This is a genomic window from Tsukamurella ocularis (genome assembly GCF_965138335.1).
Lineage (GTDB): Bacteria > Actinomycetota > Actinomycetes > Mycobacteriales > Mycobacteriaceae > Tsukamurella > Tsukamurella ocularis_A.
On record NZ_CBCSDV010000006.1, the window covers coordinates 1 to 54,912 of the forward strand.

Annotated in this window: 56 protein-coding genes, 4 tRNA genes and 4 pseudogenes (1 of these 64 only partly in view); 25 read left to right on the forward strand and 39 right to left on the reverse strand. The window is 70.6% G+C overall.

Annotated features, from left to right (window positions below; genetic code table 11):
- Positions 1-112: 112 nt before the first annotated feature.
- The 9 genes and pseudogenes from ACNAYW_RS07555 to ACNAYW_RS07595 form a co-directional block, all read right to left on the reverse strand.
- Positions 113-4,069: a DNA-directed RNA polymerase subunit beta' gene (locus ACNAYW_RS07555; protein WP_415849105.1), complete on the reverse strand. Its 3,957-nt coding sequence runs from the start codon at positions 4,067-4,069 to the stop codon at positions 113-115.
- A 30-nt stretch (positions 4,070-4,099) separates the two neighbouring features.
- Positions 4,100-7,650, reverse strand: a pseudogene (rpoB, locus tag ACNAYW_RS07560) (DNA-directed RNA polymerase subunit beta).
- 447 nt (positions 7,651-8,097) lie between these two features.
- Positions 8,098-9,264, reverse strand: coding sequence for an ABC transporter ATP-binding protein (locus ACNAYW_RS07565; protein ID WP_415849106.1), 1,167 nt, complete (start codon positions 9,262-9,264; stop codon positions 8,098-8,100).
- A 188-nt stretch (positions 9,265-9,452) separates the two neighbouring features.
- Entirely contained in the window at positions 9,453-9,845 is a 393-nt protein-coding gene (rplL, locus tag ACNAYW_RS07570; protein ID WP_415676922.1) for a 50S ribosomal protein L7/L12, read from the reverse strand.
- Between the two features lie 99 nt (positions 9,846-9,944).
- Positions 9,945-10,475: a 50S ribosomal protein L10 gene (gene rplJ, locus ACNAYW_RS07575; protein ID WP_415676923.1), complete on the reverse strand. Its 531-nt coding sequence runs from the start codon at positions 10,473-10,475 to the stop codon at positions 9,945-9,947.
- A gap of 316 nt (positions 10,476-10,791) precedes the next feature.
- The gene (locus ACNAYW_RS07580; RefSeq protein WP_415849271.1) at positions 10,792-11,268 is read right to left on the reverse strand and encodes a TIGR04338 family metallohydrolase; all 477 of its coding nucleotides are present in this window, start codon (positions 11,266-11,268) and stop codon (positions 10,792-10,794) included.
- Between the two features lie 5 nt (positions 11,269-11,273).
- Complete coding sequence (locus ACNAYW_RS07585; protein WP_415849276.1) at positions 11,274-12,194, reverse strand: hypothetical protein; 921 nt, start codon at positions 12,192-12,194, stop codon at positions 11,274-11,276.
- Between the two features lie 715 nt (positions 12,195-12,909).
- Positions 12,910-13,171 (reverse strand): annotated as a pseudogene (locus tag ACNAYW_RS07590) (DUF2786 domain-containing protein); the annotation flags it as partial.
- A gap of 1 nt (position 13,172) precedes the next feature.
- Positions 13,173-13,728 (reverse strand): annotated as a pseudogene (locus ACNAYW_RS07595) (DUF2786 domain-containing protein); the annotation flags it as partial.
- Between the two features lie 178 nt (positions 13,729-13,906).
- Between ACNAYW_RS07595 and ACNAYW_RS07600 the strand changes: the two are divergent.
- Positions 13,907-14,329: a hypothetical protein gene (locus ACNAYW_RS07600; RefSeq protein ID WP_415849107.1), complete on the forward strand. Its 423-nt coding sequence runs from the start codon at positions 13,907-13,909 to the stop codon at positions 14,327-14,329.
- A 223-nt stretch (positions 14,330-14,552) separates the two neighbouring features.
- Entirely contained in the window at positions 14,553-14,786 is a 234-nt protein-coding gene (locus ACNAYW_RS07605) for a hypothetical protein (protein WP_415849108.1), read from the forward strand.
- A 72-nt stretch (positions 14,787-14,858) separates the two neighbouring features.
- On the opposite strand, the gene rplA is transcribed toward ACNAYW_RS07605, so the two are convergent.
- From rplA to ACNAYW_RS07660, 11 genes are all read right to left on the reverse strand, one after another.
- A complete protein-coding gene (gene rplA / locus ACNAYW_RS07610; protein WP_415849109.1) occupies positions 14,859-15,572 on the reverse strand; it encodes a 50S ribosomal protein L1 in 714 nt (237 codons plus the stop codon).
- 123 nt (positions 15,573-15,695) lie between these two features.
- Positions 15,696-16,127 carry a 50S ribosomal protein L11 gene (gene rplK / locus ACNAYW_RS07615; protein WP_013125420.1) on the reverse strand — a complete coding sequence of 144 codons (432 nt, stop codon included), beginning with the start codon at positions 16,125-16,127 and terminating at the stop codon, positions 15,696-15,698.
- Between the two features lie 59 nt (positions 16,128-16,186).
- Positions 16,187-17,011 (reverse strand): transcription termination/antitermination protein NusG, encoded by an 825-nt coding sequence (gene nusG, locus ACNAYW_RS07620; RefSeq protein WP_415849110.1) that lies wholly within the window; start codon positions 17,009-17,011, stop codon positions 16,187-16,189.
- 42 nt (positions 17,012-17,053) lie between these two features.
- On the reverse strand, positions 17,054-17,443 hold the full coding sequence (gene secE / locus ACNAYW_RS07625; RefSeq protein WP_415849111.1) for a preprotein translocase subunit SecE: 390 nt from the start codon (positions 17,441-17,443) through the stop codon (positions 17,054-17,056).
- 77 nt (positions 17,444-17,520) lie between these two features.
- A tRNA-Trp gene (locus ACNAYW_RS07630) sits at positions 17,521-17,593 on the reverse strand.
- 146 nt (positions 17,594-17,739) lie between these two features.
- Positions 17,740-18,165, reverse strand: a complete 426-nt coding sequence (gene hadB / locus ACNAYW_RS07635; RefSeq protein WP_415849112.1) for a (3R)-hydroxyacyl-ACP dehydratase subunit HadB — start codon at positions 18,163-18,165, stop codon at positions 17,740-17,742.
- Positions 18,152-18,718, reverse strand: a complete 567-nt coding sequence (hadA, locus tag ACNAYW_RS07640; RefSeq protein ID WP_415849113.1) for a (3R)-hydroxyacyl-ACP dehydratase subunit HadA — start codon at positions 18,716-18,718, stop codon at positions 18,152-18,154. The genes hadB and hadA overlap by 14 nt, the downstream gene beginning before the upstream one ends.
- Before the next feature lie 94 nt (positions 18,719-18,812).
- Complete coding sequence (gene rpmG, locus ACNAYW_RS07645) at positions 18,813-18,980, reverse strand: 50S ribosomal protein L33 (RefSeq protein ID WP_013125415.1); 168 nt, start codon at positions 18,978-18,980, stop codon at positions 18,813-18,815.
- 34 nt (positions 18,981-19,014) lie between these two features.
- Positions 19,015-19,088 (reverse strand) — tRNA-Met (locus ACNAYW_RS07650).
- A gap of 32 nt (positions 19,089-19,120) precedes the next feature.
- Positions 19,121-19,193, reverse strand: a tRNA-Thr gene (locus ACNAYW_RS07655).
- 132 nt (positions 19,194-19,325) lie between these two features.
- Positions 19,326-19,410 (reverse strand) — tRNA-Tyr (locus ACNAYW_RS07660).
- 95 nt (positions 19,411-19,505) lie between these two features.
- Here ACNAYW_RS07660 and ACNAYW_RS07665 point away from each other — a divergent pair.
- Positions 19,506-19,997, forward strand: a complete 492-nt coding sequence (locus ACNAYW_RS07665; RefSeq protein WP_415849114.1) for a YajQ family cyclic di-GMP-binding protein — start codon at positions 19,506-19,508, stop codon at positions 19,995-19,997.
- A 465-nt stretch (positions 19,998-20,462) separates the two neighbouring features.
- Here the strand turns inward: ACNAYW_RS07665 and ACNAYW_RS07670 are convergent, their stop codons facing one another.
- Genes ACNAYW_RS07670 through ACNAYW_RS07700 form a run of 7 tightly spaced genes read right to left on the reverse strand, consistent with a single transcriptional unit; the run spans position 20,463 to position 26,789 of the window.
- A complete protein-coding gene (locus ACNAYW_RS07670; protein ID WP_415849115.1) occupies positions 20,463-21,323 on the reverse strand; it encodes a M48 family metalloprotease in 861 nt (286 codons plus the stop codon).
- 12 nt (positions 21,324-21,335) lie between these two features.
- The gene (locus ACNAYW_RS07675; RefSeq protein WP_415849116.1) at positions 21,336-22,328 is read right to left on the reverse strand and encodes a polyprenyl synthetase family protein; all 993 of its coding nucleotides are present in this window, start codon (positions 22,326-22,328) and stop codon (positions 21,336-21,338) included.
- A 4-nt stretch (positions 22,329-22,332) separates the two neighbouring features.
- The gene (locus ACNAYW_RS07680; RefSeq protein WP_415849117.1) at positions 22,333-23,022 is read right to left on the reverse strand and encodes a demethylmenaquinone methyltransferase; all 690 of its coding nucleotides are present in this window, start codon (positions 23,020-23,022) and stop codon (positions 22,333-22,335) included.
- A 10-nt stretch (positions 23,023-23,032) separates the two neighbouring features.
- A complete protein-coding gene (locus ACNAYW_RS07685; RefSeq protein ID WP_415849118.1) occupies positions 23,033-24,187 on the reverse strand; it encodes a glycosyltransferase family 4 protein in 1,155 nt (384 codons plus the stop codon).
- Positions 24,188-24,225: 38 nt separating this feature from the next.
- On the reverse strand, positions 24,226-24,678 hold the full coding sequence (locus ACNAYW_RS07690) for a DUF3592 domain-containing protein (protein ID WP_068523938.1): 453 nt from the start codon (positions 24,676-24,678) through the stop codon (positions 24,226-24,228).
- Positions 24,675-26,354 carry a 2-succinyl-5-enolpyruvyl-6-hydroxy-3-cyclohexene-1-carboxylic-acid synthase gene (menD, locus tag ACNAYW_RS07695; protein ID WP_415849119.1) on the reverse strand — a complete coding sequence of 560 codons (1,680 nt, stop codon included), beginning with the start codon at positions 26,352-26,354 and terminating at the stop codon, positions 24,675-24,677. Before menD ends, ACNAYW_RS07690 begins: the two co-directional genes overlap by 4 nt.
- A 21-nt stretch (positions 26,355-26,375) precedes the next feature.
- Positions 26,376-26,789: a MarR family transcriptional regulator gene (locus ACNAYW_RS07700; protein WP_415849120.1), complete on the reverse strand. Its 414-nt coding sequence runs from the start codon at positions 26,787-26,789 to the stop codon at positions 26,376-26,378.
- Between the two features lie 74 nt (positions 26,790-26,863).
- Here ACNAYW_RS07700 and ACNAYW_RS07705 point away from each other — a divergent pair, with 74 nt between their 5' ends.
- Positions 26,864-27,949, forward strand: a complete 1,086-nt coding sequence (locus tag ACNAYW_RS07705; RefSeq protein ID WP_415849121.1) for an AbrB family transcriptional regulator — start codon at positions 26,864-26,866, stop codon at positions 27,947-27,949.
- Positions 27,946-29,211, forward strand: coding sequence for a saccharopine dehydrogenase family protein (locus ACNAYW_RS07710; RefSeq protein WP_415849122.1), 1,266 nt, complete (start codon positions 27,946-27,948; stop codon positions 29,209-29,211). The genes ACNAYW_RS07705 and ACNAYW_RS07710 overlap by 4 nt, the downstream gene beginning before the upstream one ends.
- A 49-nt stretch (positions 29,212-29,260) precedes the next feature.
- On the opposite strand, the gene ACNAYW_RS07715 is transcribed toward ACNAYW_RS07710, so the two are convergent.
- Both ACNAYW_RS07715 and ACNAYW_RS07720 read right to left on the reverse strand, forming a co-directional pair.
- Positions 29,261-29,521, reverse strand: coding sequence for a metal-sensitive transcriptional regulator (locus tag ACNAYW_RS07715; RefSeq protein ID WP_415849123.1), 261 nt, complete (start codon positions 29,519-29,521; stop codon positions 29,261-29,263).
- Positions 29,518-29,919 (reverse strand): DUF302 domain-containing protein, encoded by a 402-nt coding sequence (locus ACNAYW_RS07720; protein WP_415849124.1) that lies wholly within the window; start codon positions 29,917-29,919, stop codon positions 29,518-29,520. The genes ACNAYW_RS07715 and ACNAYW_RS07720 overlap by 4 nt, the downstream gene beginning before the upstream one ends.
- 118 nt (positions 29,920-30,037) lie before the next feature.
- Between ACNAYW_RS07720 and ACNAYW_RS07725 the strand changes: the two genes are divergently transcribed.
- Positions 30,038-32,209: an MMPL family transporter gene (locus ACNAYW_RS07725; RefSeq protein WP_415849125.1), complete on the forward strand. Its 2,172-nt coding sequence runs from the start codon at positions 30,038-30,040 to the stop codon at positions 32,207-32,209.
- Between the two features lie 60 nt (positions 32,210-32,269).
- Complete coding sequence (locus ACNAYW_RS07730; RefSeq protein WP_415849126.1) at positions 32,270-32,431, forward strand: hypothetical protein; 162 nt, start codon at positions 32,270-32,272, stop codon at positions 32,429-32,431.
- 91 nt (positions 32,432-32,522) lie between these two features.
- Here ACNAYW_RS07730 and ACNAYW_RS07735 read toward each other — a convergent pair whose 3' ends face one another.
- A complete protein-coding gene (locus ACNAYW_RS07735) occupies positions 32,523-33,959 on the reverse strand; it encodes an amidase (protein WP_415849127.1) in 1,437 nt (478 codons plus the stop codon).
- 108 nt (positions 33,960-34,067) lie between these two features.
- On the opposite strand from ACNAYW_RS07735, the gene ACNAYW_RS07740 reads away from it, so the two are divergent.
- Entirely contained in the window at positions 34,068-34,697 is a 630-nt protein-coding gene (locus ACNAYW_RS07740; RefSeq protein WP_415849128.1) for a TetR/AcrR family transcriptional regulator, read from the forward strand.
- Here the strand turns inward: ACNAYW_RS07740 and ACNAYW_RS07745 are convergent.
- Positions 34,694-35,170, reverse strand: a complete 477-nt coding sequence (locus ACNAYW_RS07745) for a hypothetical protein (RefSeq protein WP_415849129.1) — start codon at positions 35,168-35,170, stop codon at positions 34,694-34,696. The two genes, ACNAYW_RS07740 and ACNAYW_RS07745, sit on opposite strands and share 4 nt — an antisense overlap.
- A gap of 96 nt (positions 35,171-35,266) precedes the next feature.
- Between ACNAYW_RS07745 and ACNAYW_RS07750 the strand changes: the two genes are divergently transcribed.
- Positions 35,267-35,728, forward strand: coding sequence for a hypothetical protein (locus ACNAYW_RS07750; protein WP_415849130.1), 462 nt, complete (start codon positions 35,267-35,269; stop codon positions 35,726-35,728).
- A gap of 92 nt (positions 35,729-35,820) precedes the next feature.
- On the opposite strand, the gene ACNAYW_RS07755 is transcribed toward ACNAYW_RS07750, so the two are convergent.
- Complete coding sequence (locus ACNAYW_RS07755; protein WP_415849131.1) at positions 35,821-36,795, reverse strand: o-succinylbenzoate synthase; 975 nt, start codon at positions 36,793-36,795, stop codon at positions 35,821-35,823.
- A gap of 24 nt (positions 36,796-36,819) precedes the next feature.
- Between ACNAYW_RS07755 and ACNAYW_RS07760 the strand changes: the two genes are divergently transcribed.
- The 5 genes from ACNAYW_RS07760 (at position 36,820) to ACNAYW_RS07780 (ending at position 39,928) form a co-directional block, all read left to right on the forward strand.
- On the forward strand, positions 36,820-37,746 hold the full coding sequence (locus ACNAYW_RS07760; protein WP_224647586.1) for a 1,4-dihydroxy-2-naphthoyl-CoA synthase: 927 nt from the start codon (positions 36,820-36,822) through the stop codon (positions 37,744-37,746).
- Positions 37,746-38,423: a hypothetical protein gene (locus tag ACNAYW_RS07765; RefSeq protein ID WP_415849132.1), complete on the forward strand. Its 678-nt coding sequence runs from the start codon at positions 37,746-37,748 to the stop codon at positions 38,421-38,423. The genes ACNAYW_RS07760 and ACNAYW_RS07765 overlap by 1 nt, the downstream gene beginning before the upstream one ends.
- Entirely contained in the window at positions 38,420-38,839 is a 420-nt protein-coding gene (locus ACNAYW_RS07770; protein ID WP_415849133.1) for an HIT family protein, read from the forward strand. The genes ACNAYW_RS07765 and ACNAYW_RS07770 overlap by 4 nt, the downstream gene beginning before the upstream one ends.
- 23 nt (positions 38,840-38,862) lie before the next feature.
- Positions 38,863-39,312, forward strand: a complete 450-nt coding sequence (locus ACNAYW_RS07775; protein WP_415849134.1) for an SRPBCC family protein — start codon at positions 38,863-38,865, stop codon at positions 39,310-39,312.
- Positions 39,313-39,484: 172 nt separating this feature from the next.
- Complete coding sequence (locus ACNAYW_RS07780) at positions 39,485-39,928, forward strand: hypothetical protein (RefSeq protein ID WP_415849135.1); 444 nt, start codon at positions 39,485-39,487, stop codon at positions 39,926-39,928.
- A 13-nt stretch (positions 39,929-39,941) separates the two neighbouring features.
- Here ACNAYW_RS07780 and ACNAYW_RS07785 read toward each other — a convergent pair whose 3' ends face one another.
- The gene (locus tag ACNAYW_RS07785; RefSeq protein ID WP_415849136.1) at positions 39,942-40,286 is read right to left on the reverse strand and encodes a VOC family protein; all 345 of its coding nucleotides are present in this window, start codon (positions 40,284-40,286) and stop codon (positions 39,942-39,944) included.
- 20 nt (positions 40,287-40,306) lie between these two features.
- Positions 40,307-41,446 carry a BTAD domain-containing putative transcriptional regulator gene (locus ACNAYW_RS07790; RefSeq protein ID WP_415849137.1) on the reverse strand — a complete coding sequence of 380 codons (1,140 nt, stop codon included), beginning with the start codon at positions 41,444-41,446 and terminating at the stop codon, positions 40,307-40,309.
- A gap of 207 nt (positions 41,447-41,653) precedes the next feature.
- Between ACNAYW_RS07790 and ACNAYW_RS07795 the strand changes: the two genes are divergently transcribed.
- The 8 genes from ACNAYW_RS07795 to ACNAYW_RS07830 all read left to right on the forward strand — a co-directional run bounded on the left by ACNAYW_RS07795 (position 41,654) and on the right by ACNAYW_RS07830 (position 49,157).
- Positions 41,654-42,901 carry an inorganic phosphate transporter gene (locus ACNAYW_RS07795; RefSeq protein WP_415849138.1) on the forward strand — a complete coding sequence of 416 codons (1,248 nt, stop codon included), beginning with the start codon at positions 41,654-41,656 and terminating at the stop codon, positions 42,899-42,901.
- Between the two features lie 12 nt (positions 42,902-42,913).
- A complete protein-coding gene (locus tag ACNAYW_RS07800) occupies positions 42,914-43,216 on the forward strand; it encodes a hypothetical protein (RefSeq protein WP_415849139.1) in 303 nt (100 codons plus the stop codon).
- An 11-nt stretch (positions 43,217-43,227) separates the two neighbouring features.
- A complete protein-coding gene (locus ACNAYW_RS07805) occupies positions 43,228-43,539 on the forward strand; it encodes a DUF3349 domain-containing protein (protein WP_415849140.1) in 312 nt (103 codons plus the stop codon).
- A gap of 145 nt (positions 43,540-43,684) precedes the next feature.
- Positions 43,685-44,044: a DUF3349 domain-containing protein gene (locus ACNAYW_RS07810; RefSeq protein ID WP_415849141.1), complete on the forward strand. Its 360-nt coding sequence runs from the start codon at positions 43,685-43,687 to the stop codon at positions 44,042-44,044.
- A complete protein-coding gene (gene menE, locus ACNAYW_RS07815) occupies positions 44,041-45,174 on the forward strand; it encodes an o-succinylbenzoate--CoA ligase (protein WP_415849142.1) in 1,134 nt (377 codons plus the stop codon). The genes ACNAYW_RS07810 and menE overlap by 4 nt, the downstream gene beginning before the upstream one ends.
- Positions 45,175-45,217: 43 nt before the next feature.
- On the forward strand, positions 45,218-46,363 hold the full coding sequence (locus ACNAYW_RS07820) for a DUF3089 domain-containing protein (RefSeq protein ID WP_415849143.1): 1,146 nt from the start codon (positions 45,218-45,220) through the stop codon (positions 46,361-46,363).
- A gap of 104 nt (positions 46,364-46,467) precedes the next feature.
- Positions 46,468-48,261: an acyl-CoA dehydrogenase gene (locus tag ACNAYW_RS07825; RefSeq protein WP_415849144.1), complete on the forward strand. Its 1,794-nt coding sequence runs from the start codon at positions 46,468-46,470 to the stop codon at positions 48,259-48,261.
- A 20-nt stretch (positions 48,262-48,281) separates the two neighbouring features.
- Complete coding sequence (locus ACNAYW_RS07830) at positions 48,282-49,157, forward strand: 1,4-dihydroxy-2-naphthoate polyprenyltransferase (protein WP_415849145.1); 876 nt, start codon at positions 48,282-48,284, stop codon at positions 49,155-49,157.
- Position 49,158: 1 nt separating this feature from the next.
- On the opposite strand, the gene ACNAYW_RS07835 is transcribed toward ACNAYW_RS07830, so the two are convergent.
- Entirely contained in the window at positions 49,159-49,998 is an 840-nt protein-coding gene (locus ACNAYW_RS07835; protein ID WP_068523889.1) for a helix-turn-helix transcriptional regulator, read from the reverse strand.
- A gap of 119 nt (positions 49,999-50,117) precedes the next feature.
- Here ACNAYW_RS07835 and ACNAYW_RS07840 point away from each other — a divergent pair.
- On the forward strand, positions 50,118-50,268 hold a 151-nt coding region (locus tag ACNAYW_RS07840), incomplete at its 3' end, for an SDR family NAD(P)-dependent oxidoreductase (protein ID WP_415849272.1).
- 8 nt (positions 50,269-50,276) lie between these two features.
- Positions 50,277-51,032: pseudogene (locus ACNAYW_RS07845) on the forward strand (SDR family oxidoreductase); the annotation flags it as partial.
- A gap of 33 nt (positions 51,033-51,065) precedes the next feature.
- Here ACNAYW_RS07845 and cds1 read toward each other — a convergent pair.
- Both cds1 and ACNAYW_RS07855 read right to left on the reverse strand, forming a co-directional pair.
- Positions 51,066-52,166: an L-cysteine desulfhydrase Cds1 gene (gene cds1, locus ACNAYW_RS07850; RefSeq protein WP_415849146.1), complete on the reverse strand. Its 1,101-nt coding sequence runs from the start codon at positions 52,164-52,166 to the stop codon at positions 51,066-51,068.
- On the reverse strand, positions 52,163-52,462 hold the full coding sequence (locus ACNAYW_RS07855; protein ID WP_415849147.1) for a DUF4229 domain-containing protein: 300 nt from the start codon (positions 52,460-52,462) through the stop codon (positions 52,163-52,165). Before ACNAYW_RS07855 ends, cds1 begins: the two co-directional genes overlap by 4 nt.
- A 99-nt stretch (positions 52,463-52,561) precedes the next feature.
- On the opposite strand from ACNAYW_RS07855, the gene ACNAYW_RS07860 reads away from it, so the two are divergent.
- Positions 52,562-52,801 carry a BldC family transcriptional regulator gene (locus ACNAYW_RS07860; protein ID WP_415849148.1) on the forward strand — a complete coding sequence of 80 codons (240 nt, stop codon included), beginning with the start codon at positions 52,562-52,564 and terminating at the stop codon, positions 52,799-52,801.
- An 83-nt stretch (positions 52,802-52,884) separates the two neighbouring features.
- Here ACNAYW_RS07860 and ccsB read toward each other — a convergent pair whose 3' ends face one another.
- Positions 52,885-53,883 carry a c-type cytochrome biogenesis protein CcsB gene (gene ccsB / locus ACNAYW_RS07865; RefSeq protein WP_415849149.1) on the reverse strand — a complete coding sequence of 333 codons (999 nt, stop codon included), beginning with the start codon at positions 53,881-53,883 and terminating at the stop codon, positions 52,885-52,887.
- A 2-nt stretch (positions 53,884-53,885) separates the two neighbouring features.
- A protein-coding gene (gene resB / locus ACNAYW_RS07870) for a cytochrome c biogenesis protein ResB (protein WP_415849150.1) crosses the window boundary here: on the reverse strand, positions 53,886-54,912 show its 3' portion. The gene runs 566 nt beyond the window's last position; 1,027 of the gene's 1,593 nt are visible here — the last part of the coding sequence; its start codon lies off the right edge, out of view; its stop codon occupies positions 53,886-53,888.

A 54,912-nucleotide genomic window follows, 5' to 3' on the forward strand; every position in this document is an offset into this window, starting at 1 on the left:
GCCCGGACCTGAGCAGCGACGCCCCCGCCCGGCCCGACCACCCGGCACCGTCGGACAATGAGAACGGCCCCCGACCTGCGAACAGGTCGGGGGCCGTTGTCAGCTACTCAGCTCACCGGTAACCGTCGGAGAAGCCGTAGTCGTCGAGCGGCACCGCGGCGCCGGACGGGGCGCCGAACGCACCCTCCGGGCCGTAGTACTGGTCGTCGAAGGTCGGCACCGAGTACGCGGCCGCGCGGGCCTCCTCGGTCGGCTGCACCTGGATGTTCCGGTACTTGTTGATGCCCGTACCGGCCGGGATGAGCTTACCGATGATGACGTTCTCCTTGAGGCCCACCAGCTTGTCGGAGCGGGTGTTGATCGCGGCGTCCGTGAGCACGCGGGTGGTCTCCTGGAAGGAGGCCGCCGACAGCCACGAATCGGTCGCGAGCGAGGCCTTGGTGATGCCCATGAGCACCGGCCGGCCGGCCGCGGGCTCGCCGCCCTCGGCCACGACGCGACGGTTCTCGGACTCGAACTCGGAACGCTCGGTGAGCGAGCCGGGCAGGAACTCCGTCGAACCCGAGTCGATGATCGTCACGCGACGCAGCATCTGACGCACGATGGTCTCGATGTGCTTGTCGTGGATCGACACACCCTGCGACCGGTACACCTCCTGGACCTCGTTGACCAGGTGCACCTGCACCTGGCGCGGGCCCATGACGCGCAGCACCTCGTGCGGGTCGGCAGCGCCCTCGAGGAGCTGCTGGCCCACCTGCACGTGGTCACCGTCGGCCAGCAGGCGCTCCGAGCCGTCCTCGTGCTTGAACACGCGGAGGCGCTGGCGCTTGCTGATCTTGTCGTACACGACCTCTTCGCTGCCGTCGTCCGGCGTGATGGTGATCGTGTAGAACCGGTCGTCGTCCTCCAGGCGGATGCGGCCGGAGACCTCGGCGATCGGGGCCTTGCCCTTGGGGACACGGGCCTCGAACAGCTCGGTGACTCGCGGCAGACCGCCGGTGATGTCGTCACCGACGCCACCCTGGTGGAAGGTACGCATGGTCAGCTGGGTACCGGGCTCACCGATCGACTGCGCGGCGACGATACCGACGGCCTCGCCGATGTCGACGAGCTTGCCGGTCGCCATCGAGCGGCCGTAGCAGGTGGCGCAGACGCCGGTGCCGGTGGTGCAGGTGAGCACGGAGCGCACCTTCACCTCCGCGATGCCGGCCTCGAGCAGCGCCTCGATCTGCGGGTCGCCCAGGTCGTGACCGCGCTCGACGACGACGGTGCCGTCCTTGGCGACCGCGTCCTCGGCGAGCGTGCGGGCGTACGCCGAGGTCTCGACGTGCGCGTCGCGGATCAGCGAACCGTCGGCCTGCACCTCCGCCAGCGGGACGACGATGCCGCGGCTGGTGCCGCAGTCGGTCTCGCGGACGATGACGTCCTGCGAGACGTCGACCAGACGACGGGTCAGGTAGCCCGAGTCCGCCGTACGCAGCGCGGTATCGGCCAGACCCTTACGAGCGCCGTGGGTGTTGATGAAGTACTCCAGCACCGTCAGGCCCTCACGGAAGGAGGACTTGATCGGACGCGGGATGAACTCACCCTTCGGGTTCGTCACCAGGCCCTTCATGCCCGCCAGGTTCCGCACCTGGGTCATGTTGCCGGTAGCACCCGACTTCGGGATCATCGTGATCGGGTTGTCTTCGGGGTAGAAGTCGTCGATCGCCTTACCGACCTCGTCGGTGGCCTGCTTCCAGATCTCCACCAGCGCGTCGCGACGCTCACCCGAGGTGAGGGCACCGCGGGCGTACTTGCGCTCGATGCCGTCGGCACGCTCCTCGTAGCGGTCGAGGATCTCCTTCTTGCTCGGGGGAACGAGCACGTCGGACATCGAGACCGTGACACCCGAACGCGTGGCCCAGTAGAAGCCGGCGTCCTTGAGCTTGTCGACGGTCTGCGCCACCACGATCATCGGGTACCGCTCGGCCAGGTCGTTGATGATCACGGCCTGACGCTTCTTCGGCATCTGCTCGTCGATGAACGGGTAGTCCGCCGGGAGCAGCTCGTTGAACAGCACGCGGCCCAGGGTGGTCTCGGCCGTCCAGGCCTGACCGCGGGTCCACGCACCGTCGAACAGCTCCGCCTCGACCTCGGCCGCCGGGCGCTGCTGCGTGAGCCGCACCTTGATCGGAGCCTGGATCGACAGATCGCCCAGGTCGACGGCCATGATGGCCTCGGCCGGCGACGAGTACACACCGGTCTCCGGCTGATCCTTCGCGGCGGGCGTGTACGCGCCCTTCGCGTCGGTCTTCTCGGTGGTCAGGTGGTACAGGCCGGTCACCATGTCCAGACGGGGCATGGCGAGCGGGCGACCCGACGCCGGCGACAGGATGTTGTTCGAGGACAGCATCAGGATGCGGGCCTCGGCCTGCGCCTCCGCGGACAGCGGGAGGTGCACGGCCATCTGGTCACCGTCGAAGTCGGCGTTGAACGCCTCACAGACGAGCGGGTGCAGCTGGATGGCCTTGCCCTCCACGAGCTGCGGCTCGAACGCCTGGATGCCCAGACGGTGCAGCGTGGGAGCACGGTTGAGCAGCACGGGGTGCTCGGCGATGACCTCTTCGAGGACGTCCCACACCTGCGGACGCTGCCGCTCGACCATGCGCTTGGCCGACTTGATGTTCTGCGCGTGGTTCAGATCCACCAGGCGCTTCATCACGAAGGGCTTGAACAGCTCGAGCGCCATCAGCTTCGGCAGGCCGCACTGGTGCAGCTTGAGCTGCGGGCCCACGACGATGACCGAACGGCCCGAGTAGTCCACGCGCTTGCCGAGCAGGTTCTGGCGGAACCGGCCCTGCTTGCCCTTGAGCAGATCGGACAGCGACTTGAGCGGGCGGTTGCCCGGTCCGGTGACCGGACGGCCGCGCCGGCCGTTGTCGAACAGCGCGTCGACGGACTCCTGCAGCATCCGCTTCTCGTTGTTGACGATGATCTCGGGCGCGCCGAGGTCGATCAGTCGCTTGAGGCGGTTGTTGCGGTTGATCACGCGACGGTAGAGGTCGTTCAGGTCGGACGTGGCGAACCGGCCACCGTCGAGCTGGACCATCGGGCGCAGCTCCGGCGGGATCACCGGCACCGCGTCGAGGACCATGCCCAGCGGCGAGTTGCCCGACTGCTGGAACGCCGCCACGACCTTGAGCCGCTTGAGCGCGCGGAGCTTCTTCTGCCCCTTGCCCGAACGGATCGTCTCGCGCAGCGACTCGGCCTCGGCGTCGATGTCGAAGTTCTCGATGAGCTTCTTGATCGCCTCGGCGCCCATGGCGCCCTTGAAGTACTCGCCGTAACGGTCCTGCAGCTCACGGTAGAGCTTCTCGTCGACGATCATGTCCTTCGGCGCGAGCTTGACGAAGGTCGTCCAGATCTCGTCGAGCTCGTCGATGGCGCGCTGCGCGCGGTCGCGGATCTGCCGCATCTCCCGCTCGCCGCCGTCCTTCACCTTGCGGCGCTGGTCGGCCTTGGCACCCTCGGCCTCGAGGACGGCCAGGTCGTCCTCCAGCTTCTTGGCGCGGTTCTCGAGGTCCACGTCGCGCTGGTCCTCGAGCACCTTCTTCTCGGAGGTGATCTCGGCCTCGAGCGTGGACTGCTCGTTGTGGCGCTGCTCCTCGTCGACCTCGGTGATCACGTAGGCGGCGAAGTAGATGATCTTCTCGAGATCCTTCGGCGCCAGGTCCAGCAGGTAGCCCAAGCGCGACGGGACGCCCTTGAAGTACCAGATGTGGGTGACGGGAGCGGCCAGCTCGATGTGGCCCATCCGCTCGCGACGCACCTTGGCGCGAGTGACCTCGACGCCGCAGCGCTCGCAGATGATGCCCTTGAAGCGGACGCGCTTGTACTTACCGCAGTAGCACTCCCAGTCGCGAGTAGGTCCGAAGATCTTCTCGCAGAACAGGCCGTCCTTCTCGGGCTTGAGCGTGCGGTAGTTGATGGTCTCGGGCTTCTTGACCTCGCCGTAGCTCCAGTTACGGATGTCATCGGCGGTCGCCAGACCGATCTTCAGTTCGTCGAAGAAGTTGACGTCGAGCACTTCTCTCCTAATTCGTTCGGTTGGCGGGGGCTAGTTCGCGAGATCTTCGGCGGAGGCGTTCTCGTTGCGCGAGAGGTTGATGCCGAGGTTGGCAGCAGCGCGCTCGAGATCCTCGTCGTCGCCGTCGGCCATCTCGATGGCGGCACCGTCGGACGACAGCACCTCCACGTTCAGGCAGAGCGACTGGAGCTCCTTGAGGAGCACCTTGAACGACTCGGGGATGCCCGGCTCGGGGATGTTCTCGCCCTTGACGATCGCCTCGTACACCTTCACGCGGCCGACCACGTCGTCCGACTTGATGGTGAGCAGCTCCTGCAGGGTGTAGGCGGCGCCGTACGCCTGCATCGCCCAGCACTCCATCTCGCCGAAGCGCTGACCACCGAACTGCGCCTTACCACCCAGCGGCTGCTGCGTGATCATCGAGTACGGGCCGGTGGAACGGGCGTGGATCTTCTCGTCGACCAGGTGGTGCAGCTTGAGGATGTACATGTAGCCGATGGCCACCGGGTACGGGAAGGGCTCGCCCGAACGGCCGTCGAACAGCGTCGCCTTGCCGTCCGCCTGGACCATCACGTCGCCGTCGCGGTTGGGGAGCGTCGAGCCGAGCAGGCCGGCCAGCTCCTCGTCCCGCGCACCGTCGAAGACGGGGGTGGCGGTGTTGGTGTCCTTGGGCTGGCTGTACATCTCCTCGGGCAGCGCCGACGCCCAGTCCGGGATGTTCCCGTTCTCGTCGCGCACGTCCCAGCCGGTCTTGGCGACCCACCCGAGGTGGGTCTCCAGGATCTGGCCGATGTTCATACGACGCGGCACGCCGTGCGTGTTGAGGATGATGTCGACCGGGGTGCCGTCGGGCAGGAAGGGCATGTCCTCGGCGGGGAGGATCTTGCCGATGACGCCCTTGTTGCCGTGGCGGCCGGCCAGCTTGTCGCCGTCCTGGACCTTGCGCTTCTGGGCCACGTACACGCGGACCAGCTCGTTCACGCCGGGGGCCAGCTCGTCGTCGTCGTCGCGCGAGAACACGCGGACGCCGATGACCTTGCCGGTCTCGCCGTGGGGCACCTTGAGCGAGGTGTCGCGGACCTCGCGCGCCTTCTCACCGAAGATCGCGCGGAGCAGCCGCTCCTCCGGGGTCAGCTCGGTCTCGCCCTTCGGGGTGACCTTGCCGACCAGGATGTCGCCGTCGCGGACCTCGGCGCCGATGCGGATGATGCCGCGCTCGTCGAGATCGGCCAGCACCTCGTCGGAGACGTTCGGGATGTCCCGGGTGATCTCCTCGGCGCCCAGCTTCGTGTCGCGCGCATCGATCTCGTGCTCCTCGATGTGGATGGACGTGAGCACGTCCTCCTCCACCAGGCGCTGCGAGAGGATGATCGCGTCCTCGTAGTTGTGACCCTCCCACGGCATGATCGCCACGAGCAGGTTCTTGCCGAGCGCCATCTCACCGTTGTCGGTGCAGGGGCCGTCGGCCAGGACCTGGCCCGCCTCGACGTGCTGGCCGGCGTTCACGATCGGACGCTGGTTCGCGCAGGTGCCCTGGTTGCTGCGCGCGAACTTGCGCAGCTTGTAGGTCTTGCGGGTGCCCTCGTCGGCCATGATCGTGATGAAGTCGGCCGAGACCTCCTCCACGACGCCCGGCTTCTCGGTGATGACGACGTCGCCGGCGTCGACCGCGGCGCGCAGCTCCATACCGGTGCCGACCAGCGGCGACTCGGAACGGACCAGCGGCACGGCCTGACGCTGCATGTTCGCGCCCATGAGGGCACGGTTGGCGTCGTCGTGCTCGAGGAACGGGATCATCGCGGTCGCGACGGAGACCATCTGGCGCGGCGAGATGTCCATGTACTCCACGGCGGAGACGGGGACGAACTCGACCTCGGAGCCGCGCTTACGCACGAGCACCTTCTCGTCGGTCAGGCGACCGTCGGCGTCGGTGGCCGCGTTCGCCTGCGCGATGTAGTAGCGGTCCTCCTCGTCGGCCGTCATGTAGACGATCTCATCGGTGGTCCGACCGTCCGTGACCTTGCGGTACGGGGTCTCGATGAAGCCGAACGGGTTGACCCGCGCGTACACCGAGAGCGAGCCGATCAGGCCGATGTTCGGGCCCTCAGGGGTCTCGATCGGGCACATGCGGCCGTAGTGCGACGGGTGGACGTCGCGGACCTCGAGGCCCGCGCGCTCACGCGACAGGCCGCCCGGGCCCAGCGCCGACAGGCGGCGCTTGTGGGTCAGGCCCGAGAGCGGGTTGTTCTGGTCCATGAACTGCGAGAGCTGCGAGGTGCCGAAGAACTCCTTGATCGCCGCCGAGACCGGGCGGATGTTGATCAGGGTCTGCGGGGTGATCGCCTCGACGTCCTGCGTGGTCATGCGCTCGCGCACGACGCGCTCCATGCGGGACAGGCCCACGCGGAGCTGGTTCTGGATCAGCTCGCCGACGGTGCGCAGGCGACGGTTGCCGAAGTGGTCGATGTCGTCGACCTCGACGGGGACCTCGTCGCCGTCCGGCACGGTCATGTAGGTCAGCTGCTCCGACGGTGCCTCGTGCAGGCGCACGAGGTACTCGATCGTCGCGACGATGTCCTCCTCGGTGAGCACCAGCGGCTGCGTGCCGTCGGAGTTCGCCGGGAGACCGAGCTTCTTGTTGAGCTTGTACCGGCCGACGCGGGCCAGGTCGTAGCGCTTCTCCTTGAAGAACAGGTTCTCCAGCAGGGTCTGCGCCGACTCCTTCGTGGGCGGCTCGCCCGGGCGCAGCTTGCGGTAGATGTCGAGCAGCGCCTCGTCGGTGCCGGCCGTGTTGTCCTTCTCCAGGGTGGACCGCATGATCTCCGAGAAGCCGAAGCGCTCGAGGATCTGCTCGCTGGTCCAGCCGAGGGCCTTGAGCAGCACGGTGACCGGCTGGCGGCGCTTGCGGTCGATGCGGACGCCGACGGTGTCGCGCTTGTCCACGTCGAACTCGAGCCACGCACCGCGGGCCGGGATGACCTTGACGCTGTGCAGCGGCTTCTCGGTCGACTTGTCGATGTTCTCGTCGAAGTACACGCCCGGGCTACGGACGAGCTGCGAGACGACGACACGCTCGGTGCCGTTGATGATGAACGTGCCCTTGTCCGTCATCATGGGGAAATCGCCCATGAAGACGGTCTGCGACTTGATCTCACCGGTGTTGTTGTTGATGAACTCGGCGGTGACGAACAGCGGGGCCGCGTACGTCATGTCCTTGTCCTTGCACTCCTCGATCGAGGCCTTGACCTCGTCGAAGCGCGGATCGGAGAAGGACAGCGACATCGAGCCCGAGAAGTCCTCGATGGGGGACAGCTCAGCGAGGATGTCCTCCAGACCGCCGGTGGGCTGTGCCTCGCCGCGCGCAGCGGCCTTCTCCCGCCAAGCGGGCGTACCGACGAGCCACTCGAACGAGTCGATCTGCAGGTCGAGCAGGCCCGGTACGGGAAGGGGCTCGGAGATCTTCGCGAACGACACGCGCTTGGGCGCTCCGGGCACCACGGCGTCGTTCTGATCGTTCTGAGTCTGGCTGGAGACGGAGACTGCCAAGATGCGTCCTCTGCTGTGACTAGTAACGTTGCCAAAACTGTGCTGACGGCAACCCGCAGAGTACGGCCCCTATGAAGGGCGAATATTCAGATGGGCAGGAGGCAGCCAGCGCAACGTCCAACATTAACAGAGGAATGACCACCCCGCAAGGGGCAGTCCAGACTAAGCCCCGAGAGGCTTGGGCGCAAGCATGACGCGCGCCGTTCTTCGAACACCGGCATCGTCGGTCGGATCAGCCGTCGGCCCCGGCCGCGGGCTGGCTGCCGTGCGGGCCGGAGGCACCCGAGGATGCTCTCACGTGGACACGAGCGCGTCGCGTCCTGCCGATAACTCTGACCCGTATCCGCCCGGACGTCAAGCGAAACCGCCGATTTCCTTCGAATATCGGGGCCGACGTGGGCCCGATCCGGGCCCGGAGACGACGACACCGGCCCGGGAGGCGTTCCCGGGCCGGTGCGAGTCGAGTTGCTACGACGGTGCGATCAGCGCCCGCCCTCCACCTTCGGCAGGTGGTCGGTGGGGTTCTCGTCCGCCTGCGTGACCGGGTAGGCCGACGTCGGGGACTCGTCGCCCGCGTACTCCTTCTGGATCGAGACGGGGGCCGTCTCGGGGGCCTGCTGGTACTCCTGCTGCGCCGCGACCGCGGGCGCGGTGGTGGCGTAATCCGCCGGATCGTCACCCAGGTCCTTGCGGATGGCGATCTGCGCCTTCTCCGGCAGCGTCGGCAGGATCTGGCGGACGCGGGCCTTACGACGGGCCTCGCCCTTGCGGGGCGGCATGCCGGGCGTCGGCTGCATCTGCGGCGCGATCTCGTCCGGCACGTCCACGCCACCGTCGGAGTGGCCGGCGGCGACGCGGGCCATCTCGGCCTCCATCTGCGCCGAGTCCTTCTCCTCCGACATACCGATCGGGCCGATCATCGAACCGGAGAGGAACTGCTTGACCACCGGCTCCTCGGAGGTGAGCAGCACCTCGCGGGGGCCGAACATGACGAGGTGCTTGAGGAACAGCATGCCCATGTTGTCCGGCACCGTGCGGGCGATGTTGATGTTGTGCGAGACGATCAGCGTCGTGCAGTCGATCTGCGCGTTGATGTCCATCAGCAGCTGGCTGGTGTAGGTGGTACGCACGGGGTCCAGGCCCGAGTCCGGCTCGTCGACGAGCATGATCTTCGGGTCCATCACCAGGGCGCGGGCGAGGCCGGCGCGCTTACGCATACCACCCGAGATCTCACCGGGGAGCTTGTCCTCCGCGCCGATCAGACCGACCATCTCGAGCTTCTCCATCGTGATCTGACGGATCTCGCTCTCCTTCTTCTTCGTGTGCTCACGAAGCGGGAAGGCCGTGTTGTCGTACAGGTTCATCGAGCCGAACAGCGCGCCGTCCTGGAACAGCACGCCGAACATCTTGCGGATCTCGTACAGCTCCGAGGACGTACAGGTGAGGATGTCCGTGCCGTCGATGATGATCTCGCCCTCCTCGGGGCGCAGCAGACCGATCAGGGACTTCAGGAAAACCGACTTGCCGGTACCCGACGGGCCGAGCAGAACCGAGACCTCGCCCGCGGGCAGGGTCAGCGAAACGTCGGACCAGATGTTCTGGGACCCGAACGACTTCGTCAGGTTCTTGGTAGTTACTTCGACACCCACTGTCGAGACCTTTCGTCGCTTCCAGGTGTGGCTCGCACCACAGACCGCTGGGAGCACAGTACCCCAGTCGCCGCTGGTGGCGGTACCGGACCTGTTCTATTCGGCCGCCCGCGGCACCGTCGGATACGAGAACCGCCCCGTCGCACGGGGCGACGGGGCGGTTGCAGCACTGACGTGCGGTTCGGCTATTACTTGACCGAAACCGAAGCGCCGGCCTCCTCGAGCTTGGCCTTGGCGGCGTCGGCGGCCTCCTTGTCGACCTTCTCCAGGATCGCCTTGGGGGCGCCCTCGACGAGGTCCTTGGCCTCCTTCAGGCCGAGGCCCGAAACCAGCTCGCGGACGACCTTGATGACCTGGATCTTCTTGTCGCCGGCACCCTCGAGGATGACGTCGAACTCGTCCTGGTCGGCAGCGGCGTCGGCGCCGCCGGCCGCGGGGGCAGCGCCGGCAGCCGCGACGGCGACCGGAGCAGCAGCGGTGACCTCGAAGGTCTCCTCGAAGGCCTTCACGAACTCGCTGAGCTCGAGCAGGGTCAGCTCCTTGAAAGCATCAAGCAGCTCGTCGGTGGTGAGCTTCGCCATGGTGGCGTCCTTCCGTTCAGTCTTGCTCGCTGATCCGCGAGGCAAGGTGGTGATGGTTCCCGCGAGCGGTGCGCGCGGGGGTTCGCTGGATCAGCGGTCTTACGCGGCAGCCTCGTCGGCGGCCTTCTTCTCCTGCAGCGCGGCGGCCAGGCGGGCCACCTGCGAGGCGGGAGCGTTGAACAGGCCAGCGGCCTTCGCCAAGTTGCCCTTCATGGCACCGGCGAGCTTGGCCAGGAGCACCTCGCGCGACTCGAGATCGGCGATGCGCTCGACCTCGGCCACGGACAGCGCCTTGCCGTCCATGTAGCCGCCCTTGATGACCAGGGCCTTGTTGTCCTTGGCGAACTTCTTGATCGCCTTGGCGGCCTCGACCGGCTCACCCTCGATGAAGGCGATAGCGGTCGGGCCCACGAACAGCTCGTCCAGGCCCTCGACGCCAGCATCCTTGGCGGCGAGCTTGACCAGGGTGTTCTTGGCGACGGAGTAGGTAGCACCCTCTCCGAGCGAACGACGCAGCTCGGTGATGGAACCGACCGACAGCCCGCGGTACTCGGTGACCACGGTGGCCGTGGACTTGGAGAACTGCTCAGCGATCTCAGCGACTGCTGCGACCTTCTCGGCGTTTGCCATACTTCGCCTCCTCTCTACGTGTCATCCGTCTTGTGGAGGCCTTGCCCTGAAACGACGAGAACCCCGGCGCAGGGCGCACGGGGTTCATGAAGAATCCTCGTCCTCCTGCGTGGGTCGCCGGCTCGGGGCCGGACCTTCGATCAGGCTCGCGCCTGATGACCGACGGTCTTCGGTGGAACGGTCCGGTTGTCACCGGATTCCAAGGGACCAGAGTACGCGAGTGCCGGTCCGTCGCCAAATCGCCGGTCGACGGTGCCCACGCGCGTGCGGCGACGAATCCCCCATCGGACGCCGGGCCTCCTCACGAGACGCCGCTTCAGCCGACGGCGACGCCGGACTCGGTGTAGACGATGCGCAGCGCGAGGCCGGCTTCCGGCCCCATGACGCGGGCCGCCAGCTCGACGAACGCGGCCGTGAACGACGGTCCGTGGGCGGCACCGTCGGCGCCCGCGGAGGCGACGGCGTGGTGCGCGAGCTCGTGCAGGATCACCAGCTCGCGCAACGCCCAGGCACCGTCGCGCCCGGCGGGGACGGCCACGACGGGCCCGGCGGGGCCGCTCTCGTAGTGCGCGCCGGCGGCGCCCGCGCGGGCCCGCACCCGCACCGTGCCGGCCCCGACGACGCGGTCGGCGTAGGCCTGCACCGCGTCGAGGGAGGCGAACCGGGCCTCGGGCGGCAGCGTCAGCGGCACCCCGAGCACATCGACGGTGCGCCCCGCCCCGGCGTGCTCGAACAGGCCGCGGACCAGTTCCTCCGCGCGGTAGACGGCGGCCCGCTGTGCGTCCCTAGCCAGCGCGGCTACACATCCTTGGCGACCTTGAGCTGCTCGATGATCGCCTTGCCCGTCGCGGCCATGTCGTCGCGGCCGATCGGGATGACGAGCATCGCGTAGGTCTGCGGCGCGGAGGCGATGACGATCACGGTGACGTCGTCGCCCGCGACGGTGAGCTTGTCGCCGGTGACCAGGATCTTGCCGGTGACCTTGGCGGCGGGCACCCCGTCGACGGTGATCGATTCCGCCGCGGACTGCTCGACCCGCTTCGAGGTGACGTTGTTGTAGCCGGCGCCGTCGGCGATGCACTGGATCATGCGCGACGCGGCGTCCTTGGGGTCCAGCTTGGAGTTGAAGTTGGTCTGGCCGACCTCCGCGCCGGCCTGCCAGGGCTGGCCGTCGTCCATCGACTTCTGCAGGCCCGCGGCGGCGATGCTCTGCGCGTACACGGTGTAGCTCTCCTGCTCCCAGCCCGGCGCGGCCGCGACGGGGAAGGACAGCGGGCCCGAGGCGACCCGGTCGGTGATCGGCGAGGCAAGGCCGGTACCGGGCACGCCGCAGTCGCCGCCCGTGCTGGGCGTGACCGAGGTGGGGCCGGCACTGGGCGCGGCGGTGCGATCGCCCTCGTCGGAGCCGGAGTTGACCACGAGCAGCACCGCGGCGACGGCCACCGCGATCACCAGCACCACCGCGATGCCGATCGCGGCGTACAGGCCCGTGCGATTCGGCTTCTGCGGCGGCTGCCCCTGCCCGGGGTACTGCTGCTGACCCGGGTACTGCTGCCCCGGGTACTGGTAGCCCTGCTGCGGATAACCCTGCTGGTAGGGCTGCTGCGCATACGGATTCGTCTGCTGCCCGTACCCGTACTGGTAGCCCCCCTGGGCGTACGGGTCCGGCTGTGCGTACGGATCGGGCTGTTGCCCGTTCGGATCCTGCGGGTTGCTCATACGTCCCTCGCCACCTTGAGCTGCTCGAAGACCTGCTGGGCCACCGCCGCGAGGGCGGTGTCCCCGATCGGGGTGTCCGACTCGAAGTATGCCTGCGGCGCCGAGTCGATCACCACAACAGTAACGAGGTCGCCCGGGAACGGGAGGCCACCGCGCTCGACGAGCAGACGCGCCGAGACGCGGGCGGCGGGCACCCCGTCGACGGTGACCGCCTCGGCGTCGTTCACCCCGGCCAGCTGCGGCCGGTACGAGGTGTACGCGCTCTCGTCCGCGAGGCACGCCAGGATCCGCTGCGCGGCCACCGCGGCGGGGAGCTTGGGCGCGAACGCGGTCAGCCCCACCTCCACGTGGGCCTGCCAGACGCCGGCGACGACCTCCTGGACGAGCCCGACGGCCTCCGCCCCGTGCGAGAACGCCTGGCCGGTCTGCGGCTCCCACCCCGGTGCCGCGGACACCGGAAAGGACAGCGGGCCCGCGGTCACCCGGTCGGTGATCGGGGTCCGCGAGGAGCGCCCGGGGATCCCGCACCGGGCGTCCGCGGCCGACGACGGCGCGGCCACGGTCTCCGCGGACGGGCCGCGGCGCGCCGTCAGTGCGACCACTGCGAGCACCGCGACGAGCACGAGGACGAGCACCGCTCCCCCGATCGCCCACCACAGCCCCGCGTTTCCGCNCGNCGGTGGCGGCGCGGCCGGCGGGGGCGGCGGGTACGGGTTCACGGCGCGCCCTGCTCCAGCGCGCCGCGGCTGCCGCCCAGCTCGGAGTGGGTGCCGAGGCGCGCGGACCGGCCGGCGCGATCACCGGCGCGGCGCGCACCGTCGGAGTACCCGGCCGACGCGGCGGACCCGCGCCAACGCCCGCGCGCGGTGGACTCGTCCCGGTAGAAGGAGGTGAGCTCGAGTTCCTTGTCGCGCAGCGCGACCGCGGTGCCGGGCTCGCCCTGTTCCGTGGCCCGAGCCGTGGCCTCGGCCCGGGCCNCGGCGAGCCGGGCCCCGATGCGGGCGGCGAAGGCCGACTGGAAATTGATCCGCGCGGTGACCCCCGAGACCGGCTTGGTCTCCACCCACCGGCGCCGGGTGCGGCGATCCTCGTAGAGCTGCTGCACCGTCTCCGACTTGTGCGCGCCCGAGCGGAGGTAGGCGTCGGACGCGCGGACCATCTGGATCACCAGGGAGGCGTACAGCGCCTCGCAGGCGTCCACGTCCTCCGCGAATCCGTACGCGAAGACGAACGTGGAGTTGGAGGCGACATCGCACCGCACGTCGTTCGACTGGGCGATCGCGACGAACAACTCGACGAAGGTGCGCAGGCCGCGGCGGCCCGCCTCCCCGATCCGGACGGTGCGCTGCTCGGGGACGGCGCGGGCCCGCTCGGCGCCGCGCTGGTGAGCGCGGGCGACCGCGAGGTCGATCGACGCGGCGGTCGCGAGCCGCTGCGCGGCCTCGGTGAACGTGGCGGCCTCGTGCTCGTTGTCGGTGCCCTCCGCCTGCCGCAACAGCGCCCCGATCCGGGCGAGCAGCCTGTCGTCGTTCATGGGCGCGACGATACCGGCGCCCGCTGACACGTTTCCGCGCCCGACGCCACGAGCCACCCGACGCTGCGAGTCCCACCCATGGCCCCCGCGGCGGCCCAAGCGAACGACAAGCGGATCACCCTGCCGCGATGGATACCGTCCAACCAGTTCACCGGACCCCCTGCCGAAGGAGACATCAGTGTCGGTTCGCCCGCCCGCACCCGGTCGGTATCAGCAGCGTTACCCGGGGTACCCGCAGTACCGCCCGGCGATCACGCCCCACGGAGGATTCCTCCCGCGGCCCTACGCCGGGCCGTACGCCCCGATCCCACCCCGGCCGCGCCCCGCCGCCGATCCGGGCAGGATCACGGCGGTCGTCGGGCTGGTGATGTTCTTCGTCCTCGCGCTGCCGATCTTCGCGCTCGGCACGATGGTCGACCTGAATCCCACGTTCTTCCTGCCGGCGACGATGTCGACGCTGTTCCTCTCGATCCACGCGTTCAGCGCCTCCAAGCGGCACGGGCACACCAACGCGATCGCCGTCGTCACCATGATCCTGTGCATGATGCTCCTGACGTACGGGCTCGTGTCCACACTCCTCCGGCTGCTCACCGTCCTCTGAGCCGGCTCGGCCGCGCACCGTCCGCCACTGCGCCCGGCTACGGTCGACGCACCCACCGATCTCCGCAACGACACAGNNNNCGATCACGATGTCGGCGCCCAGCNACCCGTACGGTTACGACCCGGCGGAACCGCCACCGTCGTACCCCGCCCAGCCCTACCCGGGCTACCAGCCCTAGCCCGGTTACCCTCCGCCGCAGGTCCTGCAGGACCCGGACCAGGCGATGGGGATCGTCGGCCTCGTGCTCACCGTCCTGGGCTTCTACCCCGTGGGACTGATCGTCAGCTGGATCGCGCACCGGCAGTCGCGGGACCGGGGTTACAAGAACACGCTCGCGACGGTCGGCATGATCATCGGCGGCGCACTCACCGCCCTGACGCTGCTCGCACTCCTGGCCTTCGGCGGCTTCTTCCTGCTCATGTTCCTCATCGCGAGCTCGGGCACCGCGCTGCTCTGATCACGGAGACGACGAAGCCCCCGGCCTCCTTGCGGAGACCGGGGGCTTTCGTCAGACCCTGATGAGGGAGGCTTACGCCTCTTCCTCGGCGAGGTTGCTCACACGCTGCGGGTCCACCGGGATGCCCGGTCCGGTGGTCGTCGAGACGGTGACCTTCTTCAGGTACCGGCCCTTGGCCGCCGACGGCTTCGCGCGCAGGATCTCGTCCAGCGCGGCGCCGTAGTTCTCCACCAGCTGCTTGGCGCCGAAGGACGCCTTGCCGATCACGAAATGCAGGTTCGCGGCCTTGTCGACGCGGAAGGTGATCTTGCCGCCCTTGATGTCGCCCACGGCCTTGGTCACGTCGGGCGTGACGGTGCCGGTCTTCGGGTTCGGCATGAGGCCACGCGGGCCGAGCACGCGAGCGATACGACCGACCTTGGCCATCTGGTCCGGGGTGGCGATCGCGGCGTCGAACTCGAGCCAGCCGCCCTGGATCTTCTCGATCAGGTCCTCGGCGCCCACCTCGTCGGCACCCGCGGCCTTGGCCTCCTCGGCCTTGTCGCCGACGGCGAAGACGATCACGCGGGCCGTCTTACCGGTGCCGTTCGGCAGGTTGACGGTGCCGCGCACCATCTGATCGGCCTTGCGGGGGTCGACGCCGAGTCGCATGGCGACCTCGACGGTGGCGTCCTGCTTGGTGGAGGAGGTCTCCTTGGCGAGCGTGACGGCCTCGAGCGGGCTGTACAGCTTGTCCTTGTCGACCTTCTCGGCAGCGGCCTTGTAGGCCTTGCTGTTCTTGCTCATGAAAACTCTTTCGTTTCTTGCCCGGCTAGTGGGCAGTGAGTGGTTCTGCGGGCCGAGCCGGCCCTCCCACGGGAGGCGTGCGCCTCCCGGTGACACTCGAGCGCGCGAGCGCGCCCGGACGACCTACTCGACGGTGATGCCCATCGAGCGAGCAGTGCCGGCGATGATCTTCGCGGCCTGATCGACGTCGTTCGCGTTCAGATCTTCCTTCTTGGTCTCGGCGATCTCGCGCACCTGATCCCAGGTCACCTTGGCGACCTTGGTCTTGTGCGGCTCGCCCGAGCCCTTCTGCACGCCCGCTGCCTTGAGCAGCAGCTTGGCGGCCGGAGGAGTCTTCAGCTTGAAGTCGAAAGAACGGTCCTCGTAGACCGTGATCTCGACGGGGATGACGTTGCCACGCTGCGACTCGGTCGCGGCGTTGTACGCCTTGCAGAACTCCATGATGTTGACGCCGTGCTGACCAAGCGCGGGACCCACGGGCGGAGCAGGGTTGGCCTGCCCGGCCTGGATCTGCAGCTTGATGAGCCCGGCGACCTTCTTCTTCTTCGGGGGCATCCTCAGTTTCCTTTTTCATCACCCCGCGCCTTGCAGCGGCGCGGGAAGCATGTATCTCGCTAGGAGATCTTCTCGACCTGGTTGAAGGCGAGCTCGACGGGCGTCTCACGGCCGAAGATCGACACCAGCACCTTGAGCTTGCGCTGCTCGGCGTTGATCTCGCTGATGGACGCGGGCAGGGTGGCGAACGGGCCGTCCATGACGGTGACCGACTCGCCGACCTCGAAGTCGACCTCGACCGCGGGGCCCTGCGAGACCGCGCCACCGGAGGCGGCGGCACCGTCGGACGCGGCGCCGGCCTTGTCCTTGGCGGGCTTGGTCCGCGCGCTCTCGGGGAGCAGGAACTTCACGACCTCGTTCATCGTGAGCGGCGAGGGCTTGCTGGTCAGGCCGACGAAGCCGGTGACGCCGGGGGTGTTGCGCACCGCGCCCCAGGACTCGTCGTTGAGGTCCATGCGCACCAGGATGTAGCCCGGCAGCACCTTGCGGTTGACCCGCTTCTGCTGACCGTTCTTGATCTCGGTGACCTCCTCGGTGGGGACCTCCACCTGGAAGATGTAGTCGCCGACGTCGAGGTTCTGGACACGGGTCTCGAGGTTGGCCTTGACCTTGTTCTCGTAGCCCGCGTAGGTGTGGATCACGTACCAGTCGCCCGGGGCGGTGCGCAGCTGCGCCTTCAGCTCCTCGACGGGGTCGATCTCCTCGGCCTCCTCCTCGGCGACGATCTCGGCGCCGTCGCCGGGCTCGTCCGCGCCGAGAACGCTCTCCTCGACCTCGATCAGGGCCTCGTCCTCGGCCGACACCTCGGTCGCCGCGGCAGCGTCATCGACCTGCACGCCCTCAGGGGAGTCCAGCTCTGCCTCGTTGTGCTCCGGGGTGCTCACAGCGCCGAAGTTCCTTCCGTCTCGTCTACTCGTGTGGTCCGGCTACTTGCCGAACGCCCACAACATCAGCTTCGCGAAGCCGAGGTCGAGGAGGCTGATCATCGCGGTGAGGACCACCACGAAGACCAGCACGATGATCGTGTAGTTGATCATCTGGCTCCGGGTCGGCCAGATGACCTTCCGCAGCTCCGCGACGACCTGGCGGATGAACAGCCAGATGGCGGCGAACGGGTTGCGCGAGCGCTTCGCGTCCGCGGACTTCTTCGCGGCGCCGGACTCCACCGCGGTCCCGGGCTCGGGGGCCTCGGCCAGCGCGGTGCGGCCACGACGGCCGCTGGAGCGCTTACCGGAGGGTCGGGCCTGCTGGGCGTCTTCGGCGGCGCTGTCGCCGGCGGTCTCGCCGGTGGTCGCGTCGTCCTTGTCGTCGCTCACGCACTTCCCTCCGCTGGATCGTCCAGCGGGCGTCGGCCCGCCGATTTCGACAGCCGGGCCCCGGGGCCCGCGCTATGCAGGGGCGACAGGACTCGAACCTGCGACCTGCGGTTTTGGAGACCGCTGCTCTACCAACTGAGCTACACCCCTTTGCGGGACCTTCCGGCCCCGCACCCGCACCCTTCGAAGGGCGCGCTTTCGCACGCCCGCCGTTTGGTGCGGACAGTTCAGTGTACGGCACATCGGTGCCGCACCTCAAAACGCGCGGTCATGCGGCCCGAGCGGGCCGCGGACCGTCAGGCGAACTGGACGGTGGCGACCGGCTTGCCGAAGATCTTGCGCTCGCCCTGCTTGACCGTCAGGAAGACGACGCCCGTCTTGGACTCCTCGTCGAGCGACTTGATCTTGCCCGAGTACAGGAGCTCGGCCTTCTGGTCGGCCGGGACGAACACCGGCGCGGTGAAGCGCACGCTGTACTCCTTGAGCGCGCCCGGGTCACCCAGCCACTCGGTGATGTAGTTCGAGCCCAGGCTCATGGTGAGCATGCCCTGCGCGACGACGTCCTCCATGCCGGCCAGCTTCACGATGTGATCGGACCAGTGGATGGGGTTCGGGTCGCCGGTGACGCCGGCGTAGTTCACCAGGTCGCCGCGGGTCAGCTCGAAGGTGCGCTCCGGGAGCTCCTCGCCCACCGTCACGTCCGCGAAGTTACGAAGCGCCATACATCATCACCTTTTCCATTGCACCGACGAATTCGGCGTCCTCGTCCTCGCCCGACCGGCCGGCCAGGGTGGTCCAGGACGTGACGAGGTGGTTGCCGTCCTGGTCGTGGATCTCGTTGCGGGTCACGATCAGGTCGGCGCCCGCGGCCTGCCGGAAGGCGTCGAAGTGCACGTGGGTGGTGAGCGTCATCCCCGCGACGATCGGCGCGTGGAACTTGACCTCCTGCGCCGACTGCACGACGGGGCGACGGCCGTAGCCGACGATCGCGTTCTCGAAGAGCGGGCGGTGGGCGATGATGCCGATCAGGGAGAACATGATCGGGGGCGCCACGATGTCGCCGTAACCGGCCGCGCGCGCGGCCTCCACGTCGTGGTGGACGGGATCGGTCAGCTGGGACGCGTTCGCGAACTCACGGACCTTCTCACGGCTGACGTAGTACTTCTCGTCGTACTCGTAGTTGTAACCGACCGCGGCGCGCGTGCGCTCCGCGACTTCTTCGGGGCTGAGCTGCTCGGTGACCGGTCCACCCGGCACATCGATGTCCTTGCTCACGTGACGAACCTACCTATCGTGAATGGGCTGAAGGGCAGTATGCCAAAAGGGAGGGCATCCGCTGTGGATGCCCTCCCCCTTGTCGACGTCTACGTCAGCGCGACTCTCGGTGCGCCTGGTGCGATCCGCAGTTCGGGCAGAACTTCTTCAGCTCGAGGCGATCGGGATCGTTGCGACGGTTCTTCTTGGTGATGTAGTTACGGTGCTTGCACACCTCGCACGCCAAGGTGATCTTGGGGCGGACATCTGTCGATGAAGCCACGACGGTCCCTCTTTCGCAAATCTCTTGTCAGTTGTAGCGGTGGGGGGGCTCGATCCCCCGACCTCACGATTATGAGTCGTGCGCTCTAACCAGCTGAGCTACACCGCCCTGAGCTATCAGCACATTGCACTGGTCTAGCGAGCCCCCTGACGGAATCGAACCGTCGACCTTTTCCTTACCATGGAAACGCTCTGCCGACTGAGCTAAGGGGGCGTGCCTCAGGTCGCCGTCACCGGCGCTCCAAGAGCCTCAACGAGATTACACACCGCGGACGAGATCATCCAAATCCGCAGGTCAGCTCGTTATTGCTACGGTCCCCGGTGAAGGATCACCGGGGACCGCAGCTGGTGGCACGTGTAGGATTCGAACCTACGTAGGCTAAGCCGACGGATTTACAGTCCGCTCCCATTGGCCGCTCGGGCAACGTGCCGTGCACTGCCCGTGAAGGCAGCGGAGAAAAGACTACAACGCCCCCGTGGGGGGCACGCAAACCTGCAGGTCAACCTCATAGGAGTGCAACAGAAGATGGCCGATTCGTCGTTCGACGTCGTGAGCAAGATCGACCGCCAGGAGGTCGCCAACGCCCTCAACCAGGCCTCGAAGGAGCTCAGCCAGCGGTACGACTTCCGCGGCACGAACACCACCGTCGAGTCCTCGGGCGAGGACAAGATCGTGATCACCTCCGACGCCGAGGAGCGCGCCAAGGCCGGCCTCGAGGTCTTCCAGGAGAAGCTCATCAAGCGCGGCCTCTCGCTCAAGGCCTTCGACGCCGGCGACCCCGTCGCCTCCGGCAAGACGTACAAGATCACTGGCACGCTCGTCGAGGGCATCACCAGCGAGAACGCCAAGAAGATCAGCAAGCTCATCCGCGACGAGGGCCCCAAGTCCGTCAAGGCGCAGATCCAGGGCGACGAGCTGCGCGTGACCAGCAAGTCGCGCGACGACCTGCAGTCCGTCCAGTCGCTGCTCAAGAACGCCGACCTCGACATCGCGGTGCAGTTCGTCAACTACCGCTAGCCCCTGGTTCGACGGTGCCGTGCGGCCGGTTCTCGCGGCCCGACGGTGCCGTCGTGACCGGACCGAAGGGCGGTGTCCGGTTCCTGGTGGCCCCGTGTGCCAGTCGGCGGCCGTGGAGTCCCGCATCTCGGCTGTGGGTTTCCTCACGTCGAGAGCGGGCGGCGGATTTCGTCACGTCGCGCGTGATGGCGCCGTGCGCGGCTCGGCAGTGCGGCTGAGTGGCAGTGGGCGGCGGCGTCCGGTTGAAGCCGCGCCGCACCGCGCACGCCTTGCCGATCCCGGCCACAGCNCCGTCGTCCCCCGCGCCGCGCCGANTCCCCACCCCGGCGTTTCGTCCCCCACGACACGCCGCTCGTGGAGTGGGGGCTCGACTGTCCCTCACGCGGCGCCGATTCCCCCATGAGACGCCGGCTCTCCCCCACCGAACGCCGGCCGCCCAGCGGCACCCGACGGCGGACCGTCGGGCTACGAGGTGAGCTCCTCCAGCCGCGCGACGCGACGCCCGAGGGGCGGCTGGGTGCGGAAGATGCGGCCCATGCGGTCGCTGTCGAGGAACGGGCACACCAGCATGGTATTGGCGTGTACGGCGATCTCGGGCTCGGGCGGCAGCGGTGCGCAGGCGGCACCGTCGGTCACCTTCTCGAGCGCACTGACCAGCGTGGACGGGGCTCCGGTCAGCAGCGCACCCGCGTGGTCGGCACGGTAGTCGACGGTCCGCGAGACGCCAAGGCGGATCAGCGCGCCGGCGACGGGCGCGAGTACCGACAGCATGGCGTCGACCACCCGGCTGCGTCGCGCGCCGCCGTCGCCGAAGCCCAGCAGGTAGCCGAAGCCCGCGAAGCCGCAGATCACGGCGCCGAGCGCCCCGGCGACGGAGGCGGTCAGCGTGTCCCGGGAGCCGATCCGCGCGAGCTGGTGCGCGAGGACGGCCCGCAGTTCGTCCTCGGAGAGCAGCTCGAGCAGGCCGATGGTCACGCACACCGCGGAGTGCGTCGGGCCGTGGCCGGTGGCGAACGCGGTGGGCGCGCCGGTCGGCGAGACGTAGATCGCGGGCATCGGGAGCCGGGCGGAGGTCGACAACTCGCGGATCATCCGGAACAGCGCGGGTTGTTGCAGCTCGGAGACGCTGCGCGCGTGCATCGCGCGCAGGGGCAGCGACGGTCCGCTGACGTACAGGTAGGCGCAGACGCCCGCCGCGAGCACGATGGAGAGCACGAACGCGGTCTGCCCGAAGACGGCGCCGGTGGCCATCAGGAAACCCGCGACCAGCGCCAGCAGCAGCGCGGTGCGGATCTGATTGCCGGTCCGACTCCCCAGGCCCTGCACGTGCGGAGAACCTCAGCCCAGGCGGGCGACCGTGAAGGTGACCAGGGATTCGAGGGACGCCCGCGGCTCGGACTCCGGCAGCTCCGCCAGCTCGGCCCGGGCCTCGTCGGCGTAGCGGGCCAGCGTGGCCTGCGCCTCCTTCATGCCCGCGGAGCGGCCCAGGAGCTCGATGGCCTCGTCGACCAGCGCGTCCTCCGTGACGGGTCCCACCAGGATCTCGCGCAGCCGGTCGGCCTCCGGCCCGGAGTCGCGCAGCGCGTAGAGCACCGGCAGGGTGAACACGCCCTCACGCAGGTCGGTGCCCGGCGTCTTGCCGGAGTCCTGCGCGACGGAGCTGATGTCGATGATGTCGTCGCTGATCTGGAACGCCATGCCGATCGCGGCGCCGATGCGGTACATCCGCTGCGCCGTCTCCTCGGACGCGCCGCCGTGCAGCGCGCCGAGCAGGCCGCAGGTGGCGATGAGGCTGCCGGTCTTGCCCCAGATGGTGTCGAGGTAGTGCTGCACCGGGTCGCCGTCGCCGGCGCCCTTGAGCTCCAACATCTGGCCCGTGACCAGCTCGCCGAAGCACTTCGCGATCACGCCGACGGCGCGGGGGCCGAGGTCGGCGCCGTACGCCGAGGCGCGGGCGAACAGGTAGTCGCCGGCCAGGATCGCGATCGAGTTGCCCCACCGCGCGTTGGCCGACGGTGCGCCGCGCCGCGTGTCCGCCTCGTCCATCACGTCGTCGTGGTACAGCGTCGCGAGGTGCGTCAGCTCCATCGCCGCGGCGGCGGTGATGACCTGGTCCGACGGGGCTCCGCCGATGCGGCCGGAGAGCACCGTGAACATGGGCCGGAAGCGCTTGCCGCCGGCCTGGAACAGGTGCAGGGCCTCCTCGATCACGCACCCGTCGGCCTCGGCGATGCCATCGGCGATGACCTGCTCCACGCGGGCGAGGTCCGCGCGGATCCCCGCCGCGAACTCGTCGGATCCCAGCGAGACCCCGGCTACCGTCTTCTCCACGGGTTCAGCCTAGCGGGCGGGTCGCGGTGTGCAGCGCGACGATGCCGCCGGTCAGGTTCGTCCAGGCCACGTCGCCCCAGCCCGCCTCGCGGACGAGCTCCGCGAGCTCGGCCTGTGCCGGCCAGTTCCGGATCGACTCGGCGAGGTAGGTGTAGGCCTCGGGGTTCGACGATCCCTTCGCCACCACCTGGATAGCCTCCAGCGCGACCTTCTCGTACAGCGCGCGGAAGGCGCCGTTGGTCGGCGTCGAGAACTCGCACACCACGAGGCGGCCGCCGGGGCGCACGACGCGCGCCATCTCCCGCAGGCCCGCGACGGTGTCCTGCACGTTGCGCAGGCCGAAGGAGATCGTGGCGGCGTCGAAGGAGTCGTCGGCGAGCGGCAGCGCCATGGCGTCGCCCGCGACCATCGGCACCCGCCGGAACGCGCCGGCCTGCAGCATCCCCGTCGAGAAGTCGCAGGCCGCGACCCACGCGCCGGACCGGGCCAGGTCGACCGTCGAGACGCCGGTGCCGGCGGCGAGGTCGAGGACGCGGTCGCCCGGCGTGAGCGCCAGCGCGCGCCGGGTGCGGGCGCGCCAGTACCGATCCAACCCGCCCGTCATGAGCGTGTTGGTCCGGTCGTACCGGCGCGCGACACCGTCGAACATCGACGCGACGTCGCCCGGTTTCTTGTCGAGGGAGGCCCTTGCCATGACCCGAAAGCTACACGACCGCGCGCACGCCGCGATTCGCCGCAGGTCCGGCGATGACGTCGGCGTAATGGCCGAACAGCTGGTCGCACAGGGCCGGCCAGGTGCGGGCCAGGACCGACTTGCGGGCGGCCTCGCCGAACCGGGCGCGCAGCGCGGGATCGGCCAGGGTGTCGATGACGCCCGGCAGCAGCTCGGCGAACTCAGCGGTCGGCAGGAGGTACCCGTTGCGGCAGTGCGCGACGAGGTCGCGCGGCCCGCCCTGGTCGGGCGCGATCGACGGGACGCCGGAGGCGAGGGCCTCCTGGACGGCCTGGCAGAAGGTCTCGTGCTCGCCGGCGTGGACGAAGACGTCGAGCGAGGCGTAGGCGGCGCCGAGCTCCGCGCCGCCGAGCTGCCCGGTGAACACCGCGTGCGGCAGCAGCTTCTCGAGGCGCGCGCGTTCGGGCCCGTCGCCGACGATGACGAGCTGCACGTCGTCGCGGTGCGCGAGCCCGGCGAGCCGCTCGACGTGCTTCTCCGCGGCGAGCCGCCCGACGAAGCCGACGACGAGCCGGTCCGGCCGGTCGCCCAGCCAGGCGGAGCGCAGCGCGGGCGAGCGGTGCGACGGGGCGAACCGCTCCGCGTCGACGCCGCGCGCCCAGGTCTTCACCCGCGGGATGCGGTGCTCCTCGAGGTCCGCCACCGACGCCGACGACGGCGCCAGGGTCAGGTCGCACTGCTTGTGCATCTGCCGGGTCCACCACCACGCGGCCCGCTCGAGCGGCCCGAGGCCGTACGAGCCGGCGAACCCCGCGACGTCGGTCTGGAAGATCGCGACGGTGGGGATCCCGAGTCGCTTGGCCGCGGCGAGGCCGCCCGCGCCCAGGAAGTAGGGCGAGGCGAGGTGCACCACGTCGGGCCGGAAGTCGCGCAGCACGTCGACGATGAGCATGTTCGGCTGCCCGATCGGCAGCGACGAGATCCGCGGCAGCATCCGCGCGGGCACCCGGTACACGGGGAACCCGAGGTGCTCCAGCGGGGCCGGCTCCTCGCCCGCGACCGCATCGGGAGCGATGACGATCGCCTCGGCGCCGGTGCGGCGGCAGTGCTCGAGGACGCGGAGCACCGAGTTGGTGACCCCGTTGACGTTCGGCAGGAAGGACTCGGCCACGATCGCGATACGCACGTCAGCAGTGTCGCGCGGGGCGATGACCGCGAGGTTCCCTACCGGTCGACGGTGCGCGGAACGTCAGGTGAACTCTCACCCCGGTGGTAGCCGGCGGCGATGAGCAGCATGATCGCGCCCACCACGAGCCACGTTCCGGCGGCGACGGACGCGGCGGGGAGGATCGCGACGACGGCGGACCGTCCGGCCACGCGGACCAGTTCCGGATCCGACCGGCTGTACTCGACCTGGATGCGGTCGCCGACGTTGAGCTCGCTGGGGTAGAGGACGCCGAGCGGAGGATTGTGGTTGACGCCGTCGGTCGTGTAGAAGCTGATCGTCGAGCGGCGGGGCCCGGCGGAGAGCACCTCGGCGGTCGCGGTGCCCCGGTCGGCGTCGATTGTGCGGTCGTCGCGCACGGCGGCCGCGACGAGCACCACGCACAGCCCCGTGATGAGGATCGCCGCGCCCAGCAGGACGATCTGGACGCGCCGCAGCGCGGTCCGGCTCACGCGTCGTCCCCCGCGGCCGCGGCACTGATCCGGGCGCGCATCCCGGCGTGCAGCGCGCGCAGGCCGGTGCGCTCGGTGCGCACCTCGACCACGCGCAGGCCGTCGGCGCGGGTCGCGCCGGCGAGGTCGTTGACCCCGGCGCGCACGTACTCGACGCCGTAGGCGGCGCACAGGGAGCCGATGTCGGTGCCGTGCGGCGTGCCGAAGACGCGGGCGGCGGCACCGTCGTACTCCGCCCCGGAGTACCGCTCCTCGCCCTGCTCGAGCAGGTTGAAGATGCCGCCCCCGTTGTCGTTGGCGACCACGATGGTGAGGTTGGCGGGCCGGGGCTCCTCGGGGCCGATGAGCAGGCCGGAGGCGTCGTGCACGAACGTGAGGTCGCCCATCAGGGCGACGGTGCGCCGGTCCGGGTGCGCGAGCGCCGCGCCGACGGCCGTGCTGACGGTGCCGTCGATGCCCGCGACGCCGCGGTTGGACAGCACGCGCACGCCGGGCGGTACGTCGCCGGCGAGGGCGATGTCGCGGACGGGGTTCGACGCGCCGACCACCAGCTGGTCGCCGGTGCGCAGCGCCGCGCAGACGGCGCGGGCCACGTGCAGGCCGGTGACGGGCTCGGCGTCCAATCCCTCCGCGACAGCCTCCCGCGCGGCGGCGTCGGCCTCCGCGCAGCGCCGCAGCCAGGCCGCGTCGGGCTCGCCGACGGGCAGCACCCTGGTGCCGGTCGCGGCGACGTTGCCGGAGACGTCGGGCCAGCGCGGCCCCGTCGTCACGGCGTAGACGGTGACCTCCGGGTCGGCGAGCAGGGCGCTCACCTCGCGGTGCAGGGTCGGGCGGCCGCAGATGACGGCCTGCCGCGGCTTCAGCGCCGGCAGGGCCCACGGGTGCAGGAGCATTCGGGGTGCGGGCCCTGCACCACGGCTCGCCTGCGGCGAGGTCGGCTCGGCGACGGTGGGCAGCCCCGCGAGCGCCGGGTTCTCGCCCGCGCCGTGCCCGGAGATCACGACGGTGTCGGGAGTCAGGTCGATCGGCAGCGGCACGTCGAGGGTCGCGACGGGCGCGACGGTCCACGGGCCGCCGTCGGGCCGCCCGTGCGCGAGCTCGGGCGACGGGTCGTCGGGGACCAGCGGCTCGCGCAGCGGGATGTCGAACTGGACGGGCCCCGCGTTGCCGGTGCGGGCGCCGCGGGCTGCCGAGAGCGCGCGGCAGACGGCGCTGCGCCACTGGGAGTTGCGGTCGAGGCCGGGCTCGGCGAGCCCCAGCGAGAGCGACGCGCGGACCTGGGTGCCGAAGATGCCGAACTGCTCGACGGTCTGGTTGGCGCCGGAGCCGAGCAGCTCGTACGGCCGGTTCGCGCTCACGACCAGCAGCGGGACGCGGGCGTAGTTGGCCTCGTAGACGGCGGGCGCGAGGTTCGCGACGGCGGTGCCGGAGGTCATGATGATCGCCACGGGGCGCCGGGCGGCCGCCGCGAGGCCGACGGCGAGGAATCCGGCGGTGCGCTCGTCGATGCGGACGTGCAGCCGCAGCTCGCCGCGCTTGTCCGCCGCGTGGACGGCGAAGGCCAGCGGCGCGTTGCGCGAGCCGGGGCACAGCACCACGTCGGTGACGCCGCCGCGGACCAGCTCGTCCACGATCACGCGCGCCTGGAGCGTGGACGGGTTCGGCGGCTTCTGCATGCCGACCACCTTACGACCGCGTCACCCGTCGGCCAGCTTCGCCAGGACCGGACCGGCGAGCAGCAGCACCCCGCGCTCGAGGTCGGTGAGCCGGTCGGCCATCGCCGTCGCGAGCCAGGCGTTGCGGATCTCCCGGTCCTCCTCGATCACGGCGCGGCCCGCGTCGGTCAGCTCGACGTACTGCCGGCGGCGGTCCGCGTCGTCGCGGCGGCGACGCACGAGGCCGGCGTCGGCGAGGGCGTTGAGCGCCGGCGTGAGGGTCTGCGCGCGTACGTGGTGCGCCTCCCCCAGCTCGGCCGGCGTGGCCGGTCCGCCGCGGTCGAGGCTGCCGAGGATCAGGTACTGGGTCTCGGTGAGCGGGCCGGGGCGCCGGTGGGCGCGGATCTCCCGGCTCAGGGAGTGCACGCCGTAGCGGAGGTCGCTGACATCGGACATAGCAAGAGTTTACTTCATACTTTTGCATATTTCGCGAGTTGCATCGACCGTTCTTCAAGCAGATACTTGCAGTCATGCGAAGCGCGTGGGCGAGATGGGCAGGGCTGGCCGCCGCCTCCTGCGCCCTTTCCGCCGTGCTGATCGCCGCCGGCGTGCCGAGCGCGCCGCTGTTCGCGGCCCTGGCCTGCGCGGTGATCGCGGCGCTGGCCGGCCGGGCGCCGGGGCCGATCCCGCGGCCGGTGCAGCTGGGCGCGCAGGGCGTCCTCGGCGCGTACATCGGCACGCTCATGCAGGCGCACACCGTCGCGGCGCTGGGCTCGCGGTGGCCGGCGGCGCTGCTCGTCGGGTTCGCGACGCTGCTGCTCTCCGTCGGCGCCGGGGCGCTGCTGGGCCGGCATCGCGACACGGATTCGATCACCGGCTCGCTCGCGCTGGTCGCGGGCGGCGCGTCGGGGCTGGTCGCCATCGCGCGCGAGCTCGGCGGCGACGAGAAGGTGGTCGCGGTCGTCCAGTACCTGCGCGTCGGGCTGGTGACGGTGTCCCTGCCGCTGGTCGCGACGCTGTACCCGCATACGCCGGGATCCTCGTCGGTCGCCGCGGGCCCGGAGCGCGCCTGGTGGTTCGACCTCGGCTTCACCGCGGTGTGCGTGGGCGGCGGCCTGGCCGTCGGGCTCGCTACGCGGCTGCCCGCCGGAGGCCTCCTCGGCCCGTTGGTCGCGTCGGCCGCGCTCTCGTTGTCGGGGGTCGCCGCGGGCGCGACGGTGCCCGTGGCGCTCGTCTTCGCCGGGTACCTGGTGATCGGCTGGCAGGCGGGCGTGGGCTTCACCCGCGAATCCCTGCGATCGATGGCGCGCCTCCTGCCGTGGGCGGTGCTGCTCATCGTCGGCGTCGGGATCGGCTGCGCCGGGCTAGGCTTCGCTCTCTCGGCGATGACCGGCGTCTCCGCCCTCGACGGCTACCTCGCCACCACGCCCGGCGGTATCTACGCGGTGCTCGCCGTGGCCGCCTCGTCGAACGTCGACATCACGTTCGTCGTCGCCGCGCAGCTCATCCGCGTCCTGCTCATGCTCTTCCTCGCGCCCGCCGCCGCCCGCGCCTTCCAGAAGTGGCGCGCGACCCGCGAGCGCGACCGTGCGAACACTGCTAACATTGCGGCATGACTGCGGGCACCAGGGAATTCGACCTCATCGTCTTCGGCGCGACGGGCTTCGTCGGCGTGCTGACGGCGCGCCACCTCGCGAAGCACGCGCCCGACGGGGTGCGCATCGCGCTGGCCGGCCGCACGCAGGCCAAGCTGGAGCAGGTCCGCGCGGAGCTGGGCGAGCGGGCGAAGGAGTGGGGCATCGTCGTCGCGGACGTCGACAAGCCCTCCACCCTGGATGCGATGGTCGCTCGCACGACGGTCCTGTGCAGCACCGTCGGGCCGTATGCGCTGTACGGCGAGACGGTCGTCGGGGCGTGCGTCAACGCCGGCACGCACTACACCGACCTGACGGGCGAGGTGCTCTTCGCGCGGCGCTCGATCGACAAGTTCCAGGAGCAGGCCGCCGCGAACGGCACGAAGATCGTGCACTCCTGCGGCTTCGATTCGATCCCGTCGGACCTCGGCACGTTCCTCGTCTACGAGCGGGCCACGGCCGACGGTGCCGGCACGCTCGGCTCCACGACGCTGGTGATCCGCTCGATCCGCGGCGGCGCGAGCGGCGGCACCATCGCCTCCGCGATCGGCCTGGCCGACGAGGTGAGCGCCGACCGCGACGCGCGCCGCGTCGCCGGACGACCGCACTCGCTGAGCGTCGACCACACCCGCGAGACCCCGAAGCAGCCCGGCGACCTGTCCGTCGTCGACGCGAAGACCGTCGACCCGTCGCTGAGCGGCTCGTTGGCGCCGTTCTTCATGGCCAGCTACAACACGCGCGTCGTGCGCCGGTCCAACGGCCTGCTGGACTTCGCCTACGGCCCCGATTTCACCTACCGCGAGACGATGGCCGTGCCCGGCCCGGGCATCGTCTCCACGGTGGCGGCGCACGCCGTGCAGGGCGCCCTCGCCGTGGGCATGGCTGCGCTGGCCATCAAGCCGCTGCGCCCCGTCCTCGACCGCATCCTGCCCTCGCCCGGCGAGGGACCGAGCGAGTCCTCGCAGGCCAAGGGCTCGTTCATCGCCGACGTCTACACCCGCACGACGAGCGGCCGCCGCTACCGGTCGACCATCGGCGCGCGCCTGGATCCCGGGTACAGCGGCACCGCCGTCATGCTCGGCGAGTCCAGTCTCGCGCTCGCGCTCGACGGCGACACCGCCCGCGGCGGCGCGCCGCTCCCCGATCGCGCGGGCGTCCTCACGCCGGCCGTCGCGCTCGGCGACGTGCTCGCGGACCGCCTCCGCGCGCAGGGCTTCACCGTCGAGGTCGACGAACTGCACTAGCCGCGACGGGCGAGCGATTCCGCGCCCTCGGGTGCCGGCGAGCGCCGCGTCACGCGAGGGAGAGGAACAGCTTCTCCAGCTTCTTCTGGTCCACGTTCTCGGGCCCTTCGGTCACGATGCAGTGCTGCAGGCCGGTGGCCACGAGGGCGTAGCCGCTGCGCCCGAGCGCCTTGTTCACCGCGGCGAGCTGGGTCAGCACGTCCTCGCACTCCTCGCCCTCCTCGAGCATCCGGATCACCGTGGCGAGGTGTCCGTGCGCGCGCTTGAGCCGGGTCAGGATCGGCTTCGCCCCCTCCTCCGGGATCTTCACGACGCCAGCCCCTCGAGCATGCGGCCGAGCCGCTCCCGGGCGTCCGCCGCGACGCCGGACAGTGCCGACGTTCCGGTGAACTCCGGCATGACGTTCGGGTCCATGACCTCCACCAGCGAGGCCCCCGTCGTGGTGTCGGCGGCCGACACCACGACGTTGCACGGCAGCAGCGCGGCGACGCGCGGGTCGATGCCGAGCGCCTCGTGCGCCAGCTGCGGCCGGCACGCGCCGAGGATCACCTTCGGCGGCACGTCGACGTCCAGCTTCGCCTTGAGCGTCGCCCTCAAGTCGATCTCCGTCAGCACGCCGAAGCCCGCCTCCGCGAGGCCCTCGCGCACCCGCGCGACCGCCTCGTCGTAGGGCGCATCGATCGTCGCACTCATCGTGAATTCCGCCATGGGTTCATTCCTTTCGTCCGCCGCCCGCCGTGTCCCGACCAGTATTGCATAACCCCCCGGGGGGATGCTAGCTTCGGTCCGCTCATATCCCCCTAGGGGGTTAACGAAAGGACGTGGGATGTCATCCACCACCGACGAGACGACGCCGCACACCGAGGCGGCGCTCGCGCACGCACCGGCAGCGGCAGGCCCCCTGGGCAGGCTGGGCCTCTGGGTCGTCGGCCACGGCAGGCTCGTGGCCATCGCCTGGATCGCCGTCGTCGTGGGCCTCGGCGTCTTCGCGCCGTTCGTCGAGAAGAACCTCTCCGGCGCGGGCTGGCAGGCCAACGGCTCCGAGTCCGTACAGGCCCGCGAACTCGCGCGAGAGCACTTCGGCGGCAACGCCAGCAGCGCGATCCAGGTGGCGGTCTCGAGTTCGACCGGCCGCCTCGACGAAGGCGACGGTCCGCGCATCCTCGCCGCCGTCACCGAGAAGCTGCGCGCGGACGACCGGATCTCCGAGGTGATCGCGCCGCAGCCCGGCGCGACGCTCAGCGCCGACGGCCGCACCGCCATCGTCATCGGCGGTGCGGGCGCCGACCCGAACGACATGGTGCGCGCGGCGACCGACCTCAAGGACCCCCTGCACGCTCTGTCGACCGACACGATCGCCGTGAATCCCACCGGCTCCTCGGTGCTCTGGTCGGACTTCAACGCGGCCAACCTCGAGGCGATGCTGACCTCGGAGATGATCTCCTGGCCCGTCACGCTGGGCATCCTCGTGCTCGCCTTCGGCGCGCTCGTCGCGGCGGGGCTCCCGATCCTGCTGACCCTGGCCGGCCTCGTCGCGTCCGCCGGCTCCCTGGTGCTCATCAACGAGCTGGTGCCCACGTCGATCTGGGCCATGAACTTCGCGATGATGTTCTCGCTCGCGCTCGGCATCGACTACGCGCTGTTCCTCGTGGTCCGGTACCGCGCCGCTCGATTCGGCCAGAACCTGAGCCGCGAGCGGGCCGTCGCGCAGACGATGGACACCGCCGGCAAGGCCGTGCTGCTCTCCGGTATCACCGTCATGGTCTCGCTCTCGGCGGTGATGATCATCCCGTCGCCGTCGTTCCGGTCGGTGGCCGGCGGCATCGTCCTCTCGGTCGCCTTCGTGCTCGCCGCGACCCTCACGCTGCTTCCCCTGGTGCTCTTCACCCTGGACTCCCGCATCAACCGGATCGCCCTGCCGTGGGCCAGGTTCGACACGCACCGCTCCCCCGTCTTCGAGCGCTGGGGCGCGCGGCTCTGGCGCCGCCCCGCCCTCTGGGGCGCGGGCACCCTGGTCCTGCTCCTCGCGCTGGCGGCGCCGATCGCCGGGCTGAAGACCGCCATGCCGTCGATCGCCGTGCTGCCCGACGACGCGAGCGCCCGCCTGGGATACACCGAGGTACAGCGCGCCTTCGGCCCCGGAGCGCCGGGAATGCTGCAGATCGTCGTCCCCACGGGCGAGGCGGACGCCGCCGCCGACACGCTGCGCGCCGATACCGGGATCGCCGGCGCGATGCCCGCCGTCCCCGCCGCGGACGGCAGCGGCCTGAGCATGATCCAGGCCGTGCCCGCCGTGGGCCCGTCCGATCCGGAGCTGTCGGGCACCGTCGACCGGCTGCGCGCCGCCCTGCCGGACGACGCCCTGCTCGGCGGCGCCGCGGTGGAGAATCTGGACCTCAAGGCCCAGCTCGACACCTACGCGCCGATCGTCATCGGCATCATCCTGATCCTCGGCTTCGCGCTACTGCTGCTCGCCGTCCGGGCCCCGCTCATCGCTCTCCTCGGCACCGCCGTCAGCCTGCTCTCCACGGCCGCCGCGTTCGGCGTGGCGAAGCTGATCTTCCAGGACGGCCACGGCGCGGGGCTGCTCGGTTTCGAGTCGCAGGGCTTCCTCGACGCGTGGGCGCCGGTGTTCTTCTTCGCGATGATCTTCGCCATCGCGATGGACTACACCGTCTTCCTGCTGTCGTCGGCGAAGGAGCACTGGGAACGGACCCAGGACGCGGAGGAGGCCGCGGTCGGCGCGGTCGCCCACTCCGGCCGCGTCGTCTTCGCCGCCGGCGCGGTGATGGTGGCCGTGTTCTTCACCTTCGCCCTCTCCGGACCGCTCCCGCCGAAGGAGATGGGCGTCATCCTGGGCGTCGCCGTGCTGCTCGACGCCTTCCTGGTGCGACTGATCCTGCTGCCCGTCCTGCTGCGCCTGTCCGGCCGCACCGCCTGGGCGATCCCGCCCCGGCTCGACCGGATCCTGCCGAAGATCAGCTTCGCCCACGACTGATGATCGACTCCACCGGCGGCCGCGGTCTCGTTCCCGGCCCGAGCGCGTAAGGTCCGGCTCATGTGCAGTGCGATCACCTGCCGCGTGTGCGGCAAGACCACCTGGACCGGCTGCGGCTCCCACGTCGACGCCGTCCGCGCCACCGTCCGCCCCGAGGACTGGTGCGACGGTCACGCCGTGCCCGCCGAGCAGCCCGCCAAGCGCGGCTGGTTCCGCCGCTGATCTCCGGCGGCGTCATCACGATTTCCTGCTCAGCTCGGCAGCACGGCACCTATCTCCTCGCCGCCGAGCTGAACGCGACTTTCGGACACCGCTACTGGTCGATGCGCGCGAAGGGGCGCAGCTCCTCCACCTCGTAGGCGAGCTCGAGCAGCGCCGCCTCCGTGCCCGCGGGTCCCGCGAACTGGGCGCCCAGCGGGAGCCCGGCCTCGTCGAACCCGCACGGCACGGAGATCGCCGGGCCGCCCGAGACGTTGTTGAGCGGCGTGATGCCCACCATCGCGATGGTGCGGGACATGAACTCGTCGAAGGGCAGCGTCGGGTCGAGGTGGCCGATCCGCGGGGTCGGGCTCGTCATGGTGGGCGAGAGCATCGCGTCGACGCCCCGCTCGACGAACATCCGCTCGTAGTTCCCCGTCACGGCGCGCAGCCGCGCGATCGCCCCCGGGATCGACGGTGCGCCGCGCAACCCGGACCACAGGAGGCTGCGCGTCACGGGATCCAGCGCCGAGAAGGAGATCCGGCCGCGCGCCTCGACCGCCGAGGCGGCCACCTCGAGCCCCGCGAGCAGGCCCCAGTAGTGCAGGAAGTCGTCGACGAAGCCGGCGTCGAGGCGCAGGTCCGCCATGCTCAGCTCGACGATCTCGTGGCCCTGGCCGGCGAGCTCGTCGGCGAGGGAGCGCACGGGCGCGAGGCACGCGTCGGCGATGCCGAACTCGGTGACGGAATCGGTGACCAGCCCGATCCGCCGCCGCCGGCCCGGACCGCGCACGTGCCCGACGGGCGGCAGCGCGGGGTTGCGACGGTGCCGCTCGGCCGCGGCGATGTACCGCGCGGTGTCCCGGACGGTGCGCGTGAGCACGCCCTCGCAGACCACGTTGACGGGCAGCACCTTCAGCGCGGGCAACTCGGCGAGCCGGCCGCGCGTGCTCTTGAGTCCGACGAGGCCGTTCAGCGCGGCCGGGATGCGGATGGAGCCGCCGCCGTCGTTCCCGTGGGCGATCGGCAGCGCGCCGGAGGCGACCAGCGCCGCGGCGCCCGACGACGAGCCGCCCACGGTGTAGTCGGTGTTCCACGGATTGCGGGCGGGCGGGCGGTCGGCGAACTCCGCGCTCGCGGTCATCCCGAACTCGGGCATCACCGTCGAGGCCAGCACGTTCACGCCCGTCGCCGCGAACTGCTCGCCCACCGGCCCGGAGCGCGTGGCCGGCGTGGCGGGCAGGGCGGCCGAGCCCATCGTGGTGGGCAGGCCGGCGAAGGCGGTGTTCTCCTTGATCGCCGACGGGACGCCGTGGAACGGCGCGTCCGCGGGGCCCTCCGGCCCGGCGCCGCCCTCGGGCAGCCACCAGCGCACCGCCCGCGTCGCGGGATCGACGGCGCGCATCCGCTTCGTCGCGGCCGCGGCGGCCTCGGCGACGCCGATCTCGCCGGCCGCGATCGCCTCGGCGACGCCGGTGGCGTCGAGGGTGCCGAGGGCGTCGTCGGCGAAGGCGTTCGCCCGCGTGCCGGCCTGAGTGATCTCCGTGGTCATGGCTGCTCCTCCGGCGTGACCGCCGAGTTTGTACAAACTTACAGAAATGGACGATAGCCCGAGTCTGGAACTTTGTACAGACTTTGCTCGCGGCCTACACTGCGAGGCGTGGAGGAGCGCAGACACCGGCGGAGCACGCTCGAACGCAAGCGCGCCCTGCTCGAGGCGACCGTGGAAACGGTCGGCGAATCCGGGTACGCCTCCGTGACCCACCGCGCGGTGACGGCACGGGCGGGCTTGCCCACCACGACGATCGGCTACTTCTTCGCGTCGATCGACGACCTCACGCACGAGGCCATGCGCACCTTCGTGGCGGAGGAGTTCGAGCGCCTCGCGGTGCTGTCGACGTTCCTGGAGAACACCTCGGCGAGCCCCGACGACGTGATCGCCGCCTTCGCCGCGTCCTCCGAAGCGCGCGGCAACGAGTCCCTCGCGCTCATCGAGGCGTACCTGCGGGCGGCGCGCGATCCGGCGTCGCGCGTGTTGGTGGAGGACTACCTGCGCGCCGCGGACACGGTCGCACAGGGCGCGGCCGGGCTCGCCGGGGCGCGCATCGACCCCGCGACGGCCCGCGGCGTCGTCGCCCTGATCAACGGCTTCACCGTGCTGGACTCCGCCCTGCCCGACGCCGCCGACATGACCATCAAGATCCGCGCGCTGCGCACCATGCTGATCGGCGCCCTGTTCGAGCAGGGGCACGAGGACGCGGCCCGCGCGCTGCGGGACGCGGCCGGTTAGCCGGCGCCCGGCGCCAGGGTGCCCGCGCTGTCGTTCGCGGCGATGCGGGCGGCCATCCGCTCCTGCGCCTCCCGGATTCCGGTGGCGTACGCGGGATCGATCGCCGAGTCCAGCGCGAAGTCGAACTCGCGGCTGGTCTGCAGCCGATCCGCCGCCTCGGTGAAGCGCCCCTGGCGGCGGTAGCCCTCGGCCAGGTTGAGGTGCAGCGACGGCATGAACCCGGCCACGCTGAGCGACGGGTGGACGGCCTGCAGGTCCGAGTCCGAGACGTGCGCCGATTCCGCGAGCGCGACCTCGTCCCATTCCACCTCGGCGTCCAGGTCCTCCTGCACGTCCGCGATGTAGTGGGCGGCGATGCACCGCGCCGCGTGGTCGCCGGGCGCGATCCGCGCCCAGGTGGCCTCGAGCTTCTGCTTCCGCTCGGAGGGCTCCCCCGTCATCGCGGCGCCGAGCTCCGTCATCAGGTTCTCCATGCCCCGCACCCTAGCGCCCGCCACCGACAACGAATTCCCGCCGGACTCGGGCCGCGAAATCCCCCGGTGCGCCATCCGTAGGACTACAAAGGAACGATGAGACGCACGCTGGTGGCCGTCGTATCCGCGCTGATGCTGGCACTGCTGGGCGCGCCGCCGGCACAGGCCGCCGACGTCGAAGCCGCCATCGCGCGGGGCATGACGCTCGTCGGCACGGACACCTTCGGCGAGTACGGGTGCGAGGACTTCGTCGACTTCGCCTACGGCAGGACCACCGCCACCGGTATCCCGCGGGACCACGCGCGCTCGTACTACGAGGCGCTGGAGGCCAAGGGCCTCGGCCATTCCAGCCTGCCCGCGCCGCGGGGCGCGCTCGTCTTCACCCAGAGCGAGTACGGCTACCACGTGGACATCTCGCTCGGGAACGGGAAGTACCTCAGCGGCGGCGTGCAGGGGCTCAAGCGGGGGTATGGCGACGGGAGCCAGATCCAGGTCATCGACGCCCCGAATCCGCGCCCGCACCGGCTGCTGGGCTGGGCGTACGCACCCTGGAAGTAGCGTTCCGCGCCGCCGCGCCTCACGATGCCGATTTCTGCGGCGCCGGACGTGTTCCGGCGCACCTCTGACGCCCCGGAACCCGACGACGTGAACTAGGCGACCAGCGCGTGGCACCGTCGGAGGCGGTCCAGCCACCAGTCCCGGCGCTCCCCCGTCACCTCGACCGCCGCCAGCTGCTCCGGCGTCGGCGCGATGGCGCGCACATGCAGCGCGCCGTCGACGAGGGGGTGCTCGCCGAGGTCGGCGGTGAAGAAGCCGCCGGTGCCGAGGCCCGCGGCGTTGCCGTCGGGGACGCACGCCGCGGCGGCGATCCCGGCGGAGAGCCCGACCGCCGTGTCCAGCGCGGAGGAGACCGTCACCCGCACGCCGGCAGCCGCTTTCAGCGCGGCGGCCACCTCCAGCACCGCCCGGACCCCGCCCAGCGGCGCCACCTTCACCACCGCGACGTCGGCGGCGCCGAGCTCCGCCACGCGCATCGGATCGTCGGCGCGGCGGATGGATTCGTCGGCCGCGATGTCGCAGGCGCCGCCCAGCCGGCGCCGCACCTCCGCGAGCTCCTCGACGGTGGCGCAGGGCTGTTCGGCGTAGTCGAGCGGCCCGCCCTCGAGCAGCCGGGCCAGCGCCTCGGCGGCCTGGTCGACGGTCCAGCCGCCGTTGGCATCCACGCGCACCGCGCCGCCGGGCATCGCCTCCCGCACGGCCGCGACTCGCGCCACGTCCTGCGCGAGCGTCTGCCCGGCCTCGGCCACCTTCACCTTCGCGACCCGGCAGCCCGGGAAGCGCGCGAGCACCGTCGGAACGTCGCCCGCCGGCACCGCGGGGACCGTCGCGTTCACCGGCACCACGGCCCGCAGGGGCTCCGGGAAACCCTCGTACGCGGCCTCGATCCCGGCCCGCAGCCAGTGCGCGGCCTCGGCGTCGTCGTACTCGGGGAAGGGGCCGAACTCGCCCCAGCCCGCCGGCCCCTCGAAGACCACCGCCTCGCGGGCCGTGATCCCGCGGAACCGCACTCGCATCGGCAGCCGCACCACGCGCGCCGCGGCCACCAGTTCGTCGACGTCCACCACGACCCCAACAGTAGAGTCGGCTGCGTGACTTTCAACCCCGAGCTGTGGCAGCCGGTCCCCGGATTCGAGGACCTCACCGACATCACCTACCACCGGCACATCACGCAGGGCACCGTCCGCGTGGCCTTCGACCGGCCGGAGGTGCGCAACGCCTTCCGCCCGCACACCGTCGACGAGCTGTACCGCGCGCTCGATCACGCGCGGTGCACCCCCGACGTGGGCGCGGTGCTGCTCACCGGCAACGGGCCGGCGCCGAAGGACGGCGTGTGGTCGTTCTGCTCGGGCGGCGATCAGCGCATCCGCGGCCGCTCCGGCTACCAGTACGCGACGAGCCACGACTCGGACGTCGAGGCGGCGACCGCCGACGGCGTCGACGAGGCCCGGGTCAAGGCCGAGGGCGGCCGGCTGCACATCCTGGAGGTGCAGCGCCTCATCCGGTTCATGCCGAAGGTGGTGATCGCGCTGGTCAACGGCTGGGCCGCGGGCGGCGGGCACTCGCTGCACGTGACCTGCGATCTCACGCTGGCGAGCCGCGAGCACGCGAAGTTCAAGCAGACCGATGCCGATGTGGGCAGCTTCGACGCCGGCTACGGCAGCGCGTACCTCGCCAAGCAGGTGGGCAACAAGTTCGCCCGCGAGATCTTCTTCCTGGGCGATGTGTACAGCGCCGAGGACATGCACCGGATGGGCGCCGTGAACCGCGTCGTCGATCACGACGAGCTCGAGAACGTCGCGCTGGAGTGGTCCGCGAAGATCCTCGGCAAGAGCCCGCAGGCGCAGCGCATGCTCAAGTACGCCTTCAACCTCCCCGACGACGGGCTCGTCGGGCAGCAGCTCTTCGCCGGCGAGGCCACCCGCCTGGCGTACATGACCGACGAGGCCGTCGAGGGCCGCGACTCCTTCCTGGAGAAGCGCGCCCCCGACTGGTCCCCGTTCCCGTACTACTACTGATGACCGACCAGCCGCCGATCCCCGTCGGCTCCCAGCTGACGACCGCCGTGCTCGGGCTACCGCTGGCAGGCGTGGTCCGGCTCTGGACCGACCGCCCGTCGACCTGGCGAGTCCGGGACTACGACACCCTCCTCAGCCGGCTGGGCACCGGGTCCATCGCGAGGACGGCCACCGCGCCGCACCGCTACCGGGAGGCGGCGTTCCTCGACGCGGAGAACGGCCGGTTGCTCATCCAGGCGCGGAATCCCCTCAGTACCAACGACCAGGGCTACTCCGCGGAGGGCTTCATCGTCGACCTGGAGCCGGCGGACCTCCCCCAGGAGGACCTCTGGGACGAGCTGCGGGACACGCTAAGCCGCGTCGCCCTGCACGCGATCCAACGCGGGGAGGCCATGGTCGTCGAGCTGGGCGGCTGGGACCCGCCCGTCGAGCCGTACTGCCTCGCAACGGCACTCGTCGAGGACGGCGAGGCCCGATCGGTCGTCGAGACAGCGCCCGCCGTCAGGGGGAGCGAGTTCTGGCCCGAGGTGGGCGCGCAACCCGGACAGACACTGTCCGCCCCGCTCACGGAGGACACCGTTTCGGTTATCGGGATCCTCGCCGCGGATGCGCTGCTGTCGTGGGACGTTCACCCGTGCGACCTGGCCATCACCTACGCGCCGATGAACCCCGCGTGAACACGTGCGTGTTCTGCGCGATCGTCGCGGCTGAGGCGCCCGCGGCGATCGTCGCCGAGACCGACGAGGTGATCGCCTTCCTCGACGTCCGCCCCGTCAGCACGGGCCACACCCTCGTCGTCCCGAAGCGGCACGCGGCGCGCCTCGCCGACCTCCCCGCCGAGGACGGCACGCGGATGTTCGCGCTCGGCCACCGGCTGGCCCGGGCCGCGACCGACGGCGGGCTCCGGGCCGACGGCGTGAACCTCGTCGTCAACGACGGCCGCGCCGCCTTCCAGACCGTCGATCACGTGCACCTGCACGTGATTCCGCGGTTCGCGGGCGACAAGGGCGCCGTGCTCGGACGATTCCTCCGCCGCAGGCCCCGCACGTCCGACGGTGCCGCCGCCCTCCTCCGCGCGGCCCTGCCGGACTGACACCGGGAGCGTACTCTGCTCGCATGGACGTGGATGTGGTGGTCGAGCGCGTGATTCCCGTTGCGCGCGAGCGGGTCGCGGGGTTCGCGGGCGATCCCTCGAACGCCCCACGGTGGTACGCCAACATCCGCTCCGTCGCCTGGCGGACGGAGCCCCCTGTGCGGCTCGGCTCGCGGATGGACTTCGAAGCGCGGTTCCTGGGGCGGCCGCTGGCCTACACGTACGAGGTGACCGAGCTCGTCGCGGGCGAGCGGATGGTGATGCGCACCGCCGACGGCCCCTTCCCCATGGAGACCACGTACACCTGGGAGACGGTGCCCGACGGAACCCTCATGCGGCTGCGGAACCGTGGCACCCCCAGCGGATTCGCCCGCGCCGCTGCGCCCGTCATGGCGCGCGCGATGCGGTCCGCGATGACGAAGGACCTCGACCTCCTGAGCCGGCTCCTCGTCGACGGCGATCCGCGCACCTGACGTGTGTGTGATCATGACCGCTGGGCGAGCACAATCACACACGTCAGTTCGATCGCGGTAGCGCGCGGCAGGCACCACCATGTCGGTGCCTGCGGTAACGAATTCGATGGGCCTCCGCGATAGTCCCGGTGTCAGAGACGACGCACCTTCGACACCGAGGAGCACTGATCGTATGACCGCACGCACCACCCGCATCGCCGTGGCCGCCGGCGCCTGCGCCGCACTCGCACTGGGCGCGCTGCCCGCCACCGCGAACGCCGACACCGCCGTCCGGTTCGACGGCTGGGTCACCACCCCCGGTTTCGCCGACCCGATGCCCTTCCCCACCGTCCACTACACGGGCACCGTCGACGCGAAGGGCTGGATCACCGTGCGCCCCGACTGCATCAAGGGCGCCCTCGGCGGCCCGACCGCGCCGTGCGTCGACAACCCCGCGCTCCGCGCGACCATCGCCACCCGCACGCTGAGCTGGTGGAACGACGGCAAGCGCTACGGCGGCGAGGTCAAGGCGCGACCCGACGGCTCCTTCACCACGCTGATCGGCGAGAAGAAGGTGACGTTCACGGTCGGCGGGCCGGGCACCGTCGGCAAGGCGGTCGGGCACTACTCCGCCTGACGGTGCCGTGCGATCAGCCGTGGGCGCGCTGGTGGCGCGGCTGGTACAGCCCGATCGCGCCGCCGCCCGGGAGCGTCAGCGACGTGAGCAGGCCCCAGCCCTGATCGGTGATGGGCGCGGCCTCGACGCCCTTCGCCCGCAGCGCCGCCACCTCGGCCTCGACGTCGTCGCACATCAGGTACAGCTCCTGCTTCGGCGGACCGTCGGTGGGATGGACCGCGACCTCGGACGCGGGCAGCGGCAGGATCAGCCAGCCCTGCCCCGCGTCGACCCCCTCGACGCCGAGGACGTCGCGCAGGAAGGCGCGGTCGGCCTCCGCATCGGCGGAGTAGTGGATGATGTGCGCCCCGTTGACCATCCGGCCACGGTAGCGCCTCGCTACTCCTCGAGCACCCGGAAGACGTAGGTCGTCCTGCCGAGGGTGAGCTCGTCACCGTCGGACAGGGGGTGTTGGCCGGCGACGCGACGCTCCCCGACGTAGGTGCCGTTGGAGGACTGGAGGTCGCGGACGGCGAAGCCGCTGACGGAGCCGGTGATGACGGCGTGCTCGCGGGAGACCTTGGTGTCGTCGATGCTGATGTCGTTGTCGGGGAGGCGGCCGAGCCGGACCTCGCCGTGCACCGGGTACTCGGTGCCGTCCTCGGCGGTGAGCGTGCCGCGGGGACCGGCGCCCTCGATGGTGACGTCGGTCTCGGTCTTCTCGAAGGCGCGCCCGTCGCCCGGCTGCGCGGCCGGTCGCGCGACGGTGAAGGCCAGCTGCTCCTGCCGCAGCACCTTGCGCTCCAGCTCGACGAGGGCGGGCGTCGGATCGGCACCGAGCTCGTCGGCGAGGGTGCGGCGCAGCTCGCGGGCGGCCTCGAGCGCGTCGGCCTGGCGGCCGGTGACGTAGAGCGCGGTGATGAGCTGCCCCCACAGCGGTTCCTGCAGCGGGTGCTCGGAGACGAGGCGGCGCAGCTCGCCGATGACCGACGCGGCGCGGCCGGCGGCGATCTCGGCGTCGTACATCGCGGACTGCACCGCGGCGCGCTCCTCCGCCATGCCGATGGCGAAGTTGTCGGCGAACTGCAGGCCCCGCAGGTCGGCGACCGCGTCGCCGCGGAACTCCGAGAGCGCCGAGGCGAAGGCCAGTGAGGCCTGGTCGTAGCGACCGGCGGCGGCGAGCTCGGCGCCGCGCCGGCGGGCGGAGTCGAACCGGCCGATGTCGGACTGCTCCGGCTCGAGGTCGAGGCGGTAGGTGGAACCGGAGGTGACGAGCAGGCCGTCGAGGCCCGAACCGGCGCCCGGGCCGCGCAGCGCCTTCCGCAGGCCGCTGACGAAGACCTGCAGGCTCGCGCGCGCGGAGGCCGGCGGGTTGCCGTCCCACACCTGCTCGCTCAGCGAGTCGACCGTGACCGCACGGCCGCGGTTCATGACCAGCAGCGCGAGCACGGATCGCGGCTTGACGCCCGAGACCTCGTTGGGTGCGCCGTCCACGGAGAGCGAGACCTGGCCCAACACGCGGATATCCAAAGACGCCATGCGCAAATAGTAGTCACGGCGCATCAGTCGGTCCGCGAGACACCGGTGGAACGTCATAAATCGGACATCGCCGGAAGATTCTGAGAGCGCCCTGAATGAACATTGGGTGAACGCTCGCCGGACGGGCGAGAACCCGCAGGTCAGAAGGATGTCGGACCCGTCTCACCTGTTTGGTGGAACAGGCCCCCCGGCCTCAGAATTTTCATCATGAACAGCGAACTCATCATCCTGCTGTTGGTGATCGTGACGGCCCTCGCCTTCGACTTCACCAACGGCTTCCACGACACGGGCAACGCGATGGCCACGTCCATCGCGACCGGCGCCCTGAAGCCGAAGACGGCCGTGAGCCTCTCGGCGATCCTGAACCTGGTCGGCGCCTTCCTGTCCGTCGAGGTCGCGCTCACCGTCACCAACGCGGTGATCAAGATCCAGAACAAGGACGGCTCGCCGAAGCCCGAGCTCATCGCGAACGGCGGCCGCGCGCTGCTGATCATCGTGCTCGCCGGCCTCATCGGCGGCATCATCTGGAACCTGCTGACCTGGCTGCTGGGCCTGCCCAGCTCCAGCTCGCACGCGCTGTTCGGCGGCATGATCGGTGCCGCGATCGCGGCCCTCGGGGTCGCCGGTGTGGTCTGGAACGGCACCGCCAAGCTCGACGGTGTCATCGGCAAGGTCGTGCTCCCCGCGCTGTTCGCCCCGGTCGTCGCCGGCGTCGTCGCCGCGGTCGGCACGTACCTGGTGTTCAAGATCGTCGCGGGTGTCGCCGAGCGGTTCACCGAGGAGGGCTTCCGCTGGGGCCAGATCGGCACCGCCTCGCTCGTCTCGCTGGCGCACGGCACCAACGACGCGCAGAAGACGATGGGTGTCATCACCCTCGCGCTCATCGGCTACAGCCAGGGCAACCCCGATTCGAGCGGCAGCCTCCTGTTCTGGGACGACACGCACGGCGTCCCGCTGTGGGTGAAGTTCTCGGCCGCCGCCGCGATCGCGCTCGGCACCTTCCTCGGCGGCTGGCGCATCATCCGTACCCTGGGCAAGGGCCTCATCGAGATCAGCTCGCCGCAGGGCATGGCCGCCGAGGCGTCGTCGGCGACCATCATCCTGGTGTCGAGCCACCTCGGCTTCGCCCTGTCGACCACGCACGTGGCCACCGGCTCGATCCTCGGCTCGGGCGTCGGCAAGCCGGGCGCGCAGGTCCGCTGGAACGTCGCGCTGCGCATGGTCGCCGCCTGGGTGATCACGCTGCCCGCCGCCGCCCTCGTCGGCGCGGTGATGTACTTCGTGGCCGACGGGATCCCGACCCTGGCCGGCCCGGTCGTCGCCTTCGCCATCCTCTGCGCCCTCTCCGGCTACATGTACTGGCGCGCCCAGCAGCAGAAGGTCGACTCCAACAACGTCAACGCCGAGTGGGACGACGAGACCAACGCGGTCGCGCCCACCGAGGCCAAGGTCTAAGGGGACCAGCAGATGCATACGATCGAACTCGCCCTCAACGCCGTCTGGAAGGTCCTCCTGGTGGGCCTTATCCTCGGCGCAGGCCTGCCCGCCCTCTTCGCTGTGGGGGTCCGCGGCCTCGCGATCGGCAACGGCCACGAGCGGGAGGACGGCAGCGTCCACAAGCCCAATCCGATGGGCAACGCGCTCGCCGCGATCGCCTTCCTCATCGTCATCGTCGCGGTCGTGCTCGGCGTCTCGATGATCGTGGCCTCGGGCTTCAAGTACGAGCTCACGTTCGACAACATCTACCCGTGGTTCGAGAAGAAGAAGTAGGACGGGACGACATGACCACCGAGAACACCCAGGACGGCGTCCTCCAGCAGGTCCTCGACTGGCTCCGCGCCGGTTACCCCGAGGGCGTGCCGCCGAAGGACTACTTCCCGCTGCTCGCGCTGCTCACCAAGCAGCTGTCGGAGACCGAGGTCGACGCGGTGATCGGCCGCATCCTGGCCCAGCGCCCGGACGAGGTCCACAAGGACGAGATCGAGGCCGCGATCACCAAGGTGACCCAGGCCGAGCCCAGCGACGAGGATCTGCGCCACGTCGCGAGCAAGCTGGCCGCCGGCGGCTGGCCGCTCACCGGTTTCGCCAGCTGAAACACGTTCTCTTCGCTGTCGCGCTCCCGCGCCGCGAGCGGCCCCCTATTCTGGTGTCGGATAGGGGGCCGTTCCCGTATCGGTATCCGTATCGACAGCGCAACCGCGCCCACAGGGCGCGCCTCGCACCGGAGGTGGGGACTTCATGAGTTCGAGTTCGAATCCGGGCTTCCTGGCCAGGATCGTCGATTGGCTGCGCGCCGGCTATCCCGACGGGGTGCCGAGCACCGACTACCAGCCGCTCCTCGCGCTGCTCGACCGGCAGCTGACGAAGGAGGAGCTGCGCGAGGTCACGCGGGAGCTGATCGACGAGGTCCACCTCTCCCCCGAGGGAGTCGAGCCCATCACCCGCGTGGACGCGGGCGTCGCCATCAGCGGCCACACCCACGAGATGCCGCTCGAGAAGGACATCACCCGGGTGCGCGAGCGCCTCGAGCGCAAGGGGTGGCCCTTCGACGACACCCCGCTCAATCCCGACGGCTGCCCGCGATCACACGGCGAGTGAACCTCGAACCGCTGCCGATCGACACCGTCGAATCGGCTCTGCCGCAGCTCGCGGTGCTCCTGGACGGCTCGGCGCCCGCCTGGCTGCCCGTGCCCGCGCACGATCCCCGCGAGGCCGAGCGGCTCACCGGCGCGCTCGCCGCGGGCAGCCCGATCGACGAGCGGGTGGCCCTCGTGGTCGCCACCTCCGGCACGACGGGCACCCCCAAGGGCGCGATGCTCACCCGCGAGGCACTGGCCGCGAGCGCCGCGGGCACGCACGCGCGACTGGGCGGGACCGGGCAGTGGCTGTTGGCGATGCCACCGCACCACGTCGCGGGGGTGCAGGTGATGCTGCGCTCCCTGGCCGCGGGCCACGCGCCCGCGCAGCTCGACGTGCGCGCGGGCTTCGACCCCACCGCCCTCGCTTCGGCCCACGCGCGGATGACCGCGGACCGTCGCTACGTCTCCCTCGTCCCGACGCAGCTGGTCAAGGTGCTCGCCGACCCTGCCGCGACGGAGGCCCTCGCCCGGTTCGACGGCGTGCTCATCGGCGGCGCCGCCTGCCCCGCCCCCGTCCGCGAGGCGGCGCTCGCCGCCGGCGTCCGCATGGTCCGCACGTACGGGATGAGCGAGACGGCCGGGGGCTGCGTGTACGACGGTGCGCCGCTGCCGGGCGTCGAGATCCGCCTGGACGGCCCGGAATCGCGCGTCGTCCTGGGCGGCCCGACGGTGGCCCTCGGCTATCGGAACCTGCCCGATCATCCCGCCTTCGCCGAGCCCGGCCGGTTCCGCACCGACGACGCGGGGACGCTCACGGACGGCGTCCTCGCCGTCACGGGCCGGCTCGACGAGGCCATCTCCACGGGCGGCCTGACGGTGCTCCCCCAGGTCGTGGAGGCCGTCCTCGCCCGCGTGCCCGGCGTCGCCGAGGTCGCCGTCTTCCCGCAGCCCGATCCGCGGCTCGGCCAGCGGGTGGCCGCGGCGGTCGTGCCCGAGCCCGGGGCGGAGGTCACCGTCGAGCTGCTGCGGGCGGCCGTCGAGGCCGAGCTGGACCGGACCGCGGCGCCGCGGGCCGTGTACCTCGTGGACGAGCTGCCCCGACGGGGGCCCGGGAAGATCGACCGGCGCGCGCTCGTCGACCGATTTTAGAAATACTGGGAGAATTTCAAAACTCTCGGTATATGGTCTGCGCATGATCCTTCGGCGCGCCCTCGGGCGACTGGCAGCGGTATCGGCGACCCTCGCGCTCGGCGCGGGCCTGGCGGCGGGCGCGGCCCAGGGCGCACCGTCGACGACGTGGATGTGCCGGCCTGGCACCGCGAACCCGTGCACCCTCCCCACCGACACCACCGATCTCGGCACCGGGAGGACCACGCCCGCGCGGAAGGTGACCGACGCCGAGAAGGCCGTCGACTGCTTCTACGTCTATCCGACGGTGACCAACCAGGTGGCGCTCAACGCCAACCCGGTCCGCATGCCGGAGGTGGACTCGATCGCCCGGTTCCAGGCGGCGCGGTTCGGGTCGATGTGCCGAGTCTTCGCGCCGGTCTACCCGCAGATCACGCTGACGGGCCTCGCGCCCACGATGCTGATGCACCTGAGGCCGGTCGTGGACACCGCGTACGACGCCGTGCGGACGGCCTGGCGCGAGTACCTGGCGCGCGACAACGGCGGCCGCGGCGTCGTGCTCATCGGCCACTCGCAGGGAACGATGATGCTGCGCAAGCTGATCCGCGAGGAGATCGACGGCGACACGTCGGTCCGGAACCGCCTCGTCGGCGCCTTCCTCATGGGCGGCAACGTGACCACGGCCGCGGGCCGCACCACCGGCGGCGACTTCGCGAACATCCCGCTGTGCACCCGCCGGGGCGAGTTCGGTTGCGTGGTCGCGTACTCCACCGACACCGCGGCGCCGGTCATCTCGATGTTCGGCAACACCGACCTGGACCTGCTCTCCCAGACGATGGAGCTCCCGGTGGGCGCGGGCAAGCACGTCGCCTGCACCGACCCCGGGCCCCTGTCCGGCGAGACCGGCCCCGTCGGCGTGACGGTGCCGAGCGCGCCCTACGCCTTCGGGATCATCTCGGTCCTCATGGACTACACGACCTTCCCCGAGGCCCTGCCCACGTCCCCGAGCACGTGGACGGTGAGCAAGGGCCGCGGCGTGGGCGGATGCTCGGACGTCAACCGGCACAGCATGTACCGGATCCACATGACGGTGCCGCAGCCGACCAACGAGCTGCCGCTGATGGGTACGCATCTGCTGGACGTGAACTTCGGACTCGACCGCCTGGTCTCGATCGCGGCTCAGCAGTCCGCGGCGTGGCGCGCCCGCTGACCGCGGGTTGACCGACGTCACAAATATTCACGGTTGAAGGAAACTCGGGTAAGGTTACCGCCGAGTAAGATCGCTCGGCAGTAGTCAGCCCGGATCGGAGAACCGTGAAGCAGAACATCGCAGCGCAGACCCCGCTGCTCAACCCCCGTGACGTCGACTTCCTCCTCTACGAGTGGCTGAACGCGGAGGAGCTGACCAAGCGCGAGGCCTTCGCGGACCACTCGAAGGAGACCTTCGACGCCGCGCTCGACCTGGCCGCCGACATCGCCGTGCAGAAGCTGTCGAACCACTACAAGGACGCGGACGCGAACGAGCCGACGATCCAGCCCGACGGCACCGCGAAGACCCTGCCCGCCACCAAGGCCGGGCTCGACGCCATCAACGAGGCGGGCTTCACCTTCGCCGAACTCCCGGCCGAGGAGGGCGGCATCGGCCTGCCCTCGCTGATCAGCAAGGCCGCGTTCGCGTGGATGCAGGCCGCGAACGTCTCGACCACCGTCTACTCGGGCCTCACCCTGGGCAACGGCAACGTGATCCGCTCCTTCGGCACCGACGAGCAGAAGCGCCGCTACCTGGAACCGATGATCGAGGGCCGGTTCACCGGCACCATGTGCCTCTCGGAGCCCGACGCCGGCTCCGCGCTCGCCGACATCAGCGCCAAGGCCGAGCCGCGCGAGGACGGCGCCTACGCCATCACCGGCACCAAGATGTGGATCACCGGCGGCGACCACGAGATGAGCGAGAACATCGTGCACCTGGTGCTCGCGAAGGTCCCGGGCGCGCCGGACGGCGTCAAGGGCATCTCGCTGTTCATCGTGCCGAAGTACCTGGTGAACGACGACGCGACCGTCGGCGAGCGCAACGCCGTGAACCTGGTGAGCCTGAACCACAAGATGGGCAACAAGGGCACGACGAACTGCCTGCTCTCGCTCGACGGTGCCACCGGCTACCTGGTGGGCACGGAGAACCGCGGCCTGGTCCAGATGTTCCAGATGATGAACGAGGCGCGCGTGGCCGTGGGTCTCGCGTCGTCGGCGATCGGCTACACGGGCTACCTGCAGTCATTGGAGTACGCCCGGACCCGCGTGCAGGGCCGGCCCGTGACCGCCCCGACGGGGCCGCAGGTGCCGATCATCGAGCACCCCGACGTGCGCCGGATGCTGCTCGCGCAGAAGAGCTACGTCGAGGGCGGGCTCGCGCTCGCGCTGTTCGGCGCGCGCCTGGTCGACGACGCCGACACCGCGCCGACGGAGGAGGAGCGGACCGCCGCCGGGCAGCTGCTCGACTTCCTCACCCCGATCATCAAGAGCTGGCCCAGCGAGTGGGCCACGAAGGCCAACGACTACGCCATTCAGATCCACGGCGGCTACGGCTACACGCGCGAGTTCAACGTCGAGCAGCTGTACCGGGACAACCGGCTCAACGCGATCCACGAGGGCGCCAAGGCGATCCACGGCCTGGACCTGCTGGGCCGCAAGGTGCCGCAGCACGGCGGCGCGTCGTTCGGCGCGCTGCTGGGGCGGATCGAGGCGACGGCCGCGCGGGCGGACGGCATCGCCGAGCTGGCGCCGCACGCCGCCGCGCTGCGGACGGCCGCGCAGCGCGCCGTCGAGGTGACGATGACGCTCGGCGGGACCGGCGATCCGGCGCTGTCGCTGGCGAACGCGACCTCCTACCTCGACGGCCTCGGGCACGTCGTGGTGGCGTGGCTGTGGCTCGACCAGGCGCTGGCGACCTACGGCGAGGACGGCACCGCTCGGTCCGAGGCCTTCTACCGGGGCAAGCGCGCCGCCACGCAGTACTTCTTCGTCTACGAGCTGCCGAAGGCGCACACGGAGTTCGACCTGCTGGCGAAGCTCGACCGCACCACGCTCGACCTGGACACCTCCGTCCTGTAGCGACTGCATAGGCTGGGTGCATGGCAACCGCAGCGCAGTGGCTCGAAGGGGCCCGCCCCCGCACGCTCCCGAACGCGATCGCCCCGGTGATCGCGGGCACGGGAGCGGCGGGCTTCCTCGGCGAGGCGGTCTGGTGGAAGGCGCTCCTGGCGCTCGTCGTCTCGCTGTCGCTGATCCTGGGCGTGAACTTCGCCAACGACTACTCCGACGGCATCCGCGGCACCGACGACGACCGCGTCGGGCCGCTGCGACTCGTCGGGTCGGGACTCGCCTCCCCCGCCGCCGTGAAGCGCGCGGCGTTCGCCTGCTTCGGTGTCGGCGGGCTGGCCGGCGTGGCGCTGTCGCTGACCTCGGCGCCGTGGCTGATCCTCGTGGGCCTGGCGTGCGTGGCCGGGGCGTGGTTCTACACCGGCGGGAAGCGGCCGTACGGGTACCTCGGCTTCGGCGAGATCGCCGTCTTCGTGTTCTTCGGCCTCGTCGCGGTGCTCGGCACCGAGTTCGTGCAGGCCGGGCGCGTGGACATGGCCGGCGCTCTCGCGGCGTGCGCGGTGGGCTCCTACAGCTCGGCGGTGCTCGTCGCCAACAACCTGCGTGACATCCCCACCGACCGCGAGTCCGGCAAGATCACCCTCGCCGTCCGGCTCGGGGACGCGCGGACGCGCACCCTGTTCTCCGTCCTCGTCGCCGTCCCGACGGTGCTCGGCCTGGCCCTCGCGGCCGTCGCCACCCCGTGGGCGCTGCTCTCCCTCGCGTCCGCGCCGCTCGCCGTGCGCGCCGCGCTGCCGGTGCTCCGCGGCGGCCAGGGCCCCGCCCTGATCCCCGCCCTCGCCCAGACCGGCCTCGCCATGCTCGTCTGGTCCATCGGCGCCGCGATCGGCCTGTTCCTGGGCGCGTGAGTCAGCCGCGTGCCGCGGCACCCACGACGGAGAGCAACTGCAGCTTCTCGTAACTCTCCGATCCGGGCTGCGCGGTGTACACGAGCAGCAGGTGCGACTGCTCCGGGTCCACGAGGTGCTGGCAGTCCAGCTCGAGCGTCCCCACCTCCGGGTGGATGAAGCGCTTCACCGCGTTCGGGCGGATCCCCACCGGATGCGCCTCCCACAGCGCCGCGAACTCCGCGCTGCGCTCGAGCAGCAGCTCCGCGTACTCCGCCGCGCGGGAGCCGGGCCCGCGGAGCGCCGCCACCCCGCGCAGGCCAGAGACGAACATCGATGACAGGAACGCGTGGTCGTCCGGATGGTGGATCGCTCGGCTCGCCGGATCGGTGAACCACCGGTATCCGACGCTGCGCTCGGGGCCGGTGTAGCCGGTGGTGTCGCCCGTCAGCGCCACCGAGAGCGGCGTCTGCCGCAGGGTCTCCCCCAGCTCGGTGACGATCTCCGCCGGGGTGTCGGACAGGCGATCCAGCACGCGGGCCAACCCCGGACCGATGTGATCGCCGGTCGCGCCCCGGGGCGGCGCGTGCTGCCCCGCCAACCGGAAGAGGTGGTCGCGCTCGTCGAGGCTCAGGTGCAGGCCCTGCGCGATGGCCGCGATCATCTGCGGCGACGGGTGCGGGCCGCGCTGCCGTTCGAGCCGGGTGTAGTAGTCGACCGACATGTGGCACAGCGCCGCGACCTCCTCCCGCCGCAGGCCCTGCGTCCGCCGCCGCTGCCCCCGCGGGAGCCCCACGTCCTCCGGCTGCAGGGCCTCCCGCCGCCGGCGGAGGAACTCCGCGAGCCCTTCCCGGTCGATCATCCGCACCTCCTGCCGACGACGGTACTGGGGCCGGACCGATCGCGACGCCCGCTGGGCGCTCTCATCCGGGGATCGGCGGTCCCTGGATGAGCTTCCGCGGCACTGCGAGGCTGGCAGCCATGAACCGAGCACCGATCGACCTCCCCCTTCCCGATCTCACCGGCAAGCGCGCCGTCGTGACCGGCGGCACCGACGGCATCGGCCTCGGCATCGCGCGCCGCCTCGCCGCGGCGGGCGCGGACGTCATCCTGCCTGCGCGGAACGCCGCGANNGNCGCNGCGGCGCCGGCGGCGACCGTCGCCACGCACCCCCTCGACCTGTCGTCCCTCGCGTCCGTGGCGGCGCTCGGCCGCACGCTGCTCGACGACGGCCGCCCCATCGACCTGCTCATCAACAACGCCGGCGTGATGACCCCGCCCACCCGGCAGACGACCGCCGACGGCTTCGAGCTCCAGTTCGGGACCAACCACCTCGGCCATGTCGCGCTGGTCGCGCACCTGTTGCCGCTGCTCCGCGCGGGGCGGGCCCGCGTGACCTCGCAGATCAGCATCGCCGCCAACGAGAGGTCCATCAACTGGGACGACCTGAACTGGGAGCGGTCCTACAACGGCTCCGGCGCCTACAGCCAGTCCAAGATCGCCTTCGGCCTGTTCGGCCTCGAACTGGACCGGGTGAGCCGGGAGCGGGGCTGGGGCATCACCAGCAACCTGTCCCACCCCGGCGTCGCCCCGACCAGCCTCCTGGCGGCGCGACCGGAGATCGGCCGCGACGGTGACACGCTGGGGGTGCGGGTCATCCGCCGGTTGTCGGCGCTGGGACTCGTGGTCGGCACCGCGGAGACCGCCGCCCTCCCCGCCCTGATGGCCGCGACGACACCGGACGGCGCGGGCGGGTTGTACGGGCCCAAGGGCTTCATGCACCTCGGGGGCCCGCCCGCCGAACAACCGCTCTACAGCAGGATCCGCAGCGAGGAGGAGGCCCGTCGCATGTGGCTGATCTCGGAGAGCATGACCGGGGTCGCCTTCCCGGACTGACCCCCGTCGACCACGGGCGGCGGACCGTCGGCCCTACTCCCGCCAGGACCCGTCGGCGAGGAAGCGCTCGACGGTGAGCGTGGGCGGGATGAGGTCGAAGCCGCTCGACGTCACCCAGGCCTCGTCGAAGTAGGTGTCGAGGTAGCGATCGCCGTCGTCGGCGAGGAGCGTGACGACGCTGCCGGACCGGCCGTCCCGCACCATCTCGGCGATCACGCCGAAGGCGCCCCACAGATTGGTACCGGTGGAGCCGCCCACGCGGCGGCCGAGCATCGACGAGGCGATGCGGGCCGCGGCGATCGAGCCGGCGTCGGGCACCCCGACCATGCGGTCGACGATGTCCGGGATGAACGACGGCTCCACCCGCGGGCGGCCGATGCCCTCGATGCGCGAGGACTGCCCCGTCTGCACCGTGCAGTCTCCGGCGACGTACCCGGGCAGGAAGCTCGAGTTCTCGGGATCCACCACGCACAGGCGAGTGGCGTGGCGGCGATAGCGGATGTAGCGGCCGATGGTCGCCGAGGTGCCGCCGGTGCCCGCCCCGACCACGATCCACGCCGGCTCCGGGTGCTCCTCCAGGGAGAGCTGCGAGAAGATCGACTCGGCGATGTTGTTGTTGCCGCGCCAGTCCGTCGCGCACTCGGCGTGGGTGAACTGGTCCATGTAGTGGCCGCCGCGCTCCTGCGCCAGGCGCGCGGCCTCGGTGTACACCTCGTCGGCGCGGTCCACGAAGTGACAGGTGCCGCCCTCGCGCTCGATCAGCGCCACCTTCGCGGGCGACGTCGAGCGCGTCATGACCGCGACGAAGGGCAGGCCCAGCAGCTTCGCGAAGTAGGCCTCGGACACCGCGGTGGAGCCCGACGAGGCCTCGATCACCGTCGTGCCCTCGCGCACCCACCCGTTGCACAGGGAGTACAGGAACAGGGACCGGGCCAGACGGTGCTTGAGGCTGCCCGTGATGTGCGTGGTCTCGTCCTTGAGGTACAGGTCGATCCCCGCGTCCCGCGCCCACTCCCCCAGCGGGAAGCGCAGGAGGTGCGTATCGGCGCTGCGGCGCGCGTCGGCCTCGATCAGGCGGACGGCGTTGTCGACCCAGGACCGGTCGGCCGACCGGTCGTGGACGATGGTCGTCACTCGTCCACGCCCTGCAGCCGTCGCCGGAAGTCGTCGCGCTTCGCCTTGCGCGCCTCGTCGATCACGGCGGCGCTCTCGTTCACCCGGGTGCGCCACTTCTTGCCGAGCACCATCGACAGCGGCAGCGACACCACGAGCGCGAACAGGAAGACGGGAACCGGCGGCACCTCGTCGAGGAAGAGGTGCCCGATCCCGTAGAGCACCGCGAAGACGGCGACGACGAGTCCCAGGCGGAACGCCGTATAGATAACAATGTCGCGTGCCAGCGCCCGCTTGGCCGCACTCGTATCGGTCATGCGGACGAGCCTACTCCCCGTCCGAAATACGACTTTACCAATTCTTGGCACTCGGATAGAGGTTCGAGTACTCGGGCAAATCGCTGCATACTGGGCATCATGACCACGGCACACTCGAACCTCGTCCAGCGCGCAGCGGACCCGCGGGCCGCTGCGCCCCGTCAGCCCGAGCGCCTCATGACCCCAGGCCAGGTGGCTGCTCTGTTCAACGTGAACCCCAAAACGGTCACCCGATGGGCCGGCGCGGGCCTCCTGGGCTCCGTCCGGACGCCCGGTGGGCACCGTCGCTTCCGCGCATCGGAAGTCTTTGCTTTGTTGAACCAAAACACCACGGCGTAGCCTCCCCGTGCGCGAAGGGCGCCGCTCCACCGAGATCCTCGGCGGGGCGGCGCCCTTTCCGTACGTGGGTACCCGGCGCGGACTCAGCCGGCGTAGGAGTGCAGGCTGCCCGTCGCGAAATAGTTGATGACGAACAGGTTGAACACGATCACGGCGAAGCCGAGCAGGTTCAGGTAGGGCGCGGCCTTCCGCCACACCGACGTGGCCCGCGCGTGGAGGTACGCGGCGTAGAGGACCCACGCGATGAACGAGGTGGTCTCCTTCGGGTCCCAGCCCCACGGCCGGCCCCACGCCGCCTCGGCCCAGACCGCGCCGCAGATCACGCCCGCACTGAACAGTGGGAAGGCGACGATCACGGTGCCGTAGGCCACGCGGTCGAGCACCTGCGTCGACGGGATGGCCTGCAGGATGCGGCCGCCGATACCGGAGGTGACGGTCACGGAACCGTCGGGCAGCTCGAACCGGCGGCGGATCAGGTACAGCAGGCTGGCGACGCCGGAGACCAGGAAGATGCCGGCACCGATCGACACGATCGAGACGTGGATCGCGAGCCAGTACGACTTCAGCGAGGGCACCACCGGGCCGGCGGTGGTGTACAGCACGCCCTCCGCGACGAACATGAAGATCAGGATCGGGACCAGCACGAAGCCGAGGATCGGACGGGCCTCGGCCTTGCGCAGCAGCACCAGCGAGGCCAGCACCGCGCCCGCGCACATGATGGACATGAACTCGTACATGTTGCCCCAGGGCATGCGGCCGGTGGCGATGCCGCGCAACAGGATCGAGGACACGTGCACGAGCAGGCCCGCCACCACGAGGGCGTAGCCCATGCGGCCGATCCGCTCGGACGTCGTGCGCCGCGGACCGTCGTCGACGACCCGACCCGGGGTGGAGTCGGTGGCGATCGGGCCGCCCCCGGCGGCGACGAGCTCGCGCTTGCGGTCGCGCGCGGCGGTGGCGTCCACCCGCGACGTCGCGAGCTCGATGACCATCAGGACCAGCGCGAGCGCGTAGATCCCGGTGGCGCTGGTGAACAGCACGTCGGCGAAGTTCGCCAGGTCGACGTTCGTCTCGGTTCCCATGCTCACGCCACTTTCTCACCGTTGGGGCCGACCAGGCGGTCGGCCAGTGCTTCGAAGTCCTCGGTCCATCCGGCCTGGTCGGTGCGGGCCAGTCCGGCGATCTCCATCACGGTACCGCCGCCCTCGCGCGGGGTCAGCCGCACGAACACCCGCCGGCGCCGCACGGTGAGCGAGACGATGAGCCCGCCCAGCATCCCGATCGCGAAGACCAGCGTCCAGTTCTGCGCCGGGTTGTGGCTCACCTGCAGGGCCGCGAAGTTCGTCACCCCGTCGAACCGCACCTGCGTGCCGTCCTCGATGGTCGTGGACTGCCCGACGGACAGGTTCACGCGGGCCTTCTTCGACAGCCGGCCGGAATCGATCTGGTCGCGGCTGAGCGAGAAGATGTTCTGCGGCTTACCGGTGTCGAGGCCGGTGTCGCCCTCGTAGATGTCCACCGCGACGGCCGGATCGTTCGGCGCGGGGAACCGCGAGGTCAGCAACGTCCCGTCGAGCTGCTTGGTGGGGGCGAGCAGCCCCTCGATCCCGATCTGCTTGGTGCGCCGCTCGTCCTCGGTGCGGTACAGCTCGGCGGGCGGGTCGAAGCGCAGGGCGCCCGAGGAGAGGAAGTTGATCTTGTCCTGCGGCGCGAACTGCATGGTCTGCTTCCGCACGGCGCCGTTCGGGTAGGTCACCGTGAACGTCCCGGCGTAGCCGTGGCCGAGCATGTAGATGCGCACGCCGTCCATCCGGAGCGGATTGTTGACCTCGATGTCGTACTTCTTCCACGTGCCGTCGCGCAGGCCCTCCCGGTCCTGGTACGACGCCATCGTCCGGAACATGTCGGGCTGGGCGTTCGGCAGGAAGGTGGCCTGCACCTCGTCGGCCTTGAGACAGAACGGGGCGAGCCCGGTTCCGTCGACGAGGTTGCCGGCGCGGAAGTTGTCGTAGTTCGACGAGGTGTTGCAGAAGCCGTCGTCGCCGGCGATCACGATGCGCGAGCCCTCGTAGGAGAACTGCTGGCCCACGCCGATCGCGATGAGGATGCCC

Coding starts and splice junctions, on each gene's coding strand:
- ACNAYW_RS07730 (WP_415849126.1), top strand. CDS start 32,270: ATGTGCAGTGCGATCACCTGCCGCGTGTGCGGCAAGACCACCTGGACC.
- ACNAYW_RS07855 (WP_415849147.1), bottom strand. CDS start 52,462: ATGACCGATACGAGTGCGGCCAAGCGGGCGCTGGCACGCGACATTGTT.
- ACNAYW_RS07800 (WP_415849139.1), top strand. CDS start 42,914: ATGCATACGATCGAACTCGCCCTCAACGCCGTCTGGAAGGTCCTCCTG.
- ACNAYW_RS07860 (WP_415849148.1), top strand. CDS start 52,562: ATGACCACGGCACACTCGAACCTCGTCCAGCGCGCAGCGGACCCGCGG.
- rplJ (WP_415676923.1), bottom strand. CDS start 10,475: ATGGCAAACGCCGAGAAGGTCGCAGCAGTCGCTGAGATCGCTGAGCAG.
- ACNAYW_RS07820 (WP_415849143.1), top strand. CDS start 45,218: ATGATCCTTCGGCGCGCCCTCGGGCGACTGGCAGCGGTATCGGCGACC.
- ACNAYW_RS07605 (WP_415849108.1), top strand. CDS start 14,553: ATGGGGATCGTCGGCCTCGTGCTCACCGTCCTGGGCTTCTACCCCGTG.
- ACNAYW_RS07700 (WP_415849120.1), bottom strand. CDS start 26,789: ATGTCCGATGTCAGCGACCTCCGCTACGGCGTGCACTCCCTGAGCCGG.
- ACNAYW_RS07745 (WP_415849129.1), bottom strand. CDS start 35,170: ATGGAGAACCTGATGACGGAGCTCGGCGCCGCGATGACGGGGGAGCCC.
- ACNAYW_RS07775 (WP_415849134.1), top strand. CDS start 38,863: ATGGACGTGGATGTGGTGGTCGAGCGCGTGATTCCCGTTGCGCGCGAG.
- ACNAYW_RS07725 (WP_415849125.1), top strand. CDS start 30,038: ATGTCATCCACCACCGACGAGACGACGCCGCACACCGAGGCGGCGCTC.
- ACNAYW_RS07835 (WP_068523889.1), bottom strand. CDS start 49,998: ATGATCGACCGGGAAGGGCTCGCGGAGTTCCTCCGCCGGCGGCGGGAG.
- ACNAYW_RS07665 (WP_415849114.1), top strand. CDS start 19,506: ATGGCCGATTCGTCGTTCGACGTCGTGAGCAAGATCGACCGCCAGGAG.
- ACNAYW_RS07805 (WP_415849140.1), top strand. CDS start 43,228: ATGACCACCGAGAACACCCAGGACGGCGTCCTCCAGCAGGTCCTCGAC.
- ACNAYW_RS07710 (WP_415849122.1), top strand. CDS start 27,946: ATGACTGCGGGCACCAGGGAATTCGACCTCATCGTCTTCGGCGCGACG.
- ACNAYW_RS07810 (WP_415849141.1), top strand. CDS start 43,685: ATGAGTTCGAGTTCGAATCCGGGCTTCCTGGCCAGGATCGTCGATTGG.
- menD (WP_415849119.1), bottom strand. CDS start 26,354: ATGCAGAAGCCGCCGAACCCGTCCACGCTCCAGGCGCGCGTGATCGTG.
- rplL (WP_415676922.1), bottom strand. CDS start 9,845: ATGGCGAAGCTCACCACCGACGAGCTGCTTGATGCTTTCAAGGAGCTG.
- ACNAYW_RS07720 (WP_415849124.1), bottom strand. CDS start 29,919: ATGGCGGAATTCACGATGAGTGCGACGATCGATGCGCCCTACGACGAG.
- ACNAYW_RS07795 (WP_415849138.1), top strand. CDS start 41,654: ATGAACAGCGAACTCATCATCCTGCTGTTGGTGATCGTGACGGCCCTC.
- ACNAYW_RS07680 (WP_415849117.1), bottom strand. CDS start 23,022: ATGGCAAGGGCCTCCCTCGACAAGAAACCGGGCGACGTCGCGTCGATG.
- ACNAYW_RS07750 (WP_415849130.1), top strand. CDS start 35,267: ATGAGACGCACGCTGGTGGCCGTCGTATCCGCGCTGATGCTGGCACTG.
- hadB (WP_415849112.1), bottom strand. CDS start 18,165: ATGGCGCTTCGTAACTTCGCGGACGTGACGGTGGGCGAGGAGCTCCCG.
- ACNAYW_RS07790 (WP_415849137.1), bottom strand. CDS start 41,446: ATGGCGTCTTTGGATATCCGCGTGTTGGGCCAGGTCTCGCTCTCCGTG.
- ACNAYW_RS07780 (WP_415849135.1), top strand. CDS start 39,485: ATGACCGCACGCACCACCCGCATCGCCGTGGCCGCCGGCGCCTGCGCC.
- rplK (WP_013125420.1), bottom strand. CDS start 16,127: ATGCCCCCGAAGAAGAAGAAGGTCGCCGGGCTCATCAAGCTGCAGATC.
- rplA (WP_415849109.1), bottom strand. CDS start 15,572: ATGAGCAAGAACAGCAAGGCCTACAAGGCCGCTGCCGAGAAGGTCGAC.
- ACNAYW_RS07705 (WP_415849121.1), top strand. CDS start 26,864: ATGCGAAGCGCGTGGGCGAGATGGGCAGGGCTGGCCGCCGCCTCCTGC.
- ACNAYW_RS07765 (WP_415849132.1), top strand. CDS start 37,746: ATGACCGACCAGCCGCCGATCCCCGTCGGCTCCCAGCTGACGACCGCC.
- ACNAYW_RS07735 (WP_415849127.1), bottom strand. CDS start 33,959: ATGACCACGGAGATCACTCAGGCCGGCACGCGGGCGAACGCCTTCGCC.
- ACNAYW_RS07785 (WP_415849136.1), bottom strand. CDS start 40,286: ATGGTCAACGGGGCGCACATCATCCACTACTCCGCCGATGCGGAGGCC.
- ACNAYW_RS07585 (WP_415849276.1), bottom strand. CDS start 12,194: ATGAGCAACCCGCAGGATCCGAACGGGCAACAGCCCGATCCGTACGCA.
- ACNAYW_RS07830 (WP_415849145.1), top strand. CDS start 48,282: ATGGCAACCGCAGCGCAGTGGCTCGAAGGGGCCCGCCCCCGCACGCTC.
- ccsB (WP_415849149.1), bottom strand. CDS start 53,883: ATGGGAACCGAGACGAACGTCGACCTGGCGAACTTCGCCGACGTGCTG.